Source organism: Rhizobium sp. 16-488-2b, assembly GCF_017741815.1.
Classification (GTDB): domain Bacteria; phylum Pseudomonadota; class Alphaproteobacteria; order Rhizobiales; family Rhizobiaceae; genus Rhizobium.
In genome coordinates, this window is the sequence record NZ_JAGHMF010000034.1 from 401,474 (window position 1) to 457,324 (window position 55,851).

The following is a 55,851-nucleotide window of genomic DNA, read 5'->3' on the forward strand; positions in this document are numbered from 1 at the left end:
AAGAGCCTCCGTTGTGCCGATTGGCATCAAACATGAGGAGTGGACGCACAGCGTTGATGCAAATCAAACAGAAGAACGATTGCGACCGTCGGCCGTATCGAAAGCTTTCAAGACATGTCGGGTACTGTTCAGCAGCGTGTCATTCAGGCGGGAAATCTCAGCAAGTCCAACGTTCAACCTCTCTTGGAAGGCCTCGAGGTCCGCGACAAGATCGGAAAGGACACGCGTGCGGAGCCTGCCGGCTTCGACCTTTCCCATGACGCGGATGGCCGCCAGTCCCGTCGACAGCCGTTTCATATCGCCGGCCGCTCTTATGAAGTCGGACGTTTCTCCCTGGATGTTGGCAAGGCCTTCGAACGACCTCGTCCAAAAACTTGAGGTCTGGCTGCCGAGGCACGTCGTCTCCTCTATCCTGTCGATCCTGTCGTCGAGGACTTCTTCGAGGAAGGCCGTGGACATCTCAGCTTGGAGCCGCGCCGTTCCGATAAGGAAAGCGCCGTGCTGGATGGCTTCGGCGACCTTTCGGGGGGAGACCGAGAAGGTTTCCAGTGCAGCTTCGATTTCTGTCGCGAGCGTACCGTAGTTCTGGGAGATCTTTCCAATCGCCGCTCCTGAACTCCCGAGACGTCCTGAGTGCACGATCAGGTTCATAGGAACGAATCGATGGTTCGCATATGCTCCCATGATCTCGCGGGCAATGCCGTACAGTCTCCTGGACGTGCTGCATAGGTCTTCAAGCAGTTCGACCATGCCGCTGCGGGAACGCCCGATCTTGGCGTCGCGGGCAACCAGTTCAGCGAGAAGACTGCTCGCCATGAACGCGTCATAGTCTTCGAAGCTATGTTCCTGAAGGTGCTGCATAAGCAAGCTGGCGCTCTGCTGCGGCGAAACTCTCTCACGCTCCTCTATGCTAAGCAGCCGCTCGTACGCTGTTTTGACAATCTCAAAAGGCGGACCGGATGGTTTCAGCCGAACGGACAGGTAGCCGTCCTCGATCGATGTCACGATCGCGTAGACCCAGTAGTGGTCTCCATCCTTGGCTCGGTTCTTGACGTAGGCGCCGGTGGGGAGCCCCTGCCGAATCCTATCCCACATCAGCCAGAAAACTCCGCGTGGCATGTCCGGGTGTCGGATCACGTTGTGCGGCTTCCCAAGTAGTTCATTCCAGTCAAATTTGCTTATTCGTCGAAAGACGCTGTTCCCCGAACAAATCTTGCCACGCTTGTCGGTTCGCGAAAAAAAAGTTCATCGAACTCGAAGGGAGCCTCGGCTTCATTGCGCTGGCTTTTCATGCTGCGCGTCTTCCGTATAGCAGAGGGAAGCTTCTCGCCCCCCCTTTTCTGGGGGTAAAGCATGAAGATTGCATTAACTGAAAATGACGGCGCTAGGATTCCGATATACCCCTGACGCGGTCGATGAGCCGCTGAACGTTTTCGGGAGCTACCTGAGGAATGATCCCGTGTCCCAGGTTGAAGATCAGCGGGCCGTCGCCAAGGCGCTGCAAAATTGCATCTACGCCTTCATCAAGAGAGCTTCCGCCGGCCGCAAGTCGCATGGGATCGAGATTGCCCTGAACGGGGCCGTCCATCTGCAGCTCAGAGGCGAAGTCGAGTGGGACGGTCCAGTCAAGACCGATGGCATCCGCTCCCGTTCTGCGCCGATATTCTTTCAGCATCAATCCCGCGCCCTTTGGGAAGGCTATGATCTTCGCCGAAGGGCGTCTGGCCCTGATGCCTTTGATCATCCGTGCGACCGGCCGGACGGCGTACGCCTCGAACTCTGGTTCGCCTAAAACGCCCGCCCAGGAGTCGAATATCTGCACCGCGTCGGCACCTGCGTCGATTTGAGCTACCAGATACTCCGCCGAAACGTCGGCCAACAGCGTGAGCAGCCGTTCGAAGGCCTCTGGATGCCGATAGGCAAAGAGACGGGCAGGGGCCTGATCGGGAGTGGCCCTCCCGGCCACCATGTACGTTGCCACCGTCCACGGAGCTCCACAGAAACCAAGTAGGGCCGTGGGTGCGGGAAGCCTGATCCGGAGTGATTCCACCGTCTGAATAACCGGACTGAGGTGAGCAAAGATGCTCTCGGCGCTCAGGGTCGCGATCCCGTATTCGTCGATCGGATCCATTACTGGGCCATGCCCCTCATTGAAACGGACATTGCGCTTCAATGCATCCGGAATCACGAGAATGTCTGAAAACAGGATGGCGGCATCGAGCCCGAACCGACGTATCGGCTGCAAGGTGACCTCCGTCGCGAGTTCCGGGTTGTAGCATAGCTGCAGGAAGCTTCCCGCCTGCGCCCGCGTTTCCAGGTACTCGGGAAGATAGCGACCAGCCTGCCTCATGAGCCAGATCGGGGGAGGCGAAAGGGTTTCCCCGTCAAGGACGCGAACAAGATTTCTGCGCATGCTCGTCACCTTTATGCGGCTTCCACCGCAGCCGCCGAAATATCAACGACAGCTATCTGTCGCTGGTTCATCGCCTTCTTGATCAACAGAATAAACTGGCGTTCCGCCTGGATGTGCTTCCGCATCGCGCAGAAAAACGACCGCAATAGATATCCGATTGCGTCCCAAGATAGGCGGCAGCGGCCATCCTTGAGCGAAGTGAGAACGTCGACCACCTCGCGTGCGCTCTCAAGATCGCTGATGCGCTCTCGCCGTCGGTGCTCTTCTGCGTCGGATCGCTCGGCTGCTGCCAGAATGTAATGCAACCCCTCAGACAGTGCCTGCTCCTCCAGGCGATGTGTCGCCTGCAACAGCGGTGTGAGACCGTTCGTTAATGTGTCGCAAAGCCTCTCATCGAGATGACACGGGAGGAAGTCCGCGATCGCCTCGAGAAGATCGCACCACGACATGAGCTGGCCGTAGCATGCTTCGAGATCCGCGAAGCGGCGTATCTGGAGATTTTCCATGTCCTACCTCTGAAGAAAGAGACTTGCAGCGATAGCCACTGCGGCAACAACCGCGGAGACGACGCCGGTCCGTTGCAACACGCCCATGCGATAGAGTGTGATTGCAAAAATCACTATTACAGGGGTAGCGATCGATAGCCCGATCTGAGCATCTGTCATGACAGTCTCCTTTTATGGAGACCATAGAGCGCTCAGGGACAAGTTTCTTTGAGATCGGTCAAAGAGTGGACAGAATAGCCGCAACGCGGGAGATGGCGGGGCCGGCTACTCTGAACACTGGCCGACCCGCAACTGTCCAAGCGTCTCAACTTTTCGGACATGAATACCTACTCAGTTTGAAGTTAAGGGATGATTACCATCTCACCACGCTCGCGTTTGCCTTTCGACAAAGAAGCGCGAGAACGCATCTTCTATTCCCTTGGTCATGACATTGATTGCCGATACATCTGAAGACACTGATATCGAAGAAGCCAACGACGACCTGCTCGTCTGGATCCTCGCGTGGAGCGAGCTTGCCGCTTTTGGCGCCCTTCTCGTCGCCTTCGTCGTCGTTTCCTGGCTTCATCCGGAAGAAGTTGCAGCAGGGCGAGCTCGCATGACGCTTGTCGTTCCTGCCTTCAACACTGCGATCCTTCTGCTAAGCGGATGGGCCGCAGCGGTCGCCGCAACGCCAGTACCACTGCTCAAGCGGAGGATCGCGCTGTGCGCGGCTTCTGCAGGAGGACTGCTTTTCGTTGCCCTGAAGCTATACGAGTACAGCCTGGAAGGTGCGTCTCTGCTTTCGGACGACGCGTTCTCGACCCTCTATATTTTAATGACGGGTTTTCATCTCGTCCACGTCCTCTTCGGTTCGCTGGTGCTGGCGTTGCTTGCCCGCTTTCCTTCCCCCCAGAACGTCCATCTCATGACGACGCTGTGGCATGTGATCGACATCGTCTGGCTTGTCATGTTTCCGATCGTATACCTGATATGAAAAGCGGTATCCTTCCCAAAAGAGCGACGACGCGGGCGCTCGCGATCCTTCTTGCCCTAAGTGCGTCAACGGTCGGCCTGACACTGACATTTGGACGCGGCGGCCTCGCTCTAGCCTGCGTGATCGCGGCTATCGCCGCCTGCAAGGTAAGGATAGTGGCGCTCGATTTCCTCGGTTTGCGTAACAGCCAGGCTACGATGTTTATCGCGATAAGCGGGTGGGCAGCGATCCTGCTGCTAGTTGCGCTAGCCCAGAGACTGCTTTCGTCATAAAGGGCAGATCGAACTCAAGAAAAAGCATCGCATTGCGATTGACAAAGGAAGTCAAAGCGCCATTTCTATGAGCGATCACAACCGGTAACGACGGCGTGTTCGAGGAGGAATTGGCGCATGCGGGCAGTCGTGTTGTCGCTCTATCTTTTGTTTTGGGGTCTAGCGACAGCGGTGGCGCAGCAGGCGCAGAGCTATCCTCCCGACATGGCGGAACGAGTGCAGGCATGCACTCCTTGTCACGGACTCCAGGGCCGCGGAACCAATGACCCGTATTTTCCCCGTCTAGGGGGCAAGCCGGCCGGCTATTTGTACAACCAGCTTGAGGCCTTCAAGAACGGGCGGCGTAAATATCCGCCCATGAACTACTTGCTCGCCTATCTGACGGACGACTACCTAAGGCAATTTGCCGAGTATTTCAGCGACCAGCGCCCCGAGCTGCCAAAGCAGAACCCACCTGACGTCAGCAAGGAAGTCCTTGACCACGGCCACGCGCTAGTGACTCAGGGCGATCTGGATCGGTCCATTCCCGCGTGCGTCGGCTGTCACGGCGGGTCTCTCACTGGGCAGGCGCCTGGAATTCCGGGACTTCTCGGTCTCCGATCGAGCTACATCAGTGCTCAGTTAGGGGGTTGGCGCTACGGCACCAGAACCGCCAAGGCTCCTGACTGCATGCAGATCGTTGCTGGCCATCTCACTGAAAACGACGTTCGTGCTGTGGCCGCATACCTGGCCACCCTCGCACAGCCACCCGGCTCGGCTCCGTCCCCCGCTGGATCGTTCGCTCTTCCCTTCGCATGCGGAAGTCAGCCTGATGGAGGGAAGCAGCAATGAAGCTGAGGTTGAACGGAAACTCGACCCTGCTAGGGGCGTCGGCTGCCCTTATGCTGGCCCTGCTTCCTGCAGCCGCACAAGATCCGGCCAGCGATCAACGTTCCGATGTGGTTAAGAAGGGAGAGTATCTCGCACGCGCTGGCGACTGCGTAGCCTGTCATACCGCGCCTGAGGGAAAGGTGTTCGCTGGTGGACGGGCAATGCCCACGCCGTTTGGGACGCTATTCGCCTCAAATATTACGCCCGATGCGGAGACGGGAATCGGGAAATGGTCTGCGGGTGAATTCTACGGAGCCATGCACAGCGGGCGCTTCCCGGACGGAGGTCTGATCTATCCGGCCATGCCGTTTCCATCCTATACGAAGGTCACTCGCGAAGACAGCGACGCGATATTCGAATACCTCAAGTCTCTGCCACCAATCCGTCAGCCGAACAGACCTCACGATCTGAGCTTCCCCTACAACAATCGGTCACTCATCCTGGGCTGGCGGACGCTCTTCTTCAATGAAGGCGAGTTCAAACCGAACCCGCAGCAGTCGGACGAATGGAACCGCGGCGCGTATCTTGTCGAGGGGCTCGGCCACTGCGGTATGTGCCACAGTCCGATCAACGCGCTCGGCGGAACATCGGAATCAAAGGCATTCCAAGGTGGCCTGATACCGATGCAGGACTGGTACGCGCCGTCGCTGACGTCGAACAAGGAAGCCGGTCTCGGCGATTGGTCGATCGAAGAGATTTCGGACCTACTTCAGAAGGGAGTGTCGGCACGAGGCGCCGTCTACGGACCGATGGCTGAAGTTGTTTACAACAGCCTCCAGTACATGACGGACGAGGACACTCGTGCCATGGCGGTCTATCTGAAGAGCATCGCTCAGGATCAGCCGGAAGCTCCAAGTTCGTCGGTTAATACTTCCGAGGCCAGTCTCTTGATCAGCCTCGGGAAGACCGTCTACGACCGCGACTGCGCAAGCTGTCATGGGGGAAAAGGCGAAGGCAAACCGCCACACTACCCGCCGCTGGCCCGCAACCAGTCGATTCAGATGGAATCGGCGGTCAATGGGATTCGAATGGTCCTGAATGGCGGTTATCCGCCGGCGACTTTGAAGAACCCAATGCCGCACGGAATGCCGCCATTTGCAGTGACGCTCTCGGACGACGAGGTCGCTGCCGTCGTGTCCTATATCCGTACGGCGTGGGGCAACAGGGGCACGCCGGTGAACGCCGCCGATGCCAACAGACTTAGATCGGCACCACTGGAATGAGGGTAAGATGCTGAATTCCGATCCCGGCGCTGCGCCGGATGACACGGCCGTCGAAGCGATAGTCTCGCGCGGCCCGAAAGGAGCTATTTGGGTCGCAGGCATTGCGACCGCGCTCGTTCTTTTCATGTGGTTTCTGTTTTACTTCCTTGTTTTCGTCCCTCGGAGCGGCTGATGGCGACAGTTCATGAAAAGGGCATGGAGGTTGCCGAGCGCGTCGAGCGCAGATGGGCGACCATATCAATTCTCATTATCGTTTTTCTTGCTGGGATGGCAGCGTTCGCCGGCATCCACCAGGCGACGATGCCGCAGAGGACCGTTGAAACGGTCGACCCTACCACGCTCCATCTCCAGGGAGAGTTTATTGAATCCAATCTTGGAAGCGCGGTCGAGAGCGATGGATCTGTAACGGTCCGAGCGGTAGGTCAGCAATACTCCTTCTCCCCACCTTGTCTCGTGGTCCCGGCAGGAACGCCGATCACGTTTCGGGCTACAAGCGCCGACGTCGTGCATGGGCTGCTGGTGCAAGGTACGAACATCAACACCATGCTTGTGCCCGGCTACGTGTCTGTTCTGCAGGCCTCATTTGCATCGCCAGGCGAACATTTGATGCCCTGTCAGGAATTCTGCAGCGTCGGGCACGAGGGAATGTGGGGTAAGGTAAAGGTGATAGACAAACAGGAATTCCTCGCCGAGGTCGCCGACAAGAGGAGATTATCCTGTGCTCTTTAACCGCAAACTCATTCTGGCGCACTTTTGGCTGGCCTTTGCAGCTTTTGGTGCGGCGCTCCTTCTCGGGGCTTGGCAGATGTACGTCCGCAGTCCGCTTGCGAACTGGGTGAGCAATCCGGAATGGTACTACCGATCCTTAACGGCTCACGGTACCGTTATGGGGTACGTATTTCCAACCTTGGTCGCCATGGGTTTCGGGTATGCGATCAGCGAGTCCTCGCTCAAGCAGAAGCTCGTTGGCGCTCGATGGGCTTGGATCGGCTTCTGGCTTATCGCAGTTGGAGCGGTAGTCGCGATGGTTCCAGTCGCTCTAGGCCTGGCGTCGGTGTTGTACACATTCTATCCGCCCTTGATCGGTAGTCCGTTCTACTATCTCGGCGTCGTGATGGTGGTGGTGGGTTCCTGGATCTGGGTAGCGCTGATGTCAGTCAATCTTCGGATCTGGAAGAAGGCGAATCCCGGCGTGCCAGTTCCGCTTCCGATGTTCGCCAACGTCGCAGGATCCTACCTGTGGGCCTGGACGGCAGTCGGAGCCGCGTTGGAGCTACTGCTGCAAATCCTCCCAGTGGCATTGGGATTCAAAAATACGATCGATGCCGGGCTGGCACGAGTCTTCTTCTCGTGGACGCTGCACGCGATCGTGTACTTCTGGCTGATGCCGACCTACATCGCCTATTACACCATAGTGCCGAGAGCGATCGGCGGTCGCCTGTATAGTGACACCATGGCCCGCATTTCGTTTATCCTTTTCCTCATCGTAGCGATGCCGATCGGCATCCATCATGCCTTTGCCGATCCTCAGGTTGGCGCCGGTTTCAAATTCATTCACTCAGCGTTCACCGCGCTTGTCGCCCTTCCGACCTTGCTTACGGTATTCACCATTTGCGCCTCGGTCGAAATAGCGGCGCGGGCGCGCGGTGGCACCGGGCCATTCGGTTGGATCAAGGCTCTTCCCTGGCGCAATCCGATGATGCTCGCCGTAACCTTCTCCTTCGTGATGCTAGGGTTCGGAGGTGCAGGCGGTCTTATCAACATGAGCTACCAGCTTGACACGACGATCCACAACACGCAGTGGATCACCGGTCACTTCCACCTGATCTTCGGTGGAGCGATCGTTATCATGTATTTTGCGATCGCTTACGATCTCTGGCCCCATCTCACCGGTCGACCCCTTGTCAGTATGGGCACGGTTCGTCTGCAGCTCTGGCTCTGGTTTATTGGGATGATTGTCACGACGTTCCCTTGGCACTACGTCGGGATTCTCGGAATGCCGCGCCGAATGGCATACTTCGACTTCACAGAGCCGGCCCTTGCCAACGAAGCCATAACGGTAGTTTTGTCGGCGATCGGCGGATTCATTCTCGTCGTATCGGGCATCCTCTTCATTACGGTGCTGGTGCGATCGCAGCTTCGTTCATCCGAACCATCCGATGAGTACCGGTTCGCGCTCGCGGTACATCCGCCGACCAGAGTACCGGCTCTTCTGAATAGCTATGGGCTGTGGGTGGCGCTGATGATCGGGCTGACCGTTACAAACTACGGGTACCCCATCTTGCAGCTCGCTGTCAGAAGCGACACCTCCGTGCCCGCAGTCTATGTTGGAGAGAAGTGATGGCCGAGCCGGACCTCGGAAAGATCAACGTCAGATGGACCTTCACCAGCGTCGCGGTGACCGCCGCCATCTTTGTTGCGTCGGTGATCTTGGGGTTCGTGTTGCTTCCGAATCTGGAGGCAGGGCAACAGGCTGCAAGTCTGTGGGACTCGATCTGTCGTGCGGCCGGAGTGCCCCGCGCGAGCCAGACAGGAGAAACAGTGAAGCCGGAGTACAGGACCTCGCTGGTGAAGATCGCGTCAGCGGTATCAAGCGTCCGCGACGATGCAGCGATAGGTCGTGGTGCAACGCTGGCGCAGCAATGCGCGATCTGCCACGGTCCAACGGGCGTGAGCCGAGCCGACTCTCCTAACCTCGCGGGCCAGTACGCGAGCGTTGTCTACAAACAGCTTAGAGACTTTAAAGACGGCGTACGGGTCAACGCAATCATGTCTCCATTTGCACTGAACCTTTCCGAGCGGGACATGCAGGATCTGGCTGCCTACTACGCGTACCTTCCAAGGTTGCCAGGCTTCCATCCGGCAGGAGGAAACCCTGTTCCTCGTATCGTGGCAAGCGGAGCACCTATCAGGGGAATCGCTCCATGCGGGTCCTGTCACGGAAGCATCGAAAATAAACTCGGAAGCCCGTGGCTGGAAGGTCAATCTGAGCTTTACCTGAAGGCTCAGCTCGCGGCATTCGCCTCCGGCGCCCGAGAGAATGACATCACGAGGCAAATGCGAAACGTCGCTCACGCGATGACTCCAGAGGAAATCGAGGCCGCGGCGAAATATTACGCTAACAAGCCGCCGCCGGAGCAGGCGACAGAATAGCCGATCAACGGTCGTTTGCGAAATCAAGTCGTCATGCAGCGGAATCGATTGCATTGATGAACGCGTCTGCCATCGTGGACAGCCTCTAAGTCCTTATTCACATCCCCCTTTCCCAGCATAAGAATAGCCTCGCACCAATGGCTTCCGGCCAATTACCTCGCTGATTGCGAATCCACAAAGACCTCGTTCCGAAAATCACTCATCCCGTGATGACGAGCCACTGTGCTCGATTTCCGACGTCAAGGCGGCTCCGCCAATGACATGAAAGGATGATCGATGGCTGAACGCCTCACTAAAACCGCGGCCCGAAACGTGTTCTACGGCGGTTCCGCATTCTTCTTCGCAATTTTCTTAGGCCTCACGGCCCATAGTCACTACTACATCCGGACTGTGTCTACGGACGAGGCGACCCTTACCGACGGCGTGGCCCGCGGAAAGCGTATCTGGGAAAAGAACGCTTGCATCAACTGCCACACCCTCGATGGCGAGGGCGCCTACTTCGCGCCGGAGCTGTCGAACGTCTGGATACGCTGGGGCGGCGACAAAGATCCCGCAAGCGCTCGTGATGCACTTCACGCCTGGATGGCGGCTCAGCCCTCTGGCATCGAGGGCCGCCGGCAGATGCCGCAGTTCAATCTGACGGATCAGGAAGTAAACGATCTTGCCGACTTCCTCGAATGGGTCAGCAAAACCAAGACGCAGAACTGGCCGCCGAACCAGGCCGGCTGAGCGACGCAGAGGGACAATCAATATGAAATACAAGACTCAAAGCGTGGCCATGCTCTACTTCTACGGAGCCCTCGGCCTTTTCATGGCGCAGCTACTCTTCGGCGTCATCGCGGGCACAATCTACGTGCTTCCAAACACTCTATCTGTCGTGCTTCCCTTCAACATCGTCCGAATGATCCATACGAACGCGTTGATCGTCTGGCTTCTAATGGGCTTCATGGGTACGACATACTTCCTCATCCCGGAGGAGTGTGAAACTGAGCTCTACAGTCCGAAACTGGCGATCGCTCAGTTCTGGATTTTTCTGGTGGCCGCTGCGGTCGCAGTAGTTGGTTACTTATTCCACATTCACGAAGGCCGCGAGTTTCTCGAGCAGCCATTCGCCATCAAAGTGGGCATCGTCATCGTCGCGCTGATGTTCCTTTTTAACATCACCATGACGGCGCTCAAGGGCCGCAAAACGACGATTACCAACATCCTGCTCTTCGGGCTCTGGGGCGTCGCAATCTTCTTCCTTTTCGCCTTCTATAACCCGGTCAATCTTGCGCTCGACAAGATGTATTGGTGGTACGTTGTCCATCTCTGGGTAGAAGGCGTTTGGGAGCTGATAATGGCGTCGGTCCTCGCGTTCCTGATGATCAAGCTGAACGGCATCGACCGCGAAGTCATCGAAAAGTGGCTCTATGTCATTGTTGGTCTTGCCCTGTTCTCGGGTATCCTCGGCACGGGCCACCACTTCTACTGGATCGGCGCTCCCGGCTACTGGCAGTGGATTGGTTCGCTCTTCTCCACGTTGGAAGTTGCCCCGTTTTTCACAATGGTCGTCTTCACCTTCGTCATGACGTGGCGAGCCGGCCGCAAGCATGAGAACAAGGCCGCGATCCTGTGGTCGATCGGATGCTCGGTCATGGCGTTCTTCGGCGCGGGCGTGTGGGGCTTCCTGCATACGCTGTCGTCGGTGAACTACTACACCCACGGCACGCAGGTGACAGCGGCTCACGGCCATCTCGCTTTCTTCGGCGCCTACGTAATGCTGAACCTTGCCGCGATGGCCTACGCCATCCCTCAGATCCGAGGTCGCGCTCCCTACAATCAGTGGCTCTCGATTAGCAGCTTCTGGATCATGTGCGGCGCCATGTCGGTCATGACCTTCGCGCTGACGTTCGCGGGCGTTATCCAGGTTCACCTGCAGCGCGTGCTTGGCGAATCCTACATGGACGTCCAAGACCAGCTCGCGCTGTTCTATTGGATCAGACTTGGCTCGGGCGTGTTCGTCTTCATCAGCGCCATCATGTTTATCTGGTCGGTGCTAGTTCCAGGTCGCGCTCGCCTTCTAAACATTGCAGCTCAGCCCGCCGAATAGGCGGGCCTTCCCCAACTGGAGACTGAAATGACAATAGCTCTGAACTTCCCGCTGACGCCGAAGTCGGAAATCCCCCACTACTCGCCGCAAGGCAACGAATGCGCGCTCTTCGAAAGCGCATGGACCCGGCAGTTGCCGGTGCTGTTGAAAGGGCCGACCGGCTGCGGCAAAACGCGTTTCGTCCAGCACATGGCAGCGAAGCTGGGGCTTCCAGTTTCGACGGTCTCCTGCCACGACGACCTTACGGCCGCTGACCTGACTGGCCGCTATCTCCTGAAGGGAGGCGAGACGGTCTGGGTCGACGGGCCCTTGACGAAGGCCGTGCGAAACGGCGGGATCTGCTACCTCGATGAGATCGTCGAGGCACGAAAGGACGTCGCCGTCGTTCTCCATCCTCTGACGGACGATCGCCGAATCCTTCCTCTGGAGCGGACGGGCGAAATTCTCGAAGCGCAGCCGGCCTTCATGGTCGTCGTGTCTTACAATCCGGGCTACCAGAACTTGATGAAGGCTCTGAAGCCGAGCACGCGCCAGAGGTTCGTCTCGATCGAGTTCGACTTCCTTCCGCGGGACAAGGAGATCACTACTGTCGCGATCGAAAGCGGACTTTCGGAAGTTAAGGTCGCGCCGCTGGTCGATCTCGCTCGGCGACTCCGCATTCTGAAGGGGCAGGACATCGAAGAGGGCGTCTCCACCCGTTTGCTAATCTACTGCGCGACATTGATCGAAGCCGGAATGCCGGTCGCAGACGCCGTTCGCGCAGCTATCGTGGAGCCGCTCACGGACGAACCGGACGTGAAGGCCGCACTCCTTGAAGTGGCCAAGGCGACGTTTGCATAGGATTTGAACATGCTGGAATTTCTGGAACTCGAAGAGACCGTCGGGCGAGCTTGGCATCGCATCGTAGGCGAGACAAGCTCGTGGCCCCATCATCCTGACAAAGCCGTCCGTCTCGCCGACATAAGGGCGCAGCTCTCGGTCTGTTTCCGGGCGTTCGGTGGGGAGCCGACTTTTCAGATCCAGAAATCCCGGCAAAAAACCAGTTCTCACCGGCTTCGTCTGCGGCAGGTCGTGGGCCTTGGCGAAGAGCGAACCGATCACCCGACTTGGGACAACTCGGCGCTCCATCTCCCGGCGGTGATCGACGTCTTCAACGACCGCGGTCTCAACCGCGATCTCTACTTCTGGCTCGCCGGATACGTCGCGGTTGCCCTAACGGAGAACGTTCCCGTTGATCCGGCACTCGCTGACATGGCTCGGATCGAGTCGGGTCGAAAGAACAGTAGGTTGGTCGTCACGACTTTTCCGGGAATGGCCGGTAGATACGCTCGACTTGCCCACGCACTGGCTTCCTGCCGTGCCCGAGGAAAGTTGCCTCTAGTCGAGGTTCGCGTTGAGACATATGCCATGACGGCTCTCTCGTTCTCTATCGAGTACGACCTTCCGGAAGACGCAAGGCCGGCGATCTGCGGCGCACCAGCGGGCTATCTCCCTATGCTGTCCGTTCCGCTTTGGCCTGATTTTCGGGGCAAAGTCGAGCTCCAGGCCATCGACAGGGACGATCTACCGTCGGAGTCCATTGAACGTGAGGGCGGTGAGAAAAACACGCATGAGGCCAAGCGACAGAATGACTCGGACGACCGCAAGCGCGATCCTTTCATCTTGAACCGGTTCGAGAAGATCTTGGCAATGGCAGAGATGATCAACGTCGACCGCCCGACCGACGATCGCGAGGACGACGAGCCATCGGCCGCAGAAGAGCTCGACGATGTCGTGCTGAGCCAGACGAAGGAGAAGCCAAAATCGAAGTTCCACTTCGATCTCGATCTTTCGCCGGAAGCTGCCGATACATCGCGGATCGAAGCGGAGTTCGTCTACCCGGAATGGAACTTCAGGAAGAACGAGTATTTGGAGGATCATTGCCGCGTCCTCGTAGGGACCGCCGAGAGCGATGCGTCAGGGTCGTTGGCCACCGACCAGTCGGTCGTGCGTAAGATCAGAAAGCAATTTGAAACCCTTCGTCCCAAGCGGGAGATACGGCGCGCACAGTTGGACGGTAACGACCTCGATATGGATGCCGTCATCCGGTCGCGTATCGACCTGATGGTGACCGGGCAGCCAAACGACTATATCTACGAATGCGCGCGTCCCGCCACGCATGAACTCGCCACTTCGATCCTTGTAGACGTCTCCCTGTCCACCGATTCCTGGGTGAACAATCGACGGGTGCTCGACGTAGAAATGCAGGCACTCGATGTGCTTTCCCGCGGTCTTGACGCCTGCGGAGATCGGTTCTCGATCGAAACTTTCACATCGCGTCGCCGCGACTGGGTCCGCATTGAAACCATCAAGCGTTTCGACGAGAAATTCACCGTCACGACCGCACGCCGGATCGCCAGTTTAAAACCGGGATATTACACCCGGATGGGCGCCGCCATCCGCCATGTTTCAAAGCAGCTCGACAAGCAGTCGACCCGTAAGCGGCTTCTGATGATCCTGACTGACGGTAAGCCTAACGATGTAGATAACTACGAAGGACGGTTCGCGCTCGAAGACTGCAGGCGCGCCGTCTATGAAGCGCGCGCCCGCGGACAGGCCGTTTTCGCTGTCACCGTCGATCGGAATGCGGAGGACTACCTTCCGGCTATTTTCGGCCGCCAAGGATATGCGCTGGTGTCGAACATCGCCAAGCTGCCCAGCGCGCTGCCTGCGATCTACAGGAACCTCACCGCGTGATGAGGTACGCTACGTCGATGCTGATTCAGGTCAAAGCGGACAACGACACCTTTCAATCGATGGATGCTTTGAAAGCCTTGTACAGGAGCTGCCTCTATGTCGGGTAGGTGCGGGAGCCGATTTTTCTTCAACGTTTGTTCGGGATCGACGCTCATACGAGACGCCACCGGCTGTGTTCTGCGGGACGTGGAGGAGGCAATCACCGCAGCCCTGGTAAAAGGAATCAAGATGGTCTCTCCGCTGGGCTGTCGGAATGCCTCGCGTTTCGAAATTACGGACGAGAAGGGGATGGTCGTTGCGACCGTTCCGATCGTCCATGATAATTGACAGCATCTCACCGTGATGCCCGTGGACGGTAAGACGAGTTTGAATGCTGTCGATCACACCGGACCCGGCGTAATCCCTAGAGCCCCTCTCATGTTCTCTGCAACCGCCTTATTTCGGATCAACGGCCGTTCGCTCGACGGCGAGATCACGCAGCGTGCCTGCTGAATGGGAACACCTACGCTCATACCGCGCTGAGCGCGCAGCCTCGTGTCAGGTTGGCTTACTATGGCGGGTCTTCTGACTTTCAGAAAAAGACTCAGGAAAAACATCTCTATCCTTGGGCTAGAGTTCTTGGTTGCCGCCGTTTCTCTTGTCACATAGTTGCTGATCCGCCTCACGGATCTACGTCTCGAACCGGCTCGGCTTTGCGTTCCGACCGTCGTCGAAGGACCTCCTCGACGACGGCATCAAAGAATTCGAGCGCGTATTGCTGTGCGGCGACTTCATCGTCAGGTGAGAGCTTCAGCGGGTGGCAGCGCTCCCGCACCATCCGCTCGATATTCTCCCGTAGTTTCGTAATTGCATCAGCATTACTGTGCGCAACCGTGTCCTCGACGCAAGCAATGGCGATGGATTCGAGTACGATGAGTTTCCCCTCGATCTCGCCTTCCGTGGGTATGGGGAAGCGTTCTTCACCTTGCTTTCCGTCGCGTTTTATGGAGAGCATACCTGATCCTCCCTTTGGAAAGTTGCGCTCGCTTAAACCGGCACTGGTCGGTCCAAGATATCCGTTCGCGCCAGCTTAATCTCTTCCCTACGCCGCACTTTGATGAAGCTCAAAGAACTGGGGACCGGCTGCGGTGGACGTCCGGCCGACGAGATCCTGCGCCAACACGCGCTCGACGTCTCTGCAAACCTTGTCGTCATGGGAGCGTACGATCATCCAAGATGGCGGCAGTCTCTGTTCGGAGGAACGACGCGCGGGATGATCGAGGACAGCCGGATCCCGGTGATGCTTGCGCATTGATCAAATCCGGTCGGTTTACGAGATTCTCGCACCGAACAACATAACGCTGGAACTGGCTAAAGTTGTGTTGGCGCCCTTGCTAGGGCCCCAACAGAGCTTCCTATATGTCAATGGCAAATCTACGATGGCCGCGAGGGCGTTCGATGCGGCTCAGTAAATGACACTCGTTGGCTGTCCCATGTTGTCGCCAAATCGCGCGCTTGCCGACCGCGCGGCTGCTCACAGCGAGGGATCAGTCGGCTCCATCCGCCATTTCGAGATGAGCTCGTTGCACAGCATCTCGAAGATCGTCAATCGGGGTTTGACGAGCCATCTTCTTACCTTCCAGCTCCTTCGGCATCTTCCAGCCCGGATCGACGCCATTCATGTTTGGCAACTCGTGTGCGATTCCCTTGTGACAGTCGATGCACGTCGCCTTACCAGGAAGCAGATAGCGCGTGTGAATTTCTGCGGCTCTCTGCGTCTGCTTCTGCAAGTCCATTGCAACCGATGCGTGGCAGTTTCGGCACTCGAGGCTGTCGTTGGCCTTCATTCGCGCCCACTCGTGCTGTGCGAGTTCGAGCCGCTTCTCAAGAAATTTCGACCGCGTGTTGATCGTACCGAAGATCTTTCCCCAGACCTCCTTCGACGCCTGCATCTTGCGGGCGATCTTGTCGGTCCACTGGTGGGGGACGTGGCAGTCTGGGCAGCTTGCTCGGACGCCCGACCGGTTGGAGAAATGGATGGTCCGGCTTAGTTCCTGATAGACGTTGTCGTGCATCTCGTGACAGGACGTGCAGAACTTTTCCGAATTTGTCAGTTCGAGCGCCGTGTTGAAGGCTCCCCAGAACATAACGCCGCCCACAAACCCACCCAGTGTCAGGACGCCTAAGCCTATGGTAGCAGCCGGGGTGATGATAATCGACCAGCACCATGTAACGATCTTACTGATCCATCCGAACATGATCGTCACTCGCTCCCCGCGGGCCTAACGCCCAGTTCGCTCATGTCCTTGAACTCGCTCGGCACGAGCGGTTGGGTATCCGCCTGCGGCACATGGCATGCAGTGCAGAAGTAGCGTCTCGGAGAAACATCCGCCAGCATCTGCCCTTCGCGCGTCATGTAGTGGGTCACGCTAATCATCGGCGCCCCACTATCTTGAGTGAACTCGCGCTTGTGACATGAGAGACAACGGTTGGCATTGACAGAAAGCTCGTAGCCCTCGATCGAATGCGGAATGATCGGCGGCTGATCAGGATAAGCGCGCATCCTTCGCTGGTCGTCGACAATCCACTTGGGAAGGGGCTTCGCTTCGCCGGTTTCCATCGACGGGGTCGGCCCCTGAAGCTGAGGGACCGTCTGTTGAATGACTTGAGCAACGGTCGCCGTCGTCAGGAAGACCATAAGGCCTGCCGCTACCGCTATCCAACCGGGCCGCTTCAAACGGCGGGAAGTATCTTGACCGCGCATTTTTTGAAATCCGTTTGTTTGGAGATGGGATCGGTGGCGTCGAGCGTCACTTTATTGATCAACTGGCTTGCATCGAACCACGGAACGAAGATCACGCCGCTAGGCATCCTGTTTCGTCCCCGGATATCGATCCGGGACCGGATTTCTCCCCGTCTTGAGATGATGCGGACCTCTGCTCCCTGATTGATGCCGCGCTTGCGGGCGTCTTCAGCGTTCATGAAGCATCGGGCACCGGGGAACGCCCTATACAGTTCAGGGACCCTCATCGTCATCGAGCCGGAATGCCAGTGTTCCAGCACACGACCCGTGACTAGCCAGAAGTCGAACTCCTCATCGGGAGACTCCGCAGGGGGTTCATATGGGACGGCCAATATGACTGCCTTGCCGTCCTTCTGGCCATAGAATTTTACGCCCTCGCCAGGCTTCACATAAGGATCGTATCCTTCGCGATACCGCCATCGGGTTTCTTGGCCGTCGACAACCGGCCACCGCAATCCACGCACCTGGTGGTACATGTCGTAGGGCGCGAGGTCATGCCCGTGTCCGCGGCCAAACGAAGCGTATTCCTCGAACAAACCTTTTTGGACGTAGAAACCGAAGGCCTTGGCTTCATTGTTGTCATACTCGGCGTCCACCTCGCTAAGCGGAAACCGGTCGACTTCACCGTTCTTAAAAAGGACGTCGAAAAGGCTCTTGTCGCGGTATTCGGGATGTTCGTCCAAGATCTCCTTCGGCCAAACTTCGTCCGTCGTGAAGCGCTTTGAGAACTCCATAAGCTGCCAGAGATCCGATCGAGCGTCGCCCTTGGCCTGAACAAGCTGGTGCCACACGTGCGTACGCCTTTCGGCGTTTCCGTAAGCGCCCTCCTTCTCGACCCACATCGCGGCCGGCAAGATTAGGTCGGCGCTCATGGCGGTAATGGTGGGATAGGCGTCGGATACAACGATGAAATTCTCGGGGTTTCGATAGCCCTGCCAAGTCTCGTTGCTGGTGTTGGGGCCGGCCTGGACGTTGTTATTCACCTGTACCCAGTAGAAGTTCAGTTTGCCATCTTTAAGCATGCGATCCTGCTGGACGGCATGGTAGCCGGGCTTTTCGGGAATGATACCGTGCGGTATCCGCCAGATTTCCTCTGCATGCTTGCGATGTTCAGGATTGGTCACGGTCATGTCGGCTGGGAGGCGATGCGCGAACGTACCTACCTCGCGCGCAGTTCCGCAGGCGGACGGTTGGCCCGTAAGTGAGAAAGGGCTGTTGCCAGGCTCCGATATCTTTCCGGTCAATAGATGAAGGTTGTAGACCATCTGGTTCGCCCAGACGCCGCGAACATGCTGATTGAAACCCATTGTCCAGAGTGACATCACCTTGCGGTTTGGATCGGCGTAAAGTTCCGCCAATTGCTCTAGGAACTCGGGGTCGACGCCAGTGAGTTCTGAAGTCTTTTCGAGAGTGTATTCCGCAACGTGCTGCTTGAAGCCCTCGAAATCGATCGGTTCAGTCTTTCCTGGGTCTGCTGAATTCGCGGCTTTCTGTTCACGCGGATTGTCAGGGCGCAGCCCGTAGCCAATGTCCGTGACACCCTTCGCGAACTTCGTGTGATCCTTCACGAAGGCCTCGTTCACCCGTCCGGTCTGGATGATGTGGTTTGCGATGTAATTGAGGATGGCAAGATCCGTTCCCGGCTTGAAGACAATCGGGATGTCGGCCAGGTCCATACTCCGGTGCGTGTAGGTCGAAAGCACGGCCACACGTACGTGCGGCTGGCCGAGCCTTCGGTCGGCTACGCGCGTCCACAGGATCGGATGCATCTCGGCCATGTTCGAACCCCAGAGGACGAAGGCGTCAGCAGCTTCGAAGTCGTCGTAGCAGCCCATGGGCTCGTCCATGCCGAACGTGCGCATGAACCCATAGGCGGCGGAGGCCATGCAATGCCGCGCGTTCGGGTCAAGATTGTTTGACCGGAGGCCCGCGCGCATGAGTTTCGTAGCGGCGTAGCCTTCAAAAATGGTCCACTGACCGGAGCCGAACATGCCTACTGCAGTCGGCCCTTTCTCTTTCAATACCTTTTTGCATTGCGCGGCCATCACGTCGAAGGCTTCGTCCCAGCTTACCGGCTCGAAATCTCCGTCCTTCGCGAAGACGCCGGCGCGCTTTCTCAGAAGGGGCCGGGTCAGGCGGTCCTCGCCGTACATTATCTTGGAAAGGAAGTATCCCTTGATGCAGTTGAGGCCTCGGTTGACTTCCGCCTGCATGTCTCCGTGGGTCGCCACCACCTGTCCGGCCTTGACGCCGACCATCACGCCGCAACCGGTTCCGCAGAAGCGACAAGGAGCCTTTGACCACTTGATTTCGAGGGCGGTCACGCCCCCAGGGACTGGCTGAGCGGCCGCCGGAAGAGTCACGCCCGCGGCCGCCGCCGCAAGTGCCGCCGCCTGAGCCTTCAGAACATCACGCCTCTTGAACTCTCCGCTCATCATCATGCGTCTCCTCTTCCACATGCTCGAAAACCATATTCGCCGCGATAACGCCCTCAAGGAGAGAGATGCTGGTCAGCGCCGTTCCGAGCTCGCCCGTACTCGAGCCTTCGAGAACGATGATGAACTTGCCGTTCTCCACGCCGTGAACCTCCACGCTTGCCATGTTTGCAAGCGCATCGCCTACAGAGGCGGTGAACGCTGGCATCGTCGCAACGACAGCGCTGGAAATATGATGGCGGGTTGCTCGATTAGGCATGGAAGACCTCCGGCAAACGACTCTCCATCTCAACCGCGTCAACGGGACATGACGCGACGCACGCTCCACAGCCGGAGCAGCGATCGGAACTTACGAAAGGAAGAAACGGTCCACCGATGCGCGGGCGAAAACGTATGGCATCCTCCGGGCATCCGTCACGGCAGGATTGACAGGCGACGTCACGCGAGGCGAGGCACTCGCTTCCGATGGTCGCGACGTAAGGAATAGTGCGCGCAGAAGGCAGGGCGAATACTGGTTCGGGACAGACATGCGCGCACTCGCTGCAGAACGTGCACTCGCCATCGTGAAAGTCGAGCCTTGGAAGCCCGTCAGCCATATTTATTATCCCGGTGGGACATCGCTCCACGCACAAGCCACAACCGGTGCACGCGCTCGAAAGAAGCATTGTGGACGTTCCCGGTGGGCGAATTGCTTCAGGACGTACCTGACCTGATAGGAACTGTCGTCGAGATAAAGACGCTCGCCGCGACATGACGTCCTCAATGGCCTGAGGGTGGCCCAGGAGGCCCAAAGATAATCTGAAACATCCAAACAAGGAAGCCATAGCCGCCGACCACCCCGACGGCTACCACGGGCCATATCGCGAATGCCAGAACGATGAAGACGAGCGTTTCGAACCGGCGGCTAGCCTGCCGTTCGTGTTTCTCTGGAGCCTTCCCCACAAGCTCTGTCATCGCTCGATCTCCTGCTTTTTATTTAGCATAAGTTGCATCGAAATCAAGCCAATGGGCGGCCGGGCGAGCAAACCCGACACCGTCATTGATATAGCGCAAACAGCCTTGACGAAGTTGATCGTAGAGAACTGGCTGGCCGTCCCAGCTTCGGATTGGTCAAGTTCAACAAAATTCAAGGAAATACGCGTGATGAATGGCAGCGAAGACGACGAGACAGGTGGGCCAACCCGTCGTGATTTTCTCTACCTGACAACCGGCGTGGCGGGGGCCGTAGGAGCGGCAGCCGTCGCTTGGCCGTTCGTCGACCAGATGCGTCCGGACGCCTCCACGCTCGCGCTGGCGTCCATTGAGGTCGACGTCTCCAGTCTCGAGCCTGGCATGTCACTGACGGCCAAGTGGCGAGGCAAGCCTGTATTCATCCGCAATCGCACGCCTGAAGAGGTTAAGGCGGCTGCGGACACGCCGCTGTCCGAACTGAAGGACCCTGTGGCGCGCAACGCGAACCTTCCCGCTGACGCCCAAGCCACGGGGACTGATAGATCTGCAGGGGAAGGAAAGGAGAACTGGATCGTCATGATCGGGTCCTGCACCCATCTCGGCTGTGTGCCGCTCGGCCAAGCCGGCGAATACAATGGTTGGTTCTGCCCTTGCCATGGATCGGTCTACGACACAGCCGGCCGCATCCGAAAAGGCCCGGCTCCTGAGAATCTTCCGATCCCGCCGCATGAATTCGTCAGCGATGGCGTAGTCAAGATCGGATGATAGGAGCCCGAAATGAGTGGTGAATCAGAATATCGCCCGTCGACGGGCTTAGAAAAATGGATCGATGCGCGGTTGCCGCTGCCGCGTCTCGTCTACGACAGTTTCGTTGCATACCCGGTTCCGCGTAACCTGAACTATGCCTACACCTTCGGCGCCATGCTGTCGGTCATGCTGATCGTTCAGATCCTGACCGGCGTCGTGCTCGCGATGCACTATGCAGCCGAAACGACGGTTGCGTTCAACTCGGTCGAAAAGATCATGCGCGACGTCAACCACGGTTGGCTGCTGCGCTACATGCACGCCAACGGCGCGTCGTTCTTCTTCGTTGCCGTCTATCTCCACATTGCCCGCGGCCTTTACTACGGTTCGTACAAGGCACCGCGCGAAATCCTCTGGATCCTCGGCGTTCTCATCTATCTCCTGATGATGGCGACCGGCTTCATGGGCTACGTTCTGCCCTGGGGTCAGATGTCCTTCTGGGGTGCGACTGTTATCACCGGCTTCTTCTCGGCATTCCCGCTGGTCGGCGAGTGGGTGCAGCAGTTCCTGCTTGGCGGCTTTGCCGTTGACAATCCGACGCTGAACCGCTTCTTCTCGCTGCACTACCTGCTGCCGTTCGTCATTGCCGGCGTCGTCGTCCTGCACATCTGGGCGCTGCATGTTACCGGCCAGACGAACCCGACGGGCGTCGAAGTCAAGACGAAGACGGACACGGTTCGTTTCACGCCTTACGCAACGCTCAAGGATGCGCTCGGCGTTTCGATCTTCCTGCTCGTCTACGCCTACTTCGTCTTCTACCTGCCGAACTTCCTCGGTCATGCCGACAACTACATTCCGGCTGACCCGTTGAAGACGCCGGCTCACATCGTTCCGGAATGGTACTTCCTGCCGTTCTACGCGATGCTGCGCTCGATCACCTTCAACGTCGGCCCGATCGACTCGAAGCTTGCAGGCGTTCTCGTGATGTTCGGCGCGATCATCGTTCTGTTCTTCCTGCCGTGGCTCGACACCTCGAAGGTTCGTTCGGCGGTCTATCGTCCGTGGTACAAGATGGCTTACTGGCTGTTCGTGATCAACGCGATCATCCTCGGCTGGCTCGGTTCGCAGCCGGCGGAAGGCCTCTACACCACGATCTCGCAGATCTGCACGCTGCTTTACTTCGCCTTCTTCCTGGTCGTCATGCCGGTGCTTGGTCTCGTCGAGACGCCGCGCCCTGTGCCGAACTCCATCACGGAAGCGGTGCTTGAAAAGCAAGGCAAGTCTGCGGCCAAAGCGACCACCGTCAATGCGTTCGATAGGAACTGACATATGATCAAATTGATATCAGCGATTGGCGCATCGGCCATGATAGTGCTCCTCGCACATTCCGCTTGCGCCGAGGAGGCGCCTTCGCAGCCGGCTGCGCTGCACAAGGAAGGAACGACCCCACACTACCCTCTGAGACATCCAAAGGAACAGGATTGGTCGTTTGCGGGCTTTACCGGCCATTACGACAAGCAACAGCTTCAACGTGGACTCAAGGTCTACACAGAGGTCTGTTCTGCATGCCACTCGATGAGAATGGTAGCCTATCGTTCGTTGGCCGATCTAGGTTACAGCGACGAGCAGGTGAAAGCATTCGCGGCGGACCACGAGGTGCAGGACGGCCCGGACGCCAATGGTGATATGTACACCCGCAAGGCTGTGCCTTCCGATTACTTCCCGTCGCCGTTCGCGAATGCCGAAGCGGCTGCAGCCTCCAACAATGGCGCTGCTCCGCCTGACTTCTCGCTGATCGCGAAGGCGAGGGGCATTACTCGGGGCTTCCCACAGTTTGTTTTCGACATGCTGCCAGGCGTTGGGGGGTATCAGGAAGGCGGCCCCGACTACATCTACTCGCTATTGACTGGTTACGACGAGACGCCCCCGGCTGGGCTCGAAATCGCGGAGGGAACGAACTACAACCCGTATTTCGGCCATTCCGCCGCGCTCGCCATGCCCAAACCGATCTCCGACGACCAAGTCACCTATGAAGACGGATCGCCCCAGACCGTCGATCAGTATGCTCGAGACGTGTCGGCCTTCCTGATGTGGGCTGCCGAGCCCCATCTCGAGGAGCGCAAGCGGACCGGGTTCATGGTGATGGTGTTCCTGATAATCTTCTCCGGCCTGGTGTATCTGACAAAGCGTTCGGTCTACTCGGGTAAGAATTGAAACGGCTCGGACGATCCGCAAGCTATCCGAGACGGGCACAGAAACATCTCGTCTTTGCGCCGGCGCAAATAGTCGCCGGCGTCTCCCTCGAGGATAAGAGAACCCATCCTCAAAAGGAGAGAGAACCGATGACCAAGATCACAGACGTAGCCCTTTGCTTCGTTTCAATCGCAACGCTGGCTGATCCAGCTCGTGCCGCCGCCTGCTATCGATATGAGATTCAGCCCGCTACCCTTAGCTGCGCTGAGAACCGCGGGAATTCGGCGGACTTCGGCACCCAGTGCACGGTTCAGCCGGCCAAGGTCGCCAGAGTGCCGATCGCCTGCCCAAAGGTCGCGGAGCCAGCCTCAAGCCGGGGAATATCCGGAAGCGGGGCTAGTTATGGCGACAACTGCGCGTGCGATCACAAATCTGATGGGGGCTGGCACTGACGCGACGGCGGAGGCTCGCCTGGACAATGACGTTTAGTGGACAACGTTCGATCGGTGGCGAGGTCCACGAGGACAAGGTCGATAACGTCGTCTATCTCAAAGGACTGCTCCCCCTTGCCAACGAGCGCAACAAGGGTATCGCCTACGAGCTGAACCTCGCGCGTTACGAAATTCCGTTCGTAGCCGTTGTCGAGAACGGCGAAGCAAACGGTTGTTCATCTGGCTCGCATTGTATTGCATCGTGAAGGGTTGAGGCTTCAGCTTCATTGGGAAAGTTTGGCATCCGAGGCCGAACCGTCAGTATCCACCGCGTCTTCCAAATCCGCTTCGAGATGCGTGGTGGTAAAATCGTCGACAAGCACCTGGACGTCGACCTTCCACCCGGTGGGGCTTCGATAGGGGACATTCTCAGCCTTCCATTCGCCATCCCCGGAATCGACCAGTTCGTATCTTATCGCTTCGATGCCTGCAGCGGGGTTCCAAAGACGTAACGTAACTGCCTTAGGACGCATCGGGGCAAAGTCGGATGCCAATATCATGACACGCACACTCGCGGCACCATCAGATTTCGGTTCTAGTTCGAACTGAGCCATAGCTTTTTCTGTATGAATATGGATCGATAGCGGTTGGCGGAGAGCGTACTGGAGCTGGTCGGGGCCGGCGAAGCGCCACAGAGCCGCGACGCCTACAATGGCGACAGCAAGCACGATCTCGGCTGTTATGCTGATCCGAAGTCGCCCGCAAGCCGAGACGTCTCCCTCGATGGCCGCGCCGGTGAGCCAAAATCGATTGTAGGCCGCGAGCACGCACAGCAATGCAACCAGGCCCATTTTGACGAGGAGCACGCGGCCGTACATCGAATCCAGCGTCGAAGCAAGGCTAGGTAACTCAAGGAAGGCAAGGGTGAGACCCGCGAGTAGCATCGCGACGAATGGAGCTGGTATTGCGGCGGAAAAGGCCCTCAAGGACATCTGCCGAGAAGGGCGGCGGCTTAGACGCCAGAGCGGCGGGAGACTGCCTATCCAAAAAAGGAGAATCCCCCCGTGGAAAAAGATGCAAGTCCTCGCCAACCATGTGGGGGTGACTACCGCGCTGTGTCCGGTGAAGGTAAACGCCGCCGAAGCGACCACGATTGCGATCACCGCTGTCGGCAACGTAAACGAGCGGGTTCGGAAGGGGGGAAGCACGGCGAGAATGAGGGCAACTAGGAACAATCCCCCGGCTACCGCAACATTGTCTCGAATGACCATCAAGAGCGGGGTTGCGCCGGCGAGCGTGAGGCCTGTGCCAATCTCATCCAATCCTTGGAGATAGAGCCCGGCCCCGAGGAGAACAAATCCCGCGAAGGCAACAGAAAGTGGTCTCTTGATGCCAGCGTCCGAAGGATTGAACAGCGCGCAGAACAACCTACCGCCTACGACGTGCGCTAAAAGGACGATCGTCGCGACGTGAACGAGCCAAATGGCGGTATCTAGGGCGACGGAAGGTGTTTCAGTCGCGCCCGCGAGAGCTTGGGAAACCGCTCCAACGTGGAAAACGACCGTTCCCCCGACTGGGTGCCCGTCCTCAGACACGACACGATAGCTGGCGATCACGGTGCCGCGGCCAACAGACGGAAGTCGGAGCGTTATGTCCGGCCCCCCGCCCGAAGACACAAGATCGACGCTTTCGTCGTTGGCGAGCCGGGCGCTCGCGCGAACGATTTTGACGCTTTCGTTGAAATGAAGTTGAATCTCCGCCGGCGGGTCGTTCACAACCTGATTGTTAGCGGGAGATGACCAGACGAGCACCGCGTGAGCGTGTGCGGGGGCCGGAACAAATGCTGAGAGCAGCAGAACCAACAGAACTGCTGCTTGCATGGGGAGGGCCGCCCACGCACGTGCGATAGGCCACATGAGCGGCATTCCCTGTTTTAGGAGCGAGGCTGCTCGACGACGTCGAAGAACGGCGCGGGAGTTTCGTAGTCGTCAGAGGTTTTCCCCGCAGCAGGGATCTCAATCCAGCGTTCGGCGGCACCATCGGTGCATTCCTGAACGATGGGGACGTATACGCGGGTACCGACGGGAAGTTCATTGGCCACCGTACCTCGGAATACGAATTCATCATATTCATCGTCAGGCAGGCTGTTGCCCGAGAAAACGATCTCAGTCGTGCCGTCCTTAACAGCCTCGCCCCAGAGCTCGTAGGTCTTGGCATAGGATCCCTTGATCTTTTCGATCGTCCAGCCCGGCTTAGGCATCGGCTTAGCGGAGAGGAGGCCCTCTGGAACCTTGATCCGAACCTTAATTGTCGGCTTGCCTTCGCAGCCGTGTCCAATGCGCACGACGGCCTTATAGGCCTTGCCCGGATTGGCCTGAGTCTGCTCGAGGGTGGCATGTGCGTAGGCGGTCCCGACGGTGAAAAGGGCGGCGACTGCTGCGATCGAGGCATGTTTGAACATGAATGTCTCCTTGGCGGGGCGGCCCCTTGGGGAGGCCGCCATCGGCCTTAAGAATTACTGGGTGACCTGTGCGAGATCGGCGTCGAGACGCTTGCGAACCGGGTTCGGCACCTTCGCTGTCTTGATGGCGTCGAGATTGGCCGGAGCGTCGCCCACCTGGATCAGCGCGACCATGCCCATTCCCGCATGCGGCGTGCACTTGACGACGTAGGCGCCGGGGACGTCGAACTTGGCCTGGTACTGTTCGCTCGGCTTGGACTTGAAATCAGCCGCGCCTTCTGGGATCAGACCCTTGTAGGTCTCTACGTTATGGCTCTTGTCGGTCGGGATGAAGGTGACGGTGTCGCCAGGGGCAACCTTGACGAAGCCTGGTTCAAAAACCATCACGCCATCTGCGCCCTTGTTGAGCATGTGAACTTCATGGTCGGCCGCCATCAGCGGGGCAGCCGATGCGATCAGCACCGCCGTTGCAGTGATCAGACCGATATTGAAACGCATTTGTATTCTCCTGTGGTAAGGGGCCAACCTTGGCCTCGGGAAGAGTTCTATGCGATGCGCGGCTCCCGCTCTTTGACCAGCGTCAAATTTGGCGCGAAAGAGTTGAGAAAATACGCCAGCGGGAATCGGAGGGGTTGCGGGCTCTGTCGTGCATGCTCTCGATGACCGGCGTGGCCCATGCCATCGGCACCTTCTGCCATGACGACAGTTCCGTCGAATGTTATTTCGGTAGGCAAGTCGTGACGCGGCGTTAAACACTCCCTCCGCAGAACCCCCGTAGCTGATATCTGCTCGCATTCGACGTCCACGACGAGCGCCACTTCCTTCGCTCGATAGGGTCGCGTGACGGCGAGTGTCTGAACGGGACAGAGCGGCGCGAAAGCATTTCCGCGGGAGAGCTTTTCAATTTAAGGCCCGGCAAAGAAGAGACTATGCAAAGGGCTAAATGATGTTGTTTTGGCATCTCCACATGTTGGGTCAATCGGCGCACAAGTCAAATCCCGTGTAACCGGCTTGGCCATCACATATCTTCTATATATTCGCAAATTTCGAACGGCTCTTAACTATCTGATGTTGTTGTTTTTTTCTGCGCCCGACAGCCAACTTCACTAGGATCCCACAGAACTTCACTAGTTTTCGCTCAAAATCCGTTCATATCGATACCAGTCTCTGCGGATTGCCCGCGCAAGCGCTCTGTTTCGGATGTTCGGATACATATCATCTTTTATGGTTTGGTCGGTTTTTGCGCTACTTCACTTAGACCAAGCACTATTGGCTAGGCGAGTCGATAAGTGAAGTACCGTCTCAGAACGGCTAATAGCGGATCAAATCCCGATAGACGAATAAATGAGCGAATGATTGTTCGGCCAAACTGAATGAACAGGGCCAATTCATAGTTCGAGGGTCCAGAGCCGTCATCGCATAATCTTGGCAGTTATTCGGGTTTTCGGATTAACAGTTACCGACAAATACGTGCTTTCGGCAGCCCTTCACTAGCCTGATAACCTACAACAAAGGGCGCCAAGATAATGAAGTAGCGGCGGAACCCCCGCAGGGACGGCAAAGGCGCTATCCCCCGGCCTCGGTACCTGCGATGAAATCGGGCCAGTCCAACCGCTGGCGCGACGAGAGCTGCGATAGCTTCTCATCGGGTTGGCGATAGGCGCGGCGTCTTGCATCATTTCACTGCGCTGTCCATCGTTGGCTTAGTCGATCTGACAATCAAATTCCGGCCTAAACCGCCGTCATTTCGATCTTCTCTGTAGCGAACGCCAAGTGGGCGAGAGAAGGCGCGTTGATCTTCACTCTTTCCGGTGCATTCGACTCATAAGCCAAGCGGGGTGTCCTCAATGCTACCTCCCAATTGAAGTCGACTCCGAGTAGAGCGGAATAGATTGCCATTCCCATGGCCTGTGCTACCCGCGGCACGACCGCGTTCGCAATTTGCTGAGACTGCGATGCCTTGTCGCCGACAACCACGTGGTCGTCCGGCAAGCCGGTCAGCCGCATTTTCATAGGCATCGTAAGACCGGGAATAAATCCTTCGCCGCCTGCGGAAGCCATTTCATCTGTGGGTGGCGTCTCCCAAGTCTCCCCGACTAAGACTTCTCGTAGGCCCCAGCGGGCGATCTCTTTCTGTCTACCAATTCGTTTTTCGCCGAGAAGTGTGGAACCGAGCGCCCCTAACTCTTCCTTTTTGTTTCGGACAATTATTTGCGTCTTTCGCCGATTTGCCCAATCAGCCGCGCCAGACCATCCGCCGGCGCCCATCAAGTCTTCGAGAGCATGCCCGAGGGTCGCTCGCCACTCGCTGAAGGCGGGTGGCGGCCGAAAACGTGTCATGGCGTCGGGATGCATTCCGACGATGAACACCCTGGGACGCTCTTGGGCAATCCCATAGTCTTTCGCATTTACTGAGACTGATCGCACGGCGTAGCCAGCGTCTGCAAAGCGTGCGAAAATTTCGGCCCGGTGGTCGGCATGCTTGGCGTCGTTGAACCCTTCCACGTTCTCGAACATGAATGCCTTTGGCCTTACGATATCAATTACTTTGGTCACCGCCGGGAAAAGATCTCGTTCGTCGTCCTTGCCCGCGCCTTTTCCGGCTCTTGAATATGGCGGGCAAGGCGGACCACCTGCTACGAGAGCGATACGGCCACGGTAGACAGAGTAATCTACATCTTTCATGTCTTTTTCGATGACGTTCCACTGGGGTCTATTCGCCCGAAGGCTCGCTGCTGCGTCGGCATCAAATTCGATCAATGCCTCGGGATCGAACCCGGCGGCCTCCAGTCCCAGCGACATACCCCCAAGGCCCGCGCAAAGCTCAAGGGACCGGAGCCGACGAGTTGGTGCAGTCAGATCAGTTGGCTGTGCAGGTGATGGTCGACGAAAGCCATGTGAGCCTCGCGGCCTGCTAGTCAACACGAGCAATGACCAGATAACTGTCAGATCGGTTGGATCGGGATCGTTTTCTTCAACCGCCCAACCACCCCGGTGAGCGAATCGTCCACTAAGAAGCCGCTCGAATCCTATTCTTGCACGACTAATCGAGAGATCTTCATCTGGATCGTGTTCTGCGCCAAACATAGAAGCAAAACGACTGAACAGGCTTTTAGCTTCTGCCTGTACGCGCGCAAACTCCCGATCGTACTCAGTACGGATACCCGGTTCTTCGACACTAGCCTCGGAGAAGCTGCGGATGAAGTAACGAAAACGTTTTTCGAACTCGCCAACGGATTCCAAGAACGCGTTTGTTTCCCTATCAAGTATGGCGGCCGATTCAGTCGCGCGGCGATTGAGTTCGGCTTTCAGTGTTGCTACGCGACGCTTTTCGAAAACCTCCGCCTTGGACAGTCTCTCAGCTTTGTTCCTGCGCCGGATCGCGCTGATATCGGCTATATCCAGGTGCGCACCGCCGGCCATCGTTGTCAGTGCCTCTGCGCGTGTAGCTTCGTCGGTCATCGCGAGTTTCTGCATCACCGCAAAGGGAACCCGCCCTCGCTTCAGAATGTTTTCGGCACCTTTGAGCGTTCTGGAGAATTTTACGTAGGTGGCTAGGTCGCTAGATGATAGCCCGCAGTGAACCTTAAGAAATGCTTTGGCTTCTCTCGTCGTCGTCGTTTCGAGGAGCCTCTCCACTTCGGCCGCCATCTTGAGAGCCTTGTCGGTCATCTGTTCCTGCAGCTTGACAATTCGATCCTTGGCTGTGGAAAGAGCCTTGGCTTTCGTGTTCATTTCCATAACAAATGCTCCATTTCGAAGCATCAGTAAGGATCGCAGGTTTCTCTTCCGACAATTAGTTCATTAAAAATGTGGCATTCTAGCAATGAGGCTGGGCCACGTAGCCGATCACATTCGCCGCTCCTGCATGCTACGCTGCAAATCGTAATCTAGGAGGTGCCGGTTCGGTTACTGACAATTTCTCCAAGCGACGTGATGAGACAGACATGGTCTTACCGGAGATTAGCCCACGCGAAAGGTCCACAGCAGGAACGGCTAGATTGATTTCCAAGGGCTCAGCGAGTTCAAGCCGTTTCGGGTCCGAGCGGCCTTTCTCGATTTATCGACGCAAGCAAAAGAAGGCGACTATCTGGGTTTAGGGGGGGGTATCCTGCACCGTTTTTCCAACCTGCATGTATTAACGATGTATTAACATGCAATTTGACGTCGTCTTGAATTCTGCGATGTTCGTCTCGGGAAACTGAGGGGTTATACCGTGACATTTGGCATTTGGGCGCGACGCATAGGTGTCGCGGCGATCGCGTTCGCATTGGCGAGCTGCACGACAACACAAGCAGAATTAAGGAAGAAGCCAGAGGCAGTGAGCAAGGCGGCGCTCTGTCGCACCCTCATGGAGACAAAGGATCAGGCATTTTACCAAAACCTGCTTAAAGAGCTTGCCCGCCGGCAGATTGACCCGCTCGACTGCTACAAGATGGTGCAACAGCAGAACCAAGCCGCTGCTGCGCTGGTCGCACTGGCTGTCGTCGGGACTGCCGTTGCGGTATGTGCCAACAACAACTGTGGCGGAGGCTACGCACCTTATCGACCATATCCCGGAAATTGCTACTCTTACTATGACAGAGCCGCGGACGGCACGCTGTGCGGAAACCGCAGTGCTATGTCTCGCCCAGGCGGATACTGAGGAGAAGAACAATGCGCCCGTACGCGAGCACCATATTGGCAATTCTAGCTGCCGCAACCCCAGCCTCGGCACAAAGCTTTGGCGGTAACTACTGTACGGACGACTGCTCCGGTCACAAAGCGGGATACGAATGGGCCGAGCAGAACAGTGTCACCAGCGAGGGCGATTGCTCCGGCAACTCGAGTTCTTTCGAAGAGGGCTGCAGGACCTACCTCGAAGATCCATCACGTGGAGCCGACTTCGACGATGATGGAAACGAAATCGACGAATAAAACGGCGACCACCCGAGTGCTCGACATCGATGAACGAACCGCTCGTCGCGTCATCAACACGATGATGAAGTGAACCAGTCGGCCTGGCAAGAACGCTTCGATCCGACGCGGCTCGTCTTTATCGACGAGATGTGGATCCACACCAACATGGCGGGGTTACGCGGCTGGGGGCCGAGGGGCAAGAGATTGCGCGGCTTCGTCCCGCAGGGCCGCTGGCGCACGCTGACCTTGTTCGGCATTTTCCGCTGAGACGAGCTCACTGCGCCCTGCGTCTTTGACGGTCCCATCGATGGCGAATGCTTCCTCGCTATGTCCGCCAGCAGTTGATCTCCACCCTCAAGTCCGGCGACATCGTCATCCTCGACAATCTCGGCTCTCACAAAGGCCAAGGCGATCCGCGATGCAATCACGACGGTTGGCGCCAGACTGTCGTTTCTGCCGAAATATTCCCCCGATCTGAATCCGATCGATCAGGCCTTCGCCAAGATCAAGCACTGGATGCGCCACGCCCAAAAGCGAAATGTGTTGGAAACCTAGCGATATCTGGGCCTACCCGCCGACACCATCTAGCCAGATGAAGCGCCAACTGCTCTCAAACGCATGGGTGCGCTTCCGTCAAAACATGAATCTAGCTACTCGATCCCGCCCTTGATCACGAAGACCGGCGTGTTGAGCCGTAATGACGCTCATTATCGCGTTTACCTCATTGGCGATCAAGACGTCAGACCAGAGAGGGGCCGTATGCTGAACTTCATCGCTGACATGGCGGTCGCGATAGGCGGACAGCATTTCGAGAAGCTTCTTCGGAGATTCCGTGGCGGCCCCAAGTATTGCGATGACGCTGAAGTGGGCACGCATTCGCTCCTCAAGTACCTCGATCCGCTTCACAAGCTGTTCATGAGGCGCGTCGTCGGTTGAGCTTGAGCGGGATTGCATGTCGAGATCCTGTTCTCTGGGCCGCGATAGCTGTTTTCTTTTTCGCGGCACCCCTAAAATGAGGCGCGACTGTTAACGAGCCGTTAAAAGATCAGCAGAATTGAAAGGTCCAATACTGCGCTTCAGGGCCGGTCAAGCAGATCACGAATTTTTCCCGCCAGTTCCCTTGCGGTGTAGGGCTTGCGAAGCCACTCTGCGCCGGGGATTACGTCCTTAGACGCCAAAGCAGGTTCCGAATAGCCCGATGTAAAAAGTACTCTCAGATCAGGACGCTGTCTGATCGCTTCTGTCGCCATCTCGTCCCCCGTCATTCCGCCGGGCATGACAATGTCGGAGAAAAGAAGGGCGACCCCAGGATGTTCCGCAAGTGTTTCCAGGGCTCTGCGCCCGTTGTCCGCCTCCACCACGCGGTAGCCCATTTGCTGCAGCCTTGCGACCGCGACCTTCCTCACTCGTGGGTCGTCTTCGACCACGAGCACGAGTTCCGTGCCACGGGGAAGAGGAGCCTCGGCGGTTTCCGGCGAAACCGTCTGCGCGGGCCTGGGTTCGGCAAGGGCGGGCAAGTAGATACGGATGGTCGTGCCATGACCTAATTCGCTGTAGATTTGGAGATGGCCACCGGACTGCTTGACGAAGCCGTATACCATGCTGAGACCAAGACCGGTTCCGGACCCGACGTCTTTCGTTGTGAAGAAAGGTTCGATCGCGCGCTTCTTGACCTCATCGGTCATACCAGAACCGGTGTCCGTCATCGATATCAGTACGAAGTGCCCACTACGGACTTCCGGGTACATCTTGGCGTAGTCGGCGTCCAACCGCACGCGCGAAACCTCGGTCGTCAGGATGCCGCCCTTTGGCATGGCGTCACGGGCATTGAGCGCGATGTTCAGAATAGCGTTCTGAAGCTGTGAACTGTCGACGAGTGCTTCGAAGTGGGCGCCTGTGAGGACCGTAGATAGCTTGATATTCTCGCCGAGGGTGCGTCGAAGTAGGTCCGAGAAACTGGTCACGAGCCCGCCTAGGTCGACCTGTTTGGGGCTGAGAGGCTGCCGTCGCCCGAAAGCGAGCAGTTGCCCTGTCAACTTCGCGCCATCGGCTGCCGCATCCTGCGCTTCACGGATCATGTCCCGAAGCGAACCTTGAGGAAGCTTGTCGTCGACCATCTCCAGATTGCCGCTGATGACCGTCAAGAGATTGTTGAAGTCGTGCGCCAGTCCGCCCGTCAACTGGCCCACTGCTTCCATCTTCTGCGCCTGGCGCAGATCTTCTTCAATCTTGAGGCGGCTTGTTAGATCCCGAACAAATCCCGTGAAAATACGCTCACCATTCGCCGTTGCCTCGCCGACGTGAAGTTCCATTGGAAAGTGAGACCCGTCCGCGCGCTGGCCGGTGACGACGCGGCCGTAGCCGATGATCCTTTTTTCACCGGTGTCGAGATAGTGATCAATGTAGCTATCGTGGGCGTCGCGATAGGGATTTGGCATTAGATTGCTGACGTTTTTTCCGCAGATCTGGTCCGCGTCCATCCCGAACAACTTTTCGGCAGCTTTGCTAAACGATATCACGACGCCCTTCTGGTCGATAACGACCATCGCGTCCGGAACGGTCTCAAGGATCGAAGTCAGGTGAGCCTCTCGCGATTTGACGGCTCGTTCCGCCTTCTTCAAGGCGCTGATGTCGCTGTTCGTCTGAATGATGGCCATGTCTCCGTCCGAAAGATTCACCAGGACGCACCGAGAAGCCACGTCCACGTCATGTCCGTTCTTATGACGATGTACAACGTCGCCCTGCCAGAACCCGCGTGACCTCAACTGCGTCAGAATCTTTTCTCGGGGTGCCGGGTAGCGTGTTGCGAGGAGGTCGAAGACAGTTTCGCCAACCGCCTCCTCGCGCGTCCACCCGTACATGTTCTCGCAGCCGATCGACCAGTGTGTGATCGCGCCATCGAAGCGGTGTACGATGATGTCGGCCCCGTCAAGAACATGCACGAGCGCGTCAAGCTCCTGGGAAGACGCCGTGCGCGGCGATATGAGGCGGTGGGGCATGGCCGGTCCTTAGCTCAGTGTAAACTGACCCTATGGCAGGTTTTATCAGAAAAATCATCAGCTCCGCCGGAAAGTCGGACGAGCTTGTCCATGCTGATAATCTTTAGATCATGCCGGCCTTCAGCGACAACGACGTCGCGTGCCGCAAGCTTGGTAATCGTCCGAGACACGGTCTCGATGGTCAGGCCTAGATAGTCCGCGATATCCTGGCGGTTCATTGGCACGCGGAGAACGTTCTGGCGTCGCGTTCCGGGGCGCGAGGCCAGATTGACGATGAAACTGCAGAGGCGTTCCTCGGCGTTCTTTTTGGAAAGGAGCACCATCTGGTCGTTTACCGCTGCGTTCTCGCGGCAAAGAAGATCGATAAAAGCCGGACGAATATTTTCGCACCGCGCGACATCATGATGGAAGCTGCGGCGCGAGACGCGGCGAATTTTGCACTCGTTGACTGCTTCAGCCGTGAACGAGAAGGTCTCCAGGAGGGAAGCGCCGATCACGTCACCGGCAAAGTGAAAGGCGGTGATCACCCGTCGACCTTCGCCTATGATGCGATGAAGCCGGACAACGCCCTCGACCACCTGGAAAAGATGCGTGGCATCATCCCCTTCCCAGCAGATGGCTTCGCCAGCGGCGATCGTTTCCAGCGGGCTGGCATGAAAGACCGAAGACAGTGTCGGGGTAGCAACCGCATGGCTAGTCGGTTGAGCATTCGTGAAAGCGTTCTTGCCCTGCATCAGCATCGTGGTGTCCCCTGGTTGAGTGAACCCAGTAGAACTTGTCCGAGTCACATCACGATGAGAGCAGCGTGCGAGTTGGTGTTTGTTCGTAACAGTTTGTGACAGCGTCGGGGCTGCGCGTCTTTATGCGGGTTCGTTGATATAGATCAAGGAGCCCGCGTCACCCTCATGACAGTCCTTCCTCAAACTACGAGCTGGACGGTCGTTCCCGTTCGTGTGCGCATGGGGACTACGTCATGAATTACACAATTGAAACAATAGTGGTCGCGGTGGCCGCATTTCTGGCCTTGGTCGCGGCAGGCCTTGCTCACGACCACCTCTTTGCGATCCATATGGGCATCCTGTGTTTCTGCCTTTTCGCGGGCACGGTACTGCTAGTGCGTCGGATAGATTTCTCTGCAGCCGGGAAGGTGCCCAAGGTCGAGGCTTCCGGCTATTTCGACGAGGTCATCCGCTACGGGCTGATCGCCACAGTAGGATGGGGCGTGGTTGGCTTCCTCGTCGGAGTGATCATCGCCGCTCAGCTCGCGTTCCCTGACCTGGATCTAGCGCCCTACCTAAATTTCGGGCGGCTGCGTCCCGTCCACACCTCGGCTGTCATTTTCGCCTTCGGCGGCAACGCGCTGATCATGACATCCTTCTATGTCGTCCAACGCACCTGTCATGCTCGGCTGTTCGGTGGTAGCCTCGCATGGTTCGTCTTCTGGGGCTACCAGCTCTTCATCGTCATGGCGGCCACCGGCTATGTGCTTGGCATCACTCAGGCACGCGAATATGCCGAGCCCGAATGGTATGTCGATATCTGGCTAACCGTCGTGTGGGTTGCCTATCTCGTCGTCTATCTCGGCACGATCCTGAGGCGTAAGGAGCCGCATATCTATGTGGCGAACTGGTTTTATCTCGGCTTCATCGTCACCATCGCAATGCTCCATGTGGTGAACAACCTCGCCGTCCCGGTCTCTTTCCTGGGCTCGAAGAGCTATTCGGTCTTCTCGGGCGTCCAGGATGCGCTGACACAGTGGTGGTACGGCCATAACGCCGTCGGCTTCTTCCTGACCGCCGGGTTCCTAGGGATGATGTATTACTTCGTGCCGAAGCAGGCCAACCGCCCGGTCTACTCGTACCGCCTGTCGATCATCCACTTCTGGGCACTGATCTTCATGTACATCTGGGCGGGGCCCCATCACCTGCACTACACCGCCCTTCCGGATTGGGCACAGACGCTGGGGATGGTTTTCTCGATTATGCTGTGGATGCCGTCCTGGGGCGGGATGATCAACGGCCTGATGACGCTGTCGGGGGCCTGGGACAAGATCCGCACCGATCCGATCATCCGCATGATGATCGTTGCCATCGCGTTCTACGGGATGTCGACCTTCGAAGGCCCGATGATGTCGGTGAAAACAGTCAATTCTTTGAGCCACTACACAGAATGGACCATCGGTCACGTTCATTCCGGCGCGCTCGGATGGGTCGGAATGATTACTTTCGGGGCGATCTATTATCTGACGCCTAAGCTCTGGGGCCGCGAGCGGCTCTACAGCCTCCGCATGGTCAACTGGCACTTCTGGCTCGCCACCCTGGGCATCGTCGTCTACGCCGCCGTTCTCTGGGTTGCCGGCATCCAACAGGGTCTGATGTGGCGCGAATACAATTCGCAGGGCTTCCTCGTCTATTCCTTCGCAGAGACCGTCGCCGCCATGTTCCCCTACTACGTGCTGCGCACGGTGGGTGGAGCGCTCTACCTGGCGGGCGGGCTCGTGATGGCCTGGAACGTCTTCATGACGATCCGCGGACGCCTGCGCGACGAAGTCGCTATCCCCACCGCTTATGTGCCTCAGGCACAGCCTGCCGAATGAGGTGAACCATGGCATCGATACTGGACAAACATAAGATCCTCGAAAAGAATGCGACACTACTTCTCGTCGGCTCACTACTGGTCGTCTCGATCGGCGGCATCGTCGAGATTGCTCCGCTGTTCTATCTCCAGAACACCATCGAGAAGGTCGAAGGCATGCGTCCTTACACCCCTCTCGAACTGGCGGGACGCAACATCTACATTCGCGAGGGTTGCTATCTCTGCCACAGCCAGATGATCCGGCCGTTCCGGGACGAGGTGGAGCGCTACGGCCACTACTCGCTCGCCGCAGAATCCATGTACGACCATCCGTTTCAGTGGGGGTCCAAGCGAACCGGTCCTGACCTTGCTCGCGTTGGCGGCCGCTATTCGAACGAGTGGCATGTCCAGCATCTGTCGGATCCGAGAGCGGTCGTGCCTGAATCGATCATGCCCAAATATGCCTTCCTCAAGGAACAGGAAGTCACGGTCAAAGACGTCGGCATGGACCTCAAGGCAAACGAGGATGTTGGCGTTCCCTATAGCAATGACATGATCGCCAATGCCGAGGCGGATATGAAGGCGCAGGCAGACCCGAATGCTGATACGACAGCTCTGCTCGCTCGATACCCCAAGGCCAAGATTGGCGATTTCGACGGCGATCCGCAGAAGCTCTCGGAAATGGATGCTCTCGTCGCCTATCTGCAGATGCTCGGCACGCTGGTCGATTTCTCGACCTACGACGATGCGACCGGCTACCGATGAGGTGATCTGATGGAAACATACACGGCAATGCGGCACTTCGCCGACAGTTGGGGGCTTCTGGCGATGGCGGCGTTCTTCGTCTGCGCCGTCGCCTTCACACTCCGCCCCGGCGGCAAGCAGACGGCCAAGGAGGCCGCTGCGATTCCCTTGAAGGACGATTGAGATGGCCGAGAAGCACATTGACGACGTTAGCGGCGTCGAAACCACGGGACACGAGTGGGACGGCATCCGAGAACTGAACAACCCAATGCCTCGTTGGTGGGTCTGGACCTTTTATGTCACCATCCTTTGGGCCGTAGGGTATGCCATCGCCTATCCGGCCATTCCAATGCTAACTTCTGCCACCAAAGGTTACCTGGGGTATTCGACGCGAGCTGAACTTCAGCAGGATCTCGATCAGGCAAAGGCAGGTCAGGCAAAGTTCCACGAGATGATCGCCACTAAGACTGTCGAGGAAATCGATGCCGATGCTACGCTTCGGGAATTCGCGATCGCGGGCGGCGCATCGGCCTTCAAGAACAATTGTGCTCCCTGCCACGGATCGGGCGCCAGTGGTGGGCCCGGCTTTCCGAATCTGAACGACGACGACTGGCTCTGGGGCGGCGACCTGCAGTCGATCCAGACAACGATCGCTCACGGTATCCGTTTCGATGCCGACACCGATACCCATGTATCTGAAATGCCTGCCTTCGGCGAAACGCTTGATGCAACCCAGACCAACCAGGTTGCAGCCTATGTCTGGGGCCTGACCAACACGCCCTCCGATCCTGCTTTGGCCGAGGCCGGCAAACAGATCTTCCTTGACAACTGCGCCGCATGCCATGGCGAGGACGCGAAGGGTAAGGTCGAGATGGGGGCTCCGAACCTGGCGGACGCGATCTGGCTCAAGGCGAAGGGGGAAGAAGCGATCGCAAGACAGGTGGCCTCGCCAAAGCACGGCGTCATGCCCGCTTGGGCTGGACGCCTGGGCGACACGACGGTCAAGGAACTGACCGTCTTCGTCCATTCGCTTGGAGGTGGGAAATGAGAAGCCGCCATATGACAACTCACGATCATGATCCTCTCTTGGCCCTGTACGGCACGCCGCGTTCCGTCATCCATTCGCGAGTTTCGGTCAGGGCTAAGGCGGTCACTACAGAACGAGAGAGCGAAGACCCCGAAAAGATGGGTAGTTCGATGATATCTTTGACTTCGCTCAAAGACCACTCGACGACAAGCCGATAACCACGGTCTGCGAGGACGTCTTAGCGGAAAGTCTCCCCCGCAGTCCTCACGGCTACGCATCATACTCTCCTTCGGCGTAGTCGAGATAGCTTCGCGCAGCGGCATCGCGCCCGCTGCGCGAAGGCCATGATTTCCAGTCCTTTGGGTCGTGCTTCCTGTCCAGAGCGCGGCCCTTTTTTTTGAAGTCTTTTTCCTTGATCTGAATCAAGGATCGAAGCGCCCAAACGTAGCAAAAGTGCATCCGAACCTTGGGATTTGCACATGAACTTATATACAGCTCCTGATCCGAAGAACGTCCGACGAGTAGACGGCAGGGCGGTGGAAACCCGCAGGGACGGCCAGCCGTTGTACGCGGCTAGGAAAAAGATTTTTCCTAAGCGAGCGGAGGGCCGGTTTCGGCGCTTGAAGTGGATCGTGATGCTAGTCACGCTCGGCATCTACTATCTCGCACCTTGGATTCGTTGGGATCGCGGTCCATATGCCCCTGATCAGGCGATTCTCGTGGACCTCGCCTCCCGCCGTTTCTACTTCTTCTTCATCGAGATCTGGCCGCAGGAATTCTATTACGTCGCTGGGCTTCTCGTCATGGCAGGATTCGGGCTGTTTCTCGTGACTTCTGCGGTCGGCCGAGCATGGTGTGGCTATGCCTGTCCACAGACGGTCTGGGTGGACCTCTTTCTGGCGGTAGAGCGCGCCATCGATGGCGATCGAAACGCGCAGATAAAGCTCGACGCCGCATCTTGGAGCTTCGACAAGATCCGCAAGCGCGTCCTTAAACATGCGGTATGGCTGGCGATCGGGGTGGCAACTGGCGGCGCTTGGATCTTCTATTTCGCCGATGCGCCAACCCTTCTTACGTCTCTGGTCCAAGGGCACGCTGCCGGCGTGGCTTATGCCACCGTGGCGACGCTGACCGCGACGACCTACATACTCGGCGGGTTTATGCGCGAGCAGGTGTGCACGTACATGTGCCCTTGGCCCCGTATTCAGGGAGCGATGCTGGACGAAAACTCGCTGGTCGTGACCTATAACGACTGGCGTGGCGAACAGCGCTCCCGTCATAGCAAGAAGGCTCAAGCGACCGGTCAGCCCGTGGGGGATTGTGTCGACTGCAACGCCTGCGTGGCGGTCTGTCCAATGGGGATTGACATACGCGATGGCCAGCAGATGGAATGTATCACCTGCGCTCTCTGCATCGATGCTTGTGATGGCGTGATGGACAAGATCGGCAAGCCGCGCGGCCTTATCGCATACGCGACCTTGAGCGAGTACGCCAATAACATGAAGATCGCGACCGACAATGGTCGCCTGCCAGTGCAGCCTGTGCTGGTCCGCAAAGCGGACGGCACCTTTGTTGATCAGATCAGGCATTTCAACTGGCGGATCATCTTCCGTCCTCGCGTCGTCTTCTACGCCACGGTGTGGTGCATGATCGGCGTGGGAATGATCGTCCATCTGGCGATGCGCGAACGGCTGGAATTGAATGTCGTCCATGACCGAAACCCGCAATACGTGCTCGAAAGCGACGGGTCCATCCGCAACGGCTACACGATCCGCGTCCTCAACATGGTTCCCAGGCCGCGAAGGATCGAGTTAAGCATCTCCGGCTTGGACGGCGCGACGATGCGTATTCCCGAGCTAGGCAAGCAGGAAAGCCGAAGCTTCACGATCGACGCCGCGCCGGATGCCGCGACGACCCTCAAAGTCTTCGTGACGCGGCACATTGCGAGCGCCCCGGTTTCGGAGTTCCTGCTCTCAATCGAAGACAACGGCCACTCGGACCGCGCGACGTACCGCGCCGCATTCAACACCCCTGGAGCAGAACAATGACTTCGGTTTCGAAAGGATTCACTGGCAAGCACATGCTTTTGACGACTTGCGGATTCTTTGCGGTTGTCGTTTCGGTGAACGTGACGATGGCGTGGTTCGCGTCATCGAGCTGGAGCGGCCTGGTCGTCGAAAACACCTATGTCGCGAGCCAGCAGTTCAATCAAAAGGCTTCCGCGATAAAGGCGATGGTGGCAACGGGCGTTACGGGCGCGATCTCACTGCACGACAACATCTTCACTTACAAGCTCCACAATCGCGATGGCTCTCCAGCTCAAGCCGATGAAGTGGAGGCTCGCTTTCGGCGTCCTGTGGGCGACCATGAGGACTTCATCGAATCGCTAACTCTTGTCGAGAGGGGGCGATTCGAGGCAAACCGCCACGTCCCATCCGGCGACTGGATCGTCGAGCTGATTTCGAAGCGGGACGGCGTGGTTGTAATGCACGAAGCTCAGCGCTTCGACACGGCGGGGTTCGGCCAATGACCTGCTGCATGATCAACGCCGAGGCCGTGCTCGCGATGAAGCCAAGGGCTTTCAGCTCGGAAGAGATCGCCCTTGCGAGCCACCCGCTCGGGGAGGGACTGCGCCAGCTCGACCTGAGCGTTCCGGACGCCCACTGCGGTGGCTGCATCGGGACAATAGAGAAGGCTTTGTCCGCTTTGGCGTTTGTCAGCAAGGCAAGGGTCAATCTTACGTCCCGTCGCGTTATTTGCGTTTACCAAGAGACGTCTCACAGTGGTCCAACGGATCCGGCGCTCATCCTAGAGACTATCGAAAGGGCGGGTTATCGCGCTCATCTCTGCGCGCCAGTGGCCGAGAACGACAGGACGCGCAACCAGCTACTGCTGGCCGTTGGCGTCGCCGGTTTTGCCGCCGCCAACATAATGCTTCTCTCTGTTTCGGTCTGGTCCGGCGCGGACGCCGCGACACGGGACATGTTTCATTGGATTTCGGCGATGATAGCTGCGCCAGCGCTTGTCTATGCCGGAAGGTTCTTTTTTCGCTCGGCCTGGAACGCGCTGAAACATGGCCGTACCAACATGGACGTGCCGATATCATTGGCTGTGACGCTTTCATATGCGGTGTCGCTATGGGAAACTATGCACCACGGCGAACACGCGTGGTTCGACGCCACCGTCTCCCTGCTGTTCTTTCTCCTTATCGGTCGGACTCTCGACCACGTCATGCGGGAAAAGGCTCGGGCAGCCATTAATGGTCTCGCCCGCATAGCGCCTCGCGGCGCGCTGGTGTTACAGCCTGGCGGCTCGCGACGATACGTTGGGGTAGAGGATATCGTTGTCGACGACGAGATCGCAGTGGCGGCGGGCGAACGGATCCCGGTTGACGCCGTCGTTGTCAGCGGCGAGAGCGATCTCGATCTCTCGATCGTCACCGGCGAAAGCAGCCCGGTGGCGGCTCGCCAAGGGACATACGCAAGTTCCGGCGCCATGAATCTCACAGGTTCCCTCGTCGTGCGCGCGACCAAGATGGCAAAGGATTCCCTTCTCTCCGAAATCATCTCCCTGATGGAGGCTGCGGAGGGGGGAAGGGCTAGGTACAGGCGCATCGCAGATCGGGCCGCGTCCCTTTATTCACCTGTCGTGCATCTCCTTGCGTTGGCCTCCTTCCTAGGGTGGGGTTTCATCGGAGGCGATTGGAAACAGGCCATGCTCGTCGCAGTCGCTGTCCTCATCATAACATGTCCGTGTGCACTCGGACTGGCAGTTCCTGTGGTGCAGGTGGTGGCGGCCGGCGAACTCTTCCGGCGGGGTATCATGGTCAAGGACGGCTCTGCCCTGGAAAGGCTTGCGGAAGCCGACGCAGTGGCCTTCGATAAGACCGGCACGCTCACCATGGGAACTCCCCGGCTCGTTAGTCTGGACGCATCGAATGAAGCGGATATCGCGCTGGCTGCGGGTTTGGCCGCCCACTCGAGACATCCGCTTTCTCAGGCTCTCTTCCGTGGCGTCATCGCGTCGCCTGCTGCCTTCGATCACGTCATGGAGGTGCCGGGCGGCGGTCTGGAAGCGTCCGATGGCGCAACGTGCTATCGAATGGGTAGCTTTTCGTTCGCGTGCGGCGGTGCTCCTTCGCATGACCACAGAACTCTTTCCGAGGTCGTTCTGGCGAGGGATGGCCGTGCCGTCGCCCGCTTTTTCTTCGAAGACACTGTTAGACCGGGCGCGGCCGACTCGATCCTTCGACTTCACGATATGGGCCTCAAGACTTTGATGGTCTCGGGAGACCGCGAAGGCGTCGTGGCGGCCACGGCCGGCAGGCTAGGAATCGATGTGGCGTTGGCGGCGCTGACCCCTAAGCAGAAAGTTGATGCGTGCGAGAGGCTCCGCGATGAGGGCCGCAAGGTACTAATGGTAGGTGATGGCATCAACGACGCGCCGGCCCTCGCGTCCGCGCATGTTTCAATTGCTCCTGCCACGGCATCCGACATCGGCCGACAGGCCGCAGATCTCGTCTTCTTTAACGAACGACTGGATGCGGTCCCGCACGCCATTGAAGTGGCTCGGCGATCGGCTTCTCTCATCCGCCAGAACTTCGCTCTTGCGATAGGGTACAATCTCCTGGCCGTACCGATCGCCGTCGCCGGGTTCGCCACTCCGCTTATCGCTGCAGTCGCAATGTCGACGTCGTCCCTCATCGTCGTAAGCAACGCGTTGCGTCTCAACACTTTCGTCAAGCGGCACCCGGCAAAGGGCGAGGCCGACAGACTGATGCCGGAGGCAACTTCGGCATGAATATGCTGATTTATCTGATTCCGATCGCGCTCCTGATGGGCGGCATCGGCCTTGTAGCCTTTCTCTGGTCGCTCAAAAGCGGACAGTACGAGGATCTCGAAGGCGCGGCGTGGCGCGTTCTCGCTGACGACGAACAAGAGGAAACACGGCGCTAGAGGGGCCGGGGAGGAAACTATGCTTCAAAAGTTACGCAACGTAAGACAGTCAGAACTTTTTCGTGGCGTCTCAGCCGACGTGGCCGCTGAAATCGATGCGATTTGCCGCATCAAGACGTTCTCGAACAACGAAGTGATTCATCCCGAAGGCGAGCTGGCCGTCGCAATTTTCTACGTTATTAACGGCCTTGTCAGGCTCACGAAGACGGAGGCAGCATCGGGACGTGAGGCTGACGTCTCCATTTGCGAGCCGGGTGAGACCTTTGGGGAGTATCTGCTTACTGAGGGGGTAAACTATGTCACTGCCGCACGCGCGGCAGATGTCACGGATGTCGCCATCTTCGACCTGATGAAACTGCGGAAGCTCGCGGGTCGTCACCCAATCCTTCAGACCAATGCCGCGCGGATCATGTCGAGACATCTCAGCGAAGCATTTCGCTGTATATCGGCGGATCGGCTGCAAACTGCGCCGCAACGGGTGGCCAACTACTTTCTGGGGCGCTGCCCGGAGGGCGCCGCCCAGGCCAGCTTCCGCCTGCCGTTTCAAAAGCGAATCCTAGCAGGAAAGCTTGGTCTGGCACCCGAAGCTCTGTCCCGAGCGTTCGCAGCCCTTGCTGATGCCGGAGTAAACGTGCACGGCAGGACGGTAACTATCCTGAGCGTGGCAAGTCTTCGCGCCGCGTGCTAGGCGCCCCAGAAATGGGGGTGAATGATGAAGATCGCTTAAACGTACTTTAAGGTCTCGACCTTATTTTCGGGGTTGGCGCAGTGTTGCGGCCCTTTTTCACAGGCAGAACATGAGGGGATGCCATGAGGTATTCTGCGCGGAATGTCATCCGCTGACAGGATCAGCGAGCGTTTTGCGGAGTTCCGATGCGCCATCTGTCCATCACAATCAAATTTCTTACACTTCTCGGGTCGATGGGGCTCTTTGTCCTATGTGCGGTCGCCTACTCTAGTTTCCAAATGGTGTCGATCGACAAGCAGTATCAGGGCCTGTTACAGGGGGAGGAAACTGCAGTCATCAATCTCGCGCGCGCGAACCGCTCTCTCCAGACCGCACGGGCGGCGATTAGCGATATGCTTATGTCGCGGAGCGACGCCGCAAACCGGTCTGCTATGGCGGAACTAGACACCGCGCGGCAAAGCTTCGTTAAATTCATTGACACCGCAATCGCGGCCTTGCCGGGCAACGAGGAGCTACAACCCATCAAAATCAGGGGCCTGCGGATCATCGATGAAACGTGCAGGCTCTCGGTCCAAAAGGCACTCGTCGCGACGGCGTCCGAAGAAGTTTTGGCTTCACAGGCGGAATTCCTCACACAGTGCCAGCCTCAATTCCCGGAAGTTTCAAAAGCCTCGGTCGAAGTCGCGCAGAAGCTTATCGGCGACGTAGACGCGAAGGACGACGCCGCAGAGGCCGCCGCGGTAAGCGCTATCTGGTCGACTGTGGCTTCCATCCTCGCGGGTCTTTCCATATTCCTGCTTCTTGGCTTGGCAGGTGTGCGCAAATGGTTGGCCGCTCCGGTAAGGGATCTGTCCGAGGCTATGCGCCGCCTTGCCGATGCGGACTATTCGACCGAAGTTACTGAGCGCGACCGTCGCGATGAAATCGGCGCCATGGCTCGCGCTGTCCAAGTCTTCAAGGAAAACGGGCAGCGCGGCCTTGAACTGGAGCGCGAGGCCGACGAAACTCGCAGTCGGACCGAAGACGAGCGTCGGCGCAATGCCGAGACGGAGCGGCGGCGCGCTGAAGAGATGTCAACCGCTACGCAAAGCCTGGGATCGGGGCTTAAGCACCTTGCGGGAGGAGATCTCACCTTCACCCTTGATACGCCGTTTGCCTCCGATTTCGAGGGGCTGCGAACCGATTTCAACAGCGCTGTGTGCCAGCTCGCAGAGACGCTTTTTGCAGTCTCGCAGGCAACGGCAGCGATCGATGCAGGATCGCAGGAGGTCAGCCGAAGCGCAGACGACCTGTCGAAGCGGACCGAACAGCAGGCGGCGTCTCTCGAAGAGACCGCCGCTGCGCTCGACCAGATCACCGCCAACGTTTCGAACTCGTCCAGACGAGCTGATGAGGCCCGGTCCGTCGCCGCGGAAGCGGAGGGTAGCGCAGAGCATTCGGCTGAGGTTGTCGCGAAGGCGGTAGACGCGATCGAAAAGATCGAGGGATCTTCACGGCAAATATCCAGCATCATCGGCGTAATCGACGACATCGCGTTCCAGACCAATCTCCTGGCATTGAACGCAGGCGTCGAGGCGGCGCGGGCCGGAGAGGCGGGCAAAGGATTCGCTGTGGTCGCCCAGGAAGTCCGAGAACTTGCGCAACGCTCCGCAAACGCCGCGCGCGAGATCAAGGATCTCATCCGCACCTCCGAGACGGAAGTCGTGAACGGCGTCGCGCTGGTCCGCGAGACAGGGGGCGCGCTCGAAACCATCCAGAAACATGTTGCCAAAATCAACCAGCATATGGATTCGATCGCCATATCCGCCAAGGAGCAGTCGGTGGGCCTGACGCAGGTGAACACTGCCGTAAACGAGATGGACCAGGTGACACAGAAGAACGCTGCGATGGTGGAGGAGACAAATGCTGCGAGCGCCACTCTCGCCGGAGAAAGCGGAAAACTACGATCACTCATTTCCGCGTTCCAGCTTCCCCATGCCATTACCGGCCATCAGTCCGACCAGGCCTTCCGCTCGGTCGGGAATATAAGCATTCTCAGACCTTCTCCAGGACGCGCGGCTGCGGCTGCTCAGGCCTTGGCCGACTGGGAGGAATTCTGATCTGCTACGCTATCGCCCGCGTCTTGTTTTTCGTGGGCGAAAGCGGGTTAATCCAAACCTACCTGTCCGCCGGTGGTAGCGCGGCCTGCAATCCTGCGTTATGTGTGATGCCCACAGGCAGCAGGACGGAGGCATATGGAACCGGATCGTATTCTCGTCGTCGATGACGATGCCAGGATCAGGCAGATGCTCGTCCGATATTTTGATGACAACGGCTACCGTGTGACGGCGGTTTCAAATGGCGCGGGCATGCGCGCAGAACTTTCGAAGCACGAGTACGTCGCCATTTTTCTTGATCTCGTCCTTCCTGGCGGAGAGAACGGTTTTGACCTGCTCAAGGAGCTTCGCGGGAAATCCGACGTTCCCGTGCTGATGCTGACGGGGCAGGACGACGTCACCGATAAGGTCATCGGACTAGAGTTCGGCGCCGACGACTATGTCGCGAAGCCATTTCACCTTCGCGAACTTCTCGCCCGCCTGAGAACTGTCCTTCGGCGACGGGCCGCTGCAACTCTTCCCGGTGGGAAGTCCTCTCCAGCGGACGAAGCTTTCCGCTTCGAAGGCTACTGTCTTGACGTGCCTCGACGTAGATTGAGCTCTCCCGAAGGAGACGATGTTCCGCTTACAACCGGCGAGTTCGACATGCTTCTGGTTTTCGTTCGGAATTCCGGGAGGGTATTGTCTAGGGATACTCTAATGGAGCTCACCCGGAACAGAAATCTTGAGGCTTTCGATCGCGTAATCGACGCCCAAATTGTGAGGCTCCGCAAGAAGATTGAACCGGATCCGAAGGCGCCCGCTTTGATCCAGTCAGTCCGCGGTGTCGGCTACGTCTTTACCGGACGTGTGCTTTAACAGCGCGATAATTGATCCCCGTCAATGTCCGGGGCAGAAACGGCGATATTGTGCTCTCGCAACAGAGTACGTTTGAACATGATCATTTGGATAATCTTCGCGGCCATCACGGGCATCGTGACGGCCGTGTTACTGCATCCCCTGTCGACGCCCGGTCGTGCCGTCGCGCCGGAAAACGGTGCGGGGCAAATTTACCGCGATCAAATCGCGGAACTCCTCCGCGAACGCGCGGACGGCAGGATCAGCGTGGAGGAGTACGAGCTCGCACGGGCGGAGACCGCAAGGCGCTTGTTTCGGGAGTCCGATGCGGAAGATAGGAAGAGTCGTCCTTCGTCACGGGGAAAGGTGAAACTAGCGATAGCGGCCTTCTTGTCGCTTGCTAGCATCTCGCTTTACGTCGCGGTTGGCTCGCCGGACCTACCGTCGCTCCCACTGCAAGAGCGGCTCGCTCATCCGGGTCAAGATCTCGCTATCTTGATACGCAAAACGGAAGTTCATCTTGAGAAAGCGCCGGACGACGGGCGCGGGTGGGACGTGATCGCGCCGATCTACTTGAGAACGGATCGTGCCGCGGACGCTGCCCAGGCCTATGACAACGCTATCAGGCTGCAAGGCTCCAGTACCGACAGGCTAAATGGTTTGACCGAAGCGCTCCTGGCGACTTCAAATGGCACGGTCACGGATGCAGTCAAAAGCGTGTTGGAACGGGCCTTGGAGATCGATCCGCAAAATCCGCGAGCCAGATTCTACAGTGCTCTGGGCCTCGAACAGGCGGGAAGATCTGAAGATGCGCGAATGGCCTTCGAGGCGGTCGCCAAGGATTCGCCTGCAGGCGCGCCATGGCTTCCGCTCGTTAACGACCATGTCGTTAAAAACGGTGGGAAGTCCGTGACCCCAACCGCCGGCATCCCTCTTGGGCCGACCGAGGCGCAAGCCGTAGCCGCAAGCGCACTGGGCGCTGATGATCAGTCGAAGATGGTCCGCGGCATGCTGACGGGCCTTGAGGAAAAGCTAGCCAGAAATCCGGTCAACTTTCAAGGCTGGCTGCAGCTTATCACTTCATATGGGGTCATTCGTGACAAGTCTCGCGCGGAAGATGCGCTCGAGCGCGCGCTGGGGATCTTTCCGGCTGACAGTGACGAAGGTTCAAAGCTGATCGCGGCCGCGCGGCGATTTGATGTCGAAAGGAAAACGGGTCAATGACGCGAAAGCAGAAACGGCTCGCAGTCATAGCCGGTGGCATGAGTTTTATTATGGCTGCCGTCTTTCTAGTTATGTTTGCCTTCAGCCAGTCCGTTGCCTACTTCTACATGCCGTCGGATCTCGCGGCGGAAGGCGTTCACCCCGGAACTAGAATTCGTCTGGGTGGTCTCGTCGGAAAAGGCAGCATAAAGCGAGGCACCGGAACCGACGTTGATTTTACCGTGACCGATCTCGGTGGGGCGGTCGTGCATGTTCGATACACTGGAATCCTACCAGACCTTTTCCGCGAGGGACAAGGCGTAGTCACCGAAGGGGAGTTCGGAGCCGATGGCCAGCTTTTTTCGGCGGACACCGTACTTGCCAAGCATGACGAACGGTACGTCCCCAAGGACGTCGCTGAAAAGCTGAAAGAACAAGGGCTCTGGCAACACGCGGAGGCGAAACAATGATCATCGAGATCGGACACTACGCACTCGTTCTCGCGCTCGCAACGGCGATCATCCTTTCGGTAGTTCCGCTCATCGGCGCGCGCCGCCGCGATCAGGCGATGATGGAAGTCGCGTCGCTCGGTTCGATCGTTCTCTTCGGCCTCGTTGCCTTCTCCTTCGGTGCGCTCACCTACGCGCATGTCGTGTCAGACTTCTCGGTCGAGAATGTCTGGCAGAACTCGCATTCGCTGGTGCCGCTGATCTACAAATATTCCGGCGTCTGGGGCAATCACGAGGGATCGATGATGCTCTGGCTGCTTATTCTTGCGCTGTTCAGTGCAATGGTGGCGCTCTTCGGGCGCAATCTGCCGAACACGCTACGAGCCAATGTATTGGCGGTTCAGGCCTGGGTCTCTGTCGCGTTTATCCTCTTCATCCTGCTGACCTCCAACCCTTTCGTTCGTCTCGATCCGGCGCCGGCCGAGGGTCGTGACCTGAACCCGGTGCTGCAGGATATCGGCCTCGCGATCCATCCGCCGCTTCTCTATCTCGGCTATGTTGGCTTCTCCGTCTGTTTTTCCTTTGCCGTTGCGGCTCTCCTTGAAGGACGCATTGATGCGGCCTGGGCGCGCTGGGTACGCCCTTGGACGCTGGCCGCCTGGACCTTTCTTACGCTCGGTATCGCGATGGGATCCTATTGGGCGTATTACGAGCTCGGCTGGGGTGGCTGGTGGTTCTGGGATCCGGTAGAGAATGCCTCCTTCATGCCCTGGCTGGCGGGCACCGCACTGCTGCACTCTGCGCTCGTCATGGAAAAGCGCGAGGCGCTGAAGATCTGGACGGTCCTGCTGGCCATCCTCACATTCTCGCTGTCGCTGATGGGGACGTTCCTCGTGCGCTCCGGCGTGCTTACCTCGGTCCATGCCTTTGCGAGCGACCCGAGTCGAGGCGTCTTCATTCTCTGTATTCTGTTGATGTTCATCGGCGGGGCGTTGTCGCTCTTTGCCTTCCGTGCGCCGTTGCTTTCGGCAGGCGGGCTGTTTGCGCCGATCTCACGCGAGGGCGCGCTGGTTCTGAACAACCTAATACTTACCGTAGCCTGCGGGACGGTGCTGACGGGTACGCTTTATCCGCTGCTGCTGGAAACGCTTACTAGCGACAAGATCTCGGTCGGTCCGCCCTTCTTCAACATGACCTTTGGCCTCCTGATGATCCCACTGCTACTTGTAGTGCCCTTCGGGCCACTGCTCGCCTGGAAGCGCGGCGATCTTCTGGGCGCCCTCCAGCGGCTTTATGTGGTCGCGGGCCTCGCTTTCGCTGCCGCACTTGTCTTGTTCTATATCGAGCATGGCGGCCCAATCTTTTCCGTTCTCGGCCTTGCTGCCGGATTGTTCCTCGTGTTCGGCGCTGCTGCCGATCTCTGGTACCGCGCCGGTATTGGCAAGGTGGCGGCGAACGTCGCCTGGCGCAGGCTGACCGGCCTGCCGAGGTCGGCCTTTGGTACGGCGCTTGCGCATGCCGGTCTCGGCATCACCGTTCTCGGCATCGTCGCGGTCTCGACCTTTGCGACTGAACATGTCCTGCATATGAAGCCTGGCGAGACCACCGAAGCGGGCGGCTACTCGCTACAGTTCGACGGCATGCAGCCGTCGACCGGACCGAACTATAGGGAAGATCGTGGTCATTTCAGCATCCGCCGAGGTGGCGTCGATGTAGCCGACGTTTGGTCTGCGAAGCGTGTCTACAGTGCGCGCCAAATGCCGACGACGGAGGCGGGGATCCTGACCTTTGGCTTGAGCCAGCTTTATGTCTCCCTGGGCGACCCGACCAATGACGGTGGCATCGTCGTGCGCGTGTGGTGGAAGCCGTTCATTCTCTGTATCTGGGGTGGTGCTTTGGTTATGGCTTCGGGGGGATTCGTTTCGCTCAGCGACCGGCGCCTACGAGTCGGTGTGCCCCGGCGCAAGGTCAAGGCTTCTGCAGCGATGGGGCCCGCGGAATGAAGGTGATGAGATGCTCCCGCCTGTTTCGGTTGTCGGGGGGCCGTATCGTGCAAGTGCTGGCGGTGCTCTTGGCAACGATGTTGCCAATCTCGGCTCTCGCTGTGAACCCGGATGAAATGCTGCCAGATCCTGCGAAGGAGAGCCGAGCGCGGACGCTGTCGGCGGAACTGCGTTGCATGGTCTGCCAGAACCAGTCGATCGACGATTCCAACGCTGAACTTGCACGGGATCTCAGGCTGTTGGTGCGTGACCGCATAAAGCATGGCGAAAGCGACGAGCAGGTTCTGAACTACATTGTGTCGCGGTACGGCGAATTCGTGCTTTTGAGGCCGCGCTTCAGTGTCCGCACTATGGCGCTCTGGGGATCGCCCCTGGTTCTTATTCTCGCCGGCGGCCTCTCACTGCTGGTCTTCTCGCGACGAAGTGCCCGCAGGCCGACTGGGACTTGTTTGAATTCTGAAGAGGAAACAAGACTCCAGAAGCTACTGAACTCGCCGCATCTTTGATCAAGGTCAAAGCGGTGTTCATTTCAGCCAATTACTGTCTCACCACACAATACTTCCAAATATGAGGCAGACAGATGCAGGCAAAGGACGTCATGACTAGGGACGTAGTCCACATCAGCCCGGCGACCGGCGTTCGACATGCCGTAGCCGTCATGCTTCAAAATAATGTCAGCGGTCTCCCCGTGGTAGACGATCAGGGACGCGTCTGCGGAATGCTGACTGAGGGCGATCTTCTGCTTCGGAGGGAAATAAGGCTTTCTCCGCGACCGGCGCGATCACCGGAAATCATTTCGGAGCTTGATCTCGAACGGTATATCAACAGCAACGGGTGGTCAGTCGCCGACGTCATGTCCCAGGACGTGATCGTCGCCGGTCCTTACAGCGAGATTTCCGACATCGCCCAAAGCCTGCAGACTCATCGGATCAAGCGTTTGCCGATCGTTGAGGACGGAAAGCTGATCGGTATCGTCAGCAGGCGGGATATCTTACCACTCATCATCGATGCGCCGGTGACAATCCTGCCGCGGGGAGACGCTTCGATAAGACTTGCATTGCGTACCCGCCTTAGATCCGATCTCGGGCTGACTCCCCAAAAGGTGCAGGTCACTGTCAAGGAGGGACACGTCACACTTGAGGGGCAGGTCGAGTCCGAGCTAAAGCGCAAGGCAGTTCGAAGCCTCGTCGAAGGACTTGGCGTAGGCGCAATCCGCGACCGGATCGAGATCGCCGCGGAGAAGACCCGAACCAGCTAGCATCGGACTGGCTGCGACGCATCTGTGGAAAACGCTAGTTCTCTGTTCGTCGTTGCCACGATGTTCCGCGGTATTTTGCCGTGAAGGCAGTGGCGGGAGATCGATGGATTGCTCACAACTCTCTACTTTCACTGCATAATCCGAATTGCAATTATGGATTTTCTGGTCTTGCGAACAAGCCGTGAAACGAAGTGGGAACGACTGCCGAAAGCTATGGGCGGCTGTGCGAAACCGTCGGTCGGGATGAAAAGCGAGGAGACCTGTCGGGCTTGCGCTCCCACAAGACCAGGCCTCTGCCAAGGTTTCCCCCACTTGACACGGAAGTGTTCTCCCGACCCGCGCACCGACTATCGTATCTTACGAGCTATTTGTCTTTGAGCGGGCTCAAAGAACTCGGAAGGGTATCGATCTCTCCACCTCTGGCGACCACGCAGGTCCCCTGCAAGGAGGCAAGGGCGCTCCGAAGCCACCTACTGGTTCAGCCCGCTTGAGCCGGGTAGCGGCACGAATGCTTAAGGCATGCCGCGCCGTCTGGGCGCTGAATCAAGGTTTAGCCGTCGCCGACAACTGTGCGATAAGAGGCTGAAGTTCGTTCGCGATCACTTTCTGGTCGAGGGGGCCCACATGTTTAAAAAAGATGCGTCCGGCCTTGTCGAGCACGAACGTCTCTGGAACTCCGTAAACACCCCACTCGATCGACTGACGTCCTGATCGGTCCGTTCCGACTGTTGCGTAGGGATTACCTTCGCTTTGTGGCTATGCCGCAAATAAGGTTGAAGACAGCTCTTCGTTCTCATTTGCAACTTCGCGTCGTGGAGGTTGGCAAACCTCTTGAAGCGATAACCTCGCCGTGATTGTCTGCCCCGCAAAATACGAGTTGGACTTTCTTGGGTCGGACGGGGCGCCACGCTCCCGTGAATATCGCTCGACATGCTGGCTCACCAGCATGTCGAGGATCCGTTGGCGAAAGCCAGGCGTCGGAGAACCAAAGAACCGGAAACGTTCCGATCCGACATTCCTCGAAGCATTGACGTCCGCGTGCATTCTGTTGCCGCAGAAGCGGCATTGGAATTTCTGGGCCGACCTGTTGCGCTTGTCGGTGTAACCGCAGCACGAACAGGCCTGACTGGTGTAGGCAGAAGCGACTTCGGTCGCCTCGATGCCGAATTCTTGGCTGATGGCCGCGAGCTTCGTCCTCAGGACGGAGCGGCCGCAATTCTGGATTAGTCGGTTCATCCGCGCCGACATGCCGGGTGACTGGAAGTTCAGCGTCTCCAGATAGAGCTTCGAAGGGCGGTGGACCTCGATGAGCCGGTTGATGACGCGGTTGACCTCAGTGGTGATAAATCCACGCACCTTCGCGACCCACGCGCAGTAGCGCTTCGACGAGCGTGGCTTCTGGCCCGACCGCTGCACGTGTCTGGCGATTGCCGTCAACGTTCGGTCCATCGCCTGGAGCTTGGCCTTAAATCCTCTGCCCAGCAGGTCGCCCTGGTCGGTCGCAAACATCGTGGTGAGACCGAAGTCCAGCGCGATGGCCTCGGTCCTCACGCTTGCTGCGTAGGATTCGCGCGATGCCTCGAAGGATTCGGCGACGTCGGTCAGCACGCCCACATAGATCCGCCCGTCGTTCCGATCTTTGATGATCTGGAAGGACTTGGCACGGATCCCGCGGCGCTGATCGAAGTACTCGAATCCTTTGAGAGGGATGTCGATCTTCATACCTTTGGAGACCGTCATTCGCAGCCACATGTCGTGACCGGTGGCCGCCGCCGCTTCCGACAGCTTTGCGATCCGCTGGTCGACAAGCATGTTGATGTGGTTCATACGCGGGAAACGATGTCGGCTCATGACATGCGACATAATCTTGCGGGCGAGGCGCCGCGTGGATGCAGGTATCTCTACACTGTTAACGACGAGCGTCCGCGACAGGTCGAACCACGCGCGCGCTTTGTTGATCACAAACAGCATGTGTTGGGTGACGTCGTCGACCTTAGATGCGAAGACGATCCGCTTGAAGTCGTTGCCGCATTTCGAAACATAGCTGTTCAAGGACCCGAGAACCTGGGAGCATACCATCTGCACCTGTGCGGCGCCCAGCTCAGCTTTCATCTTCGCTAAAGGATCGACGAGACCAGGCACCATTTCCGGATACCGCCGTGTCGCGCCTGGCTTTCCCTCGCCGATGTCCAGCCCGAAATAAGCTCCAATCTGCACAAGGAGCCCGGTTCGAACGGCGACGCCCGCCTTTCGGTACGTAGTGGCGGGATCGAAGAACGGGTCAAAGCCTCCCTGCTCGAAGAAGCAACGCCATTGAATGGTCGCGGTCCGCACCGCGGCTCTACGCCAACGATGGAGCATCGCCAGAACAAGTTTTTCCTTACCGGCGTTCATGAACGTTGGAAGCTTGTCACAACGGTAGACTGGAGGGCGCTCGCGCTTCGGCTTAGGCAAGATGCGCGTCTTCCACCAGGCCCGAGCACGCTGAGGCGGACATCATCTTGCGCGAGACCCAGTCGGGCGTCAGGAGAGCGAGAATGTCTTCCGCAGCAGCACGGTAGCAGTCGCGGTCACGGCCTTCCATGGTCGTGCCAACGACCGCCGCTTCGAGCATCGACTGGAATGCCGAAACTCGCGACGCATGTTCGTCACAACGCTCCATACCATCTGTTTCGATGCCGCGACTGTCGATTACGCCGTGACTGAGATCCGCCAAAAGTCCGCCCCATTTCTCTTCCCATGGAGAAATGGTCAGGCGAAAAACGAACGGCCACAATAGCGTTTGACGTTGAACCGACCGATTCGCGTATCGGCATCAACCTAATATGCAGTAGCGGGGAACGCGATCGCCTGAGTGGCTTCAACCTCGTATGCGGGAATGCCCGCTTTGTAGGAACCCGGTCGCGTCTTTTGGGTCGTCCTTGTAATTTATGCCCACCACCTTCACCCTAGGGTCCGAAGAAAGCGCATGAGGAAAGGGTGTTCCTGACGCCATGGTACACACCATGATGCGAATACGTTCACAACCGTCACGCTGTCCTTGATGACGTCTTCGTTCATGGGGGACAGACCTTGCTCCAGCCCTGGTAGCGCCAATGGAGGATGGATCTCACCGATAAGCGCGGATGGCAGGGCCGATGGTGAATATCTATTCTCTGCCTCGCGGTAGAGACTGTTTCCAAAAGCGGCCGCGAAACCGAGAAACACGACGAGCGGTACCGCAGCAACCAGGCGGCGCCCGCGATCAACTCTCTCTCCCGATTGACTTTGCGCGCAGCGGAGCCAACGCCGACACCTGACGTCGGAAAGACCTGCCTTCGACCCAAACCTTCGCCGAGGTAGCCAGAACGACGACGGCAGTAACTGCATACGCGGCCAGAACATAGGCTTCGTGATTCATTTTTATTCTTCCTTATGCGTGGCCATGCGTGCAGCAAGCCGGTAGTGCGAAATTAGCTTGCGGCGCCATATCTCGTTACGGATCGAGGCGAGGTGGAGCGTCGCAAAAAGACACGCGAACGCGAAACCCATCGTCAACAGGGGCCGAAGGAACTCCATATCGAGTGCCGACCCATCAAGCCGTAGTACGCTGGCGGGCTGATGAAGAGTGTTCCACCAGTCGACCGAAAACTTGATGATGGGTATGTTCACGAAGCCGACCACGATTAATACGGCTGTCACCCTGCCAGCGCGATTAGGCTCATCTATCGCCCGATTGATGGCGAGGATCCCGAGATACATGATGAAGAGTATGAACATCGATGTCAGGCGAGCGTCCCATACCCACCACGTCCCCCACATCGGCTTACCCCATATAGCTCCCGTCAGTAGCGAGACAAAGGTAAAGGCTGCTCCAAGCGGGGCGGCGACGCGCGCAGCGACGT

Annotated in this window: 58 protein-coding genes and 1 pseudogene (1 of these 59 running past the window's edge); 36 read left to right on the forward strand and 23 right to left on the reverse strand. The window is 58.0% G+C overall.

Going from position 1 to position 55,851, the window contains the following annotated elements:
* Positions 1-63: 63 nt before the first annotated feature.
* From J5286_RS25350 to J5286_RS25365, 4 genes are all read right to left on the reverse strand, one after another.
* The gene (locus J5286_RS25350) at positions 64-1,212 is read right to left on the reverse strand and encodes a PAS domain-containing protein (protein WP_348529292.1); all 1,149 of its coding nucleotides are present in this window, start codon (positions 1,210-1,212) and stop codon (positions 64-66) included.
* Positions 1,213-1,384: 172 nt separating this feature from the next.
* Entirely contained in the window at positions 1,385-2,413 is a 1,029-nt protein-coding gene (hemE, locus tag J5286_RS25355; protein WP_245206535.1) for a uroporphyrinogen decarboxylase, read from the reverse strand.
* 11 nt (positions 2,414-2,424) lie between these two features.
* On the reverse strand, positions 2,425-2,919 hold the full coding sequence (locus J5286_RS25360) for a hypothetical protein (RefSeq protein WP_209192676.1): 495 nt from the start codon (positions 2,917-2,919) through the stop codon (positions 2,425-2,427).
* A gap of 3 nt (positions 2,920-2,922) precedes the next feature.
* A complete protein-coding gene (locus J5286_RS25365) occupies positions 2,923-3,078 on the reverse strand; it encodes a hypothetical protein (protein WP_209192678.1) in 156 nt (51 codons plus the stop codon).
* A gap of 265 nt (positions 3,079-3,343) precedes the next feature.
* Between J5286_RS25365 and J5286_RS25370 the strand changes: the two genes are divergently transcribed.
* From J5286_RS25370 to J5286_RS31800, 12 genes are all read left to right on the forward strand, one after another.
* Positions 3,344-3,892, forward strand: a complete 549-nt coding sequence (locus J5286_RS25370) for a cytochrome c oxidase subunit 3 (protein ID WP_209192681.1) — start codon at positions 3,344-3,346, stop codon at positions 3,890-3,892.
* A 389-nt stretch (positions 3,893-4,281) separates the two neighbouring features.
* On the forward strand, positions 4,282-4,995 hold the full coding sequence (locus J5286_RS25375; protein ID WP_209192685.1) for a c-type cytochrome: 714 nt from the start codon (positions 4,282-4,284) through the stop codon (positions 4,993-4,995).
* Positions 4,996-5,045: 50 nt separating this feature from the next.
* Positions 5,046-6,257 (forward strand): c-type cytochrome, encoded by a 1,212-nt coding sequence (locus J5286_RS25380; protein ID WP_245206564.1) that lies wholly within the window; start codon positions 5,046-5,048, stop codon positions 6,255-6,257.
* 7 nt (positions 6,258-6,264) lie between these two features.
* Positions 6,265-6,429, forward strand: a complete 165-nt coding sequence (locus J5286_RS25385; protein WP_209215389.1) for a hypothetical protein — start codon at positions 6,265-6,267, stop codon at positions 6,427-6,429.
* Entirely contained in the window at positions 6,429-6,986 is a 558-nt protein-coding gene (locus J5286_RS25390) for a cupredoxin domain-containing protein (protein WP_209192691.1), read from the forward strand. The genes J5286_RS25385 and J5286_RS25390 overlap by 1 nt, the downstream gene beginning before the upstream one ends.
* Positions 6,976-8,598 (forward strand): b(o/a)3-type cytochrome-c oxidase subunit 1, encoded by a 1,623-nt coding sequence (locus J5286_RS25395; protein ID WP_209192695.1) that lies wholly within the window; start codon positions 6,976-6,978, stop codon positions 8,596-8,598. The genes J5286_RS25390 and J5286_RS25395 overlap by 11 nt, the downstream gene beginning before the upstream one ends.
* Positions 8,598-9,410: a c-type cytochrome gene (locus J5286_RS25400; protein ID WP_209192698.1), complete on the forward strand. Its 813-nt coding sequence runs from the start codon at positions 8,598-8,600 to the stop codon at positions 9,408-9,410. Before J5286_RS25395 ends, J5286_RS25400 begins: the two co-directional genes overlap by 1 nt.
* 276 nt (positions 9,411-9,686) lie before the next feature.
* The gene (locus tag J5286_RS25405; RefSeq protein WP_209192701.1) at positions 9,687-10,139 is read left to right on the forward strand and encodes a c-type cytochrome; all 453 of its coding nucleotides are present in this window, start codon (positions 9,687-9,689) and stop codon (positions 10,137-10,139) included.
* Positions 10,140-10,161: 22 nt separating this feature from the next.
* Complete coding sequence (locus J5286_RS25410; RefSeq protein WP_209192704.1) at positions 10,162-11,502, forward strand: cbb3-type cytochrome c oxidase subunit I; 1,341 nt, start codon at positions 10,162-10,164, stop codon at positions 11,500-11,502.
* 27 nt (positions 11,503-11,529) lie between these two features.
* The gene (locus J5286_RS25415; RefSeq protein ID WP_209192707.1) at positions 11,530-12,342 is read left to right on the forward strand and encodes a CbbQ/NirQ/NorQ/GpvN family protein; all 813 of its coding nucleotides are present in this window, start codon (positions 11,530-11,532) and stop codon (positions 12,340-12,342) included.
* 9 nt (positions 12,343-12,351) lie between these two features.
* On the forward strand, positions 12,352-14,238 hold the full coding sequence (locus J5286_RS25420) for a nitric oxide reductase activation protein NorD (protein ID WP_209192710.1): 1,887 nt from the start codon (positions 12,352-12,354) through the stop codon (positions 14,236-14,238).
* A gap of 96 nt (positions 14,239-14,334) precedes the next feature.
* Complete coding sequence (locus J5286_RS31800; RefSeq protein WP_449090030.1) at positions 14,335-14,565, forward strand: DUF6894 family protein; 231 nt, start codon at positions 14,335-14,337, stop codon at positions 14,563-14,565.
* Positions 14,566-14,899: 334 nt separating this feature from the next.
* On the opposite strand, the gene J5286_RS25425 is transcribed toward J5286_RS31800, so the two are convergent.
* Positions 14,900-15,232, reverse strand: coding sequence for a hypothetical protein (locus J5286_RS25425; protein ID WP_209192716.1), 333 nt, complete (start codon positions 15,230-15,232; stop codon positions 14,900-14,902).
* 102 nt (positions 15,233-15,334) lie between these two features.
* Between J5286_RS25425 and J5286_RS25430 the strand changes: the two genes are divergently transcribed.
* The gene (locus J5286_RS25430; RefSeq protein WP_209192721.1) at positions 15,335-15,532 is read left to right on the forward strand and encodes a universal stress protein; all 198 of its coding nucleotides are present in this window, start codon (positions 15,335-15,337) and stop codon (positions 15,530-15,532) included.
* A 232-nt stretch (positions 15,533-15,764) separates the two neighbouring features.
* Here J5286_RS25430 and J5286_RS25435 read toward each other — a convergent pair whose 3' ends face one another.
* Genes J5286_RS25435 through napE form a run of 6 tightly spaced genes read right to left on the reverse strand, consistent with a single transcriptional unit; the run spans position 15,765 to position 20,409 of the window.
* Positions 15,765-16,475, reverse strand: coding sequence for a NapC/NirT family cytochrome c (locus J5286_RS25435; RefSeq protein ID WP_209192980.1), 711 nt, complete (start codon positions 16,473-16,475; stop codon positions 15,765-15,767).
* A gap of 5 nt (positions 16,476-16,480) precedes the next feature.
* On the reverse strand, positions 16,481-16,981 hold the full coding sequence (locus tag J5286_RS25440; RefSeq protein ID WP_209192726.1) for a nitrate reductase cytochrome c-type subunit: 501 nt from the start codon (positions 16,979-16,981) through the stop codon (positions 16,481-16,483).
* Positions 16,951-19,455 (reverse strand): periplasmic nitrate reductase subunit alpha, encoded by a 2,505-nt coding sequence (gene napA, locus J5286_RS25445; RefSeq protein ID WP_209192981.1) that lies wholly within the window; start codon positions 19,453-19,455, stop codon positions 16,951-16,953. The genes J5286_RS25440 and napA overlap by 31 nt, the downstream gene beginning before the upstream one ends.
* Positions 19,430-19,714 carry a chaperone NapD gene (locus J5286_RS25450; RefSeq protein ID WP_209192731.1) on the reverse strand — a complete coding sequence of 95 codons (285 nt, stop codon included), beginning with the start codon at positions 19,712-19,714 and terminating at the stop codon, positions 19,430-19,432. Before J5286_RS25450 ends, napA begins: the two co-directional genes overlap by 26 nt.
* Positions 19,707-20,207, reverse strand: a complete 501-nt coding sequence (gene napF, locus J5286_RS25455) for a ferredoxin-type protein NapF (RefSeq protein ID WP_209192736.1) — start codon at positions 20,205-20,207, stop codon at positions 19,707-19,709. The genes J5286_RS25450 and napF overlap by 8 nt, the downstream gene beginning before the upstream one ends.
* Before the next feature lie 7 nt (positions 20,208-20,214).
* The gene (gene napE / locus J5286_RS25460; protein ID WP_209192740.1) at positions 20,215-20,409 is read right to left on the reverse strand and encodes a periplasmic nitrate reductase, NapE protein; all 195 of its coding nucleotides are present in this window, start codon (positions 20,407-20,409) and stop codon (positions 20,215-20,217) included.
* A 189-nt stretch (positions 20,410-20,598) separates the two neighbouring features.
* Here napE and petA point away from each other — a divergent pair, with 189 nt between their 5' ends.
* From petA to J5286_RS25480, 4 genes are all read left to right on the forward strand, one after another.
* Positions 20,599-21,171, forward strand: a complete 573-nt coding sequence (gene petA / locus J5286_RS25465) for a ubiquinol-cytochrome c reductase iron-sulfur subunit (RefSeq protein WP_209192982.1) — start codon at positions 20,599-20,601, stop codon at positions 21,169-21,171.
* Between the two features lie 12 nt (positions 21,172-21,183).
* Entirely contained in the window at positions 21,184-22,476 is a 1,293-nt protein-coding gene (locus J5286_RS25470; RefSeq protein ID WP_209192743.1) for a cytochrome b, read from the forward strand.
* A 39-nt stretch (positions 22,477-22,515) separates the two neighbouring features.
* On the forward strand, positions 22,516-23,364 hold the full coding sequence (locus tag J5286_RS25475) for a cytochrome c1 (protein ID WP_449090038.1): 849 nt from the start codon (positions 22,516-22,518) through the stop codon (positions 23,362-23,364).
* A 457-nt stretch (positions 23,365-23,821) separates the two neighbouring features.
* On the forward strand, positions 23,822-24,040 hold the full coding sequence (locus J5286_RS25480) for a hypothetical protein (RefSeq protein WP_209192749.1): 219 nt from the start codon (positions 23,822-23,824) through the stop codon (positions 24,038-24,040).
* 18 nt (positions 24,041-24,058) lie between these two features.
* Here J5286_RS25480 and J5286_RS25485 read toward each other — a convergent pair whose 3' ends face one another.
* The 4 genes from J5286_RS25485 to J5286_RS25500 form a co-directional block, all read right to left on the reverse strand.
* Positions 24,059-25,654 carry a copper resistance CopC/CopD family protein gene (locus J5286_RS25485; RefSeq protein ID WP_245206536.1) on the reverse strand — a complete coding sequence of 532 codons (1,596 nt, stop codon included), beginning with the start codon at positions 25,652-25,654 and terminating at the stop codon, positions 24,059-24,061.
* 53 nt (positions 25,655-25,707) lie between these two features.
* On the reverse strand, positions 25,708-26,235 hold the full coding sequence (locus J5286_RS25490) for a YcnI family copper-binding membrane protein (protein WP_209192755.1): 528 nt from the start codon (positions 26,233-26,235) through the stop codon (positions 25,708-25,710).
* Between the two features lie 54 nt (positions 26,236-26,289).
* Complete coding sequence (locus tag J5286_RS25495) at positions 26,290-26,733, reverse strand: pseudoazurin (protein ID WP_065691366.1); 444 nt, start codon at positions 26,731-26,733, stop codon at positions 26,290-26,292.
* Positions 26,734-27,966: 1,233 nt separating this feature from the next.
* Positions 27,967-29,976, reverse strand: coding sequence for a DNA cytosine methyltransferase (locus J5286_RS25500; RefSeq protein WP_209192758.1), 2,010 nt, complete (start codon positions 29,974-29,976; stop codon positions 27,967-27,969).
* 475 nt (positions 29,977-30,451) lie between these two features.
* On the opposite strand from J5286_RS25500, the gene J5286_RS25505 reads away from it, so the two are divergent.
* The 3 genes and pseudogenes from J5286_RS25505 to J5286_RS25515 all read left to right on the forward strand — a co-directional run.
* Positions 30,452-30,880 carry a hypothetical protein gene (locus tag J5286_RS25505; RefSeq protein WP_209192760.1) on the forward strand — a complete coding sequence of 143 codons (429 nt, stop codon included), beginning with the start codon at positions 30,452-30,454 and terminating at the stop codon, positions 30,878-30,880.
* Between the two features lie 11 nt (positions 30,881-30,891).
* Positions 30,892-31,152, forward strand: coding sequence for a hypothetical protein (locus J5286_RS25510; protein ID WP_209192761.1), 261 nt, complete (start codon positions 30,892-30,894; stop codon positions 31,150-31,152).
* 81 nt (positions 31,153-31,233) lie between these two features.
* Positions 31,234-31,722: pseudogene (locus tag J5286_RS25515) on the forward strand (IS630 family transposase); the annotation flags it as partial.
* Between the two features lie 45 nt (positions 31,723-31,767).
* On the opposite strand, the gene J5286_RS25520 reads toward J5286_RS25515, so the two are convergent.
* The 3 genes from J5286_RS25520 to J5286_RS25530 all read right to left on the reverse strand — a co-directional run bounded on the left by J5286_RS25520 (position 31,768) and on the right by J5286_RS25530 (position 34,873).
* Positions 31,768-32,088 carry a hypothetical protein gene (locus tag J5286_RS25520; RefSeq protein ID WP_209192763.1) on the reverse strand — a complete coding sequence of 107 codons (321 nt, stop codon included), beginning with the start codon at positions 32,086-32,088 and terminating at the stop codon, positions 31,768-31,770.
* A 122-nt stretch (positions 32,089-32,210) separates the two neighbouring features.
* Positions 32,211-34,133 carry a hybrid sensor histidine kinase/response regulator gene (locus tag J5286_RS25525; RefSeq protein WP_209192765.1) on the reverse strand — a complete coding sequence of 641 codons (1,923 nt, stop codon included), beginning with the start codon at positions 34,131-34,133 and terminating at the stop codon, positions 32,211-32,213.
* 14 nt (positions 34,134-34,147) lie between these two features.
* Positions 34,148-34,873 (reverse strand): Crp/Fnr family transcriptional regulator, encoded by a 726-nt coding sequence (locus J5286_RS25530; RefSeq protein WP_209192767.1) that lies wholly within the window; start codon positions 34,871-34,873, stop codon positions 34,148-34,150.
* Between the two features lie 233 nt (positions 34,874-35,106).
* On the opposite strand from J5286_RS25530, the gene ccoN reads away from it, so the two are divergent.
* The 4 genes from ccoN to ccoP are packed head-to-tail and all read left to right on the forward strand — an operon-like array spanning position 35,107 to position 38,499.
* A complete protein-coding gene (gene ccoN, locus J5286_RS25535) occupies positions 35,107-36,729 on the forward strand; it encodes a cytochrome-c oxidase, cbb3-type subunit I (protein WP_209192768.1) in 1,623 nt (540 codons plus the stop codon).
* An 8-nt stretch (positions 36,730-36,737) separates the two neighbouring features.
* Entirely contained in the window at positions 36,738-37,472 is a 735-nt protein-coding gene (ccoO, locus tag J5286_RS25540; protein WP_209192770.1) for a cytochrome-c oxidase, cbb3-type subunit II, read from the forward strand.
* Positions 37,473-37,481: 9 nt separating this feature from the next.
* Positions 37,482-37,634 (forward strand): cbb3-type cytochrome c oxidase subunit 3, encoded by a 153-nt coding sequence (locus J5286_RS25545; protein ID WP_153272745.1) that lies wholly within the window; start codon positions 37,482-37,484, stop codon positions 37,632-37,634.
* Between the two features lies 1 nt (position 37,635).
* Complete coding sequence (gene ccoP / locus J5286_RS25550) at positions 37,636-38,499, forward strand: cytochrome-c oxidase, cbb3-type subunit III (protein WP_209192772.1); 864 nt, start codon at positions 37,636-37,638, stop codon at positions 38,497-38,499.
* A 249-nt stretch (positions 38,500-38,748) separates the two neighbouring features.
* Here ccoP and J5286_RS25555 read toward each other — a convergent pair whose 3' ends face one another.
* Entirely contained in the window at positions 38,749-38,904 is a 156-nt protein-coding gene (locus J5286_RS25555; protein WP_209192774.1) for a hypothetical protein, read from the reverse strand.
* 53 nt (positions 38,905-38,957) lie between these two features.
* On the opposite strand from J5286_RS25555, the gene ccoG reads away from it, so the two are divergent.
* The 12 genes from ccoG to J5286_RS25615 all read left to right on the forward strand — a co-directional run bounded on the left by ccoG (position 38,958) and on the right by J5286_RS25615 (position 51,967).
* Complete coding sequence (gene ccoG, locus J5286_RS25560; RefSeq protein ID WP_209192776.1) at positions 38,958-40,526, forward strand: cytochrome c oxidase accessory protein CcoG; 1,569 nt, start codon at positions 38,958-38,960, stop codon at positions 40,524-40,526.
* Positions 40,523-41,008, forward strand: a complete 486-nt coding sequence (locus J5286_RS25565) for a FixH family protein (RefSeq protein WP_209192778.1) — start codon at positions 40,523-40,525, stop codon at positions 41,006-41,008. The genes ccoG and J5286_RS25565 overlap by 4 nt, the downstream gene beginning before the upstream one ends.
* Positions 41,005-43,278, forward strand: a complete 2,274-nt coding sequence (locus tag J5286_RS25570; RefSeq protein ID WP_209192780.1) for a cation-translocating P-type ATPase — start codon at positions 41,005-41,007, stop codon at positions 43,276-43,278. The genes J5286_RS25565 and J5286_RS25570 overlap by 4 nt, the downstream gene beginning before the upstream one ends.
* The gene (ccoS, locus tag J5286_RS25575) at positions 43,275-43,433 is read left to right on the forward strand and encodes a cbb3-type cytochrome oxidase assembly protein CcoS (RefSeq protein ID WP_153272750.1); all 159 of its coding nucleotides are present in this window, start codon (positions 43,275-43,277) and stop codon (positions 43,431-43,433) included. The genes J5286_RS25570 and ccoS overlap by 4 nt, the downstream gene beginning before the upstream one ends.
* Positions 43,434-43,452: 19 nt before the next feature.
* Entirely contained in the window at positions 43,453-44,121 is a 669-nt protein-coding gene (locus J5286_RS25580; RefSeq protein WP_209192782.1) for a Crp/Fnr family transcriptional regulator, read from the forward strand.
* Positions 44,122-44,306: 185 nt separating this feature from the next.
* Positions 44,307-46,220 carry a methyl-accepting chemotaxis protein gene (locus tag J5286_RS25585; protein ID WP_209192784.1) on the forward strand — a complete coding sequence of 638 codons (1,914 nt, stop codon included), beginning with the start codon at positions 44,307-44,309 and terminating at the stop codon, positions 46,218-46,220.
* Positions 46,221-46,355: 135 nt separating this feature from the next.
* Positions 46,356-47,075, forward strand: a complete 720-nt coding sequence (locus J5286_RS25590) for a response regulator (RefSeq protein ID WP_209192786.1) — start codon at positions 46,356-46,358, stop codon at positions 47,073-47,075.
* A gap of 78 nt (positions 47,076-47,153) precedes the next feature.
* Positions 47,154-48,278, forward strand: coding sequence for a c-type cytochrome biogenesis protein CcmI (gene ccmI, locus J5286_RS25595; RefSeq protein ID WP_209192983.1), 1,125 nt, complete (start codon positions 47,154-47,156; stop codon positions 48,276-48,278).
* A complete protein-coding gene (gene ccmE / locus J5286_RS25600; RefSeq protein ID WP_209192788.1) occupies positions 48,275-48,727 on the forward strand; it encodes a cytochrome c maturation protein CcmE in 453 nt (150 codons plus the stop codon). Before ccmI ends, ccmE begins: the two co-directional genes overlap by 4 nt.
* Positions 48,724-50,709 carry a heme lyase CcmF/NrfE family subunit gene (locus J5286_RS25605; protein ID WP_209192790.1) on the forward strand — a complete coding sequence of 662 codons (1,986 nt, stop codon included), beginning with the start codon at positions 48,724-48,726 and terminating at the stop codon, positions 50,707-50,709. Before ccmE ends, J5286_RS25605 begins: the two co-directional genes overlap by 4 nt.
* Positions 50,706-51,215 carry a cytochrome c-type biogenesis protein gene (locus J5286_RS25610; RefSeq protein WP_449090029.1) on the forward strand — a complete coding sequence of 170 codons (510 nt, stop codon included), beginning with the start codon at positions 50,706-50,708 and terminating at the stop codon, positions 51,213-51,215. Before J5286_RS25605 ends, J5286_RS25610 begins: the two co-directional genes overlap by 4 nt.
* Before the next feature lie 74 nt (positions 51,216-51,289).
* Positions 51,290-51,967: a CBS domain-containing protein gene (locus tag J5286_RS25615; protein ID WP_209192792.1), complete on the forward strand. Its 678-nt coding sequence runs from the start codon at positions 51,290-51,292 to the stop codon at positions 51,965-51,967.
* 756 nt (positions 51,968-52,723) lie between these two features.
* On the opposite strand, the gene J5286_RS25620 is transcribed toward J5286_RS25615, so the two are convergent.
* The 4 genes from J5286_RS25620 to J5286_RS25635 all read right to left on the reverse strand — a co-directional run.
* Complete coding sequence (locus tag J5286_RS25620; protein WP_209192794.1) at positions 52,724-54,361, reverse strand: zinc ribbon domain-containing protein; 1,638 nt, start codon at positions 54,359-54,361, stop codon at positions 52,724-52,726.
* A 52-nt stretch (positions 54,362-54,413) separates the two neighbouring features.
* Positions 54,414-54,683 carry a hypothetical protein gene (locus J5286_RS25625; protein ID WP_209192795.1) on the reverse strand — a complete coding sequence of 90 codons (270 nt, stop codon included), beginning with the start codon at positions 54,681-54,683 and terminating at the stop codon, positions 54,414-54,416.
* Between the two features lie 528 nt (positions 54,684-55,211).
* Entirely contained in the window at positions 55,212-55,367 is a 156-nt protein-coding gene (ccmD, locus tag J5286_RS25630) for a heme exporter protein CcmD (RefSeq protein WP_209192797.1), read from the reverse strand.
* A 2-nt stretch (positions 55,368-55,369) separates the two neighbouring features.
* A protein-coding gene (locus J5286_RS25635; RefSeq protein ID WP_209192798.1) for a heme ABC transporter permease crosses the window boundary here: on the reverse strand, positions 55,370-55,851 show its 3' portion. 277 nt of this gene lie beyond the right edge of the window; only the last 482 of its 759 coding nucleotides appear in the window; its start codon lies off the right edge, out of view; it ends in the stop codon at positions 55,370-55,372.

Excerpts from the sequence above, each read along its gene's own strand:
- J5286_RS25615 (WP_209192792.1), top strand. The coding sequence starts at position 51,290 with ATGCAGGCAAAGGACGTCATGACTAGGGACGTAGTCCACATCAGCCCG.
- J5286_RS25360 (WP_209192676.1), bottom strand. The coding sequence starts at position 2,919 with ATGGAAAATCTCCAGATACGCCGCTTCGCGGATCTCGAAGCATGCTAC.
- J5286_RS25520 (WP_209192763.1), bottom strand. The coding sequence starts at position 32,088 with ATGCAATCCCGCTCAAGCTCAACCGACGACGCGCCTCATGAACAGCTT.
- ccmD (WP_209192797.1), bottom strand. The coding sequence starts at position 55,367 with ATGAATCACGAAGCCTATGTTCTGGCCGCGTATGCAGTTACTGCCGTC.
- J5286_RS25620 (WP_209192794.1), bottom strand. The coding sequence starts at position 54,361 with ATGAACGCCGGTAAGGAAAAACTTGTTCTGGCGATGCTCCATCGTTGG.
- J5286_RS25370 (WP_209192681.1), top strand. The coding sequence starts at position 3,344 with ATGACATTGATTGCCGATACATCTGAAGACACTGATATCGAAGAAGCC.
- ccmE (WP_209192788.1), top strand. The coding sequence starts at position 48,275 with ATGACGCGAAAGCAGAAACGGCTCGCAGTCATAGCCGGTGGCATGAGT.
- J5286_RS25475 (WP_449090038.1), top strand. The coding sequence starts at position 22,516 with ATGATAGTGCTCCTCGCACATTCCGCTTGCGCCGAGGAGGCGCCTTCG.
- J5286_RS25480 (WP_209192749.1), top strand. The coding sequence starts at position 23,822 with ATGACGTTTAGTGGACAACGTTCGATCGGTGGCGAGGTCCACGAGGAC.
- J5286_RS25400 (WP_209192698.1), top strand. The coding sequence starts at position 8,598 with ATGGCCGAGCCGGACCTCGGAAAGATCAACGTCAGATGGACCTTCACC.
- J5286_RS25365 (WP_209192678.1), bottom strand. The coding sequence starts at position 3,078 with ATGACAGATGCTCAGATCGGGCTATCGATCGCTACCCCTGTAATAGTG.
- J5286_RS25470 (WP_209192743.1), top strand. The coding sequence starts at position 21,184 with ATGAGTGGTGAATCAGAATATCGCCCGTCGACGGGCTTAGAAAAATGG.
- J5286_RS25545 (WP_153272745.1), top strand. The coding sequence starts at position 37,482 with ATGGAAACATACACGGCAATGCGGCACTTCGCCGACAGTTGGGGGCTT.
- J5286_RS25565 (WP_209192778.1), top strand. The coding sequence starts at position 40,523 with ATGACTTCGGTTTCGAAAGGATTCACTGGCAAGCACATGCTTTTGACG.
- ccoN (WP_209192768.1), top strand. The coding sequence starts at position 35,107 with ATGAATTACACAATTGAAACAATAGTGGTCGCGGTGGCCGCATTTCTG.
- J5286_RS25410 (WP_209192704.1), top strand. The coding sequence starts at position 10,162 with ATGAAATACAAGACTCAAAGCGTGGCCATGCTCTACTTCTACGGAGCC.
- J5286_RS25420 (WP_209192710.1), top strand. The coding sequence starts at position 12,352 with ATGCTGGAATTTCTGGAACTCGAAGAGACCGTCGGGCGAGCTTGGCAT.
- ccmI (WP_209192983.1), top strand. The coding sequence starts at position 47,154 with ATGATCATTTGGATAATCTTCGCGGCCATCACGGGCATCGTGACGGCC.
- J5286_RS25490 (WP_209192755.1), bottom strand. The coding sequence starts at position 26,235 with ATGTTCAAACATGCCTCGATCGCAGCAGTCGCCGCCCTTTTCACCGTC.
- J5286_RS25425 (WP_209192716.1), bottom strand. The coding sequence starts at position 15,232 with ATGCTCTCCATAAAACGCGACGGAAAGCAAGGTGAAGAACGCTTCCCC.
- ccoO (WP_209192770.1), top strand. The coding sequence starts at position 36,738 with ATGGCATCGATACTGGACAAACATAAGATCCTCGAAAAGAATGCGACA.
- ccoG (WP_209192776.1), top strand. The coding sequence starts at position 38,958 with ATGAACTTATATACAGCTCCTGATCCGAAGAACGTCCGACGAGTAGAC.
- hemE (WP_245206535.1), bottom strand. The coding sequence starts at position 2,413 with ATGCGCAGAAATCTTGTTCGCGTCCTTGACGGGGAAACCCTTTCGCCT.
- J5286_RS25450 (WP_209192731.1), bottom strand. The coding sequence starts at position 19,714 with ATGCCTAATCGAGCAACCCGCCATCATATTTCCAGCGCTGTCGTTGCG.
- J5286_RS25495 (WP_065691366.1), bottom strand. The coding sequence starts at position 26,733 with ATGCGTTTCAATATCGGTCTGATCACTGCAACGGCGGTGCTGATCGCA.
- J5286_RS25585 (WP_209192784.1), top strand. The coding sequence starts at position 44,307 with ATGCGCCATCTGTCCATCACAATCAAATTTCTTACACTTCTCGGGTCG.
- J5286_RS25610 (WP_449090029.1), top strand. The coding sequence starts at position 50,706 with ATGAAGGTGATGAGATGCTCCCGCCTGTTTCGGTTGTCGGGGGGCCGT.
- J5286_RS25390 (WP_209192691.1), top strand. The coding sequence starts at position 6,429 with ATGGCGACAGTTCATGAAAAGGGCATGGAGGTTGCCGAGCGCGTCGAG.
- napF (WP_209192736.1), bottom strand. The coding sequence starts at position 20,207 with ATGTCGCGGCGAGCGTCTTTATCTCGACGACAGTTCCTATCAGGTCAG.
- J5286_RS25500 (WP_209192758.1), bottom strand. The coding sequence starts at position 29,976 with ATGGAAATGAACACGAAAGCCAAGGCTCTTTCCACAGCCAAGGATCGA.
- J5286_RS25485 (WP_245206536.1), bottom strand. The coding sequence starts at position 25,654 with ATGCAAGCAGCAGTTCTGTTGGTTCTGCTGCTCTCAGCATTTGTTCCG.
- J5286_RS31800 (WP_449090030.1), top strand. The coding sequence starts at position 14,335 with ATGTCGGGTAGGTGCGGGAGCCGATTTTTCTTCAACGTTTGTTCGGGA.
- napE (WP_209192740.1), bottom strand. The coding sequence starts at position 20,409 with ATGACAGAGCTTGTGGGGAAGGCTCCAGAGAAACACGAACGGCAGGCT.
- J5286_RS25525 (WP_209192765.1), bottom strand. The coding sequence starts at position 34,133 with ATGCCCCACCGCCTCATATCGCCGCGCACGGCGTCTTCCCAGGAGCTT.
- napA (WP_209192981.1), bottom strand. The coding sequence starts at position 19,455 with ATGAGCGGAGAGTTCAAGAGGCGTGATGTTCTGAAGGCTCAGGCGGCG.
- petA (WP_209192982.1), top strand. The coding sequence starts at position 20,599 with ATGAATGGCAGCGAAGACGACGAGACAGGTGGGCCAACCCGTCGTGAT.
- J5286_RS25530 (WP_209192767.1), bottom strand. The coding sequence starts at position 34,873 with ATGCTGATGCAGGGCAAGAACGCTTTCACGAATGCTCAACCGACTAGC.
- ccoS (WP_153272750.1), top strand. The coding sequence starts at position 43,275 with ATGAATATGCTGATTTATCTGATTCCGATCGCGCTCCTGATGGGCGGC.
- J5286_RS25385 (WP_209215389.1), top strand. The coding sequence starts at position 6,265 with ATGCTGAATTCCGATCCCGGCGCTGCGCCGGATGACACGGCCGTCGAA.
- J5286_RS25375 (WP_209192685.1), top strand. The coding sequence starts at position 4,282 with ATGCGGGCAGTCGTGTTGTCGCTCTATCTTTTGTTTTGGGGTCTAGCG.
- ccoP (WP_209192772.1), top strand. The coding sequence starts at position 37,636 with ATGGCCGAGAAGCACATTGACGACGTTAGCGGCGTCGAAACCACGGGA.
- J5286_RS25380 (WP_245206564.1), top strand. The coding sequence starts at position 5,046 with ATGCTGGCCCTGCTTCCTGCAGCCGCACAAGATCCGGCCAGCGATCAA.
- J5286_RS25570 (WP_209192780.1), top strand. The coding sequence starts at position 41,005 with ATGACCTGCTGCATGATCAACGCCGAGGCCGTGCTCGCGATGAAGCCA.
- J5286_RS25430 (WP_209192721.1), top strand. The coding sequence starts at position 15,335 with ATGAAGCTCAAAGAACTGGGGACCGGCTGCGGTGGACGTCCGGCCGAC.
- J5286_RS25415 (WP_209192707.1), top strand. The coding sequence starts at position 11,530 with ATGACAATAGCTCTGAACTTCCCGCTGACGCCGAAGTCGGAAATCCCC.
- J5286_RS25580 (WP_209192782.1), top strand. The coding sequence starts at position 43,453 with ATGCTTCAAAAGTTACGCAACGTAAGACAGTCAGAACTTTTTCGTGGC.
- J5286_RS25435 (WP_209192980.1), bottom strand. The coding sequence starts at position 16,475 with ATGTTCGGATGGATCAGTAAGATCGTTACATGGTGCTGGTCGATTATC.
- J5286_RS25510 (WP_209192761.1), top strand. The coding sequence starts at position 30,892 with ATGCGCCCGTACGCGAGCACCATATTGGCAATTCTAGCTGCCGCAACC.
- J5286_RS25405 (WP_209192701.1), top strand. The coding sequence starts at position 9,687 with ATGGCTGAACGCCTCACTAAAACCGCGGCCCGAAACGTGTTCTACGGC.
- J5286_RS25605 (WP_209192790.1), top strand. The coding sequence starts at position 48,724 with ATGATCATCGAGATCGGACACTACGCACTCGTTCTCGCGCTCGCAACG.
- J5286_RS25590 (WP_209192786.1), top strand. The coding sequence starts at position 46,356 with ATGGAACCGGATCGTATTCTCGTCGTCGATGACGATGCCAGGATCAGG.
- J5286_RS25440 (WP_209192726.1), bottom strand. The coding sequence starts at position 16,981 with ATGCGCGGTCAAGATACTTCCCGCCGTTTGAAGCGGCCCGGTTGGATA.